The following is a 50,361-nucleotide window of genomic DNA, read 5'->3' on the forward strand; positions in this document are numbered from 1 at the left end:
GGCGGCGAAGACGCAAAGGAGAGTCCTACAAGGCGTCGGAATCGGCCCAGCACTGGCGAATATGCTGTATCTGCGGCAAGCAACCGAAGAACGCCTCGACCAGCTCAGGATCGAAGTGCGCCCCACTCTGCTCGCGAATGAACGCCAGGGCCTCCTCGACCGGCCAGGCACGCTTGTAGGGACGGCTGCTGGTCAGGGCATCGAACACATCGACGATGGCGACGATACGCGCCACATGGGGGATCGCCTCTCCGGTCAGGCCGGCGGGGTAGCCGCTACCGTCCCATTTCTCGTGGTGGTTCAGGGCGATGACCGCCGCCTGCTGCAACAGGCCGCCAGCATGTTCGCCGATGATGCGCGCCCCGATATGCGTATGCCCGCGCATGATGTCCCACTCCTCGGCCGTCAACTTGCCCGGCTTGCAGAGGATCGCATCGGGAATACCGATCTTGCCCACATCGTGCATTGGCGCGGAGTGCAGCAGGTCTTCCGCCGCGGCTTCGCCATAGCCAACGGCCAGGGCCAGAGCCCTGGAGAACTGGCCGACGCGAATGGTGTGCTGGCTGGTTTCGTTATCCTTGAACTCGGCGGCGGCGCACAGACGCTGGACGATCTGCAGGCGGGTCTGGCGCAACATGTCGGCCTGTACCAGCGACAGGTGGGTACGCACTCGCGCCTTGACGATGCCAGGGTTGAACGGCTTGCTGATGTAGTCCACCGCCCCCAGCTCCAGCCCGTACTCCTCGTCGGCAGCCTGCGCCAGCGCAGTGACGAAGATTACCGGGATATTCGAAGTCAGCGGGTCGCCCTTGATGCGCTGGCAGACCTCGTAGCCATCCATGCCCGGCATCATCACATCGAGCAGGATAAGGTCGGGCTGCTCGCCACGCGCCAACTCCAGCGCCTTGGCACCGTCCTTGGCGATCAGCAGGCGGTATTGTTCCTTGAGTGTGTGAAACAGCACCTGCAGGTTGGTCGGTTCGTCATCCACCAGCAGCAGAAGCCGCCGGGAATCCACATATGCATTCATACCAGCTCCCGGCTCCCCTCTGTATCTGTACGGGCGACAATTACCCTCTCCAGCAACGTATGCGCCTGCTGGAACTCGAATGCATCGACGGCACTGCGTAATGCCTCGCCGTCCTGTCCCAGGGCATCGCAGACCGCCTCCAGCACCTGTGGATTCAATTCATTACGGGCCAGACAGGCCAGCAATTCATGCAACTGTGCCAGCAGGGCTTCACTGCCGAGCGCCGCGGTACCGGCATCATTGGCAGGCACTTCCTCCTGGACAGAGTAGGCCCGCAGTTCCTGCGCGACCGCACCCAGCATATCGCGCAGGCGGGCGATTTCCGCCAGCACGCCCTCATGCCCGTCCGCCTTGACCTGGCGCTCCAGCTCACCGGCCAGGGCGGCCACCCCCGGCAACGCCAGGTTGCCCGCGGCGCCACGAATGCTGTGCAGGCTGAACAGCGTCTGCAGCCAATTGACATTCGCCTGCCTCGGCTCGGGCAGGGGATAGCGCTCGCCGACCTCGCCAAGAAAGGCGCGCAGCGACTTGACCAGGCGCGCCTGGGAGCCCCACAGGGAAATACCCGTCGTCCAATCGATCAAGGTCACGGCTTCGGGCCCGGCGGACGCTCCCCCGGCGAGCGTTTCCACAGTGTGCAGGCTGCCGCCCGCCAGCACCCGGGCAACTTCCGCCATCAGCCGGCTTTCATCCAGCGGCTTGACCGCGAAACCATTCATACCGGCATTGCGCGCGGCACTGCGGTCCTCGCTCATGACGCTGGCGGTCAGGGCGATGATCGGTGTCGGGTGGCGGTTGCGCTCCCGTTCGAACTGGCGGATGCGCCGCGTGGTTTGCAGGCCATCGCTAACCGGCATGTGCACGTCCATCAGGATCAGGTCGAAGCGCTCGGCCATGTAAGTTTTCAGCGCCTCGTTGCCATCCCCGACCGTATGTACCCGATGCCCGCCCTTCTCCAGCATCAGCCTGACCAACTCCAGATTCTGCGGCACATCATCGGCCACCAGCACAGTCAGTTGAGGCAAGGCGCGGGAGCCATCATCGGCTGGCGCAAGCGTTGGTCGATCGCCCGTCGGCAATGGCAGGCGCACATGGAAAATGCTGCCTTCGCCAGGCCGGCTCTCGATCTCGATGCTCCCGTCCATCAGTTCGATCAATTGCCGGGCTATGGTGGTGCCCAGGCCCGTCCCGCCAAAGCGACGGCTGATCGAGGCATCGGCCTGGGTGAACGGAGTGAAGATGGAGGAGATCTGCTCCTGGCTCATGCCGATGCCGGTGTCGCAGACCTGGATATGCACCTGGCCGTCGTCTTCACGGAAGATCAACTCGACACGACCGTGTTCGGTGAACTTGATCGCATTGCCCAGCAGGTTGGTCAGGATCTGCTGGATACGCAGCGGATCGCCCTGGAAGAACTCGTTCATGTCCTGCGGATAATCCACCGTCAGGTCCAGGTTCTTCGCCTGGGCGCCCAGGCGCAGGGAAGCGGCAATCTGCCAGGCCAGCTCGCGCAGCGAGAAATCTATGGTTTCCAGCATCATGCCGCCCTTCTCCAGGCGAGTGCTGTCGAGAATATCGTTGAGCAGGCCAAGCAGCGAACGTGCCGACTGGCGCACGGTGTTCAAGTGGCTGCGCTGGGTGGGGTTCAACTCGCCCTGCAGCAGCAGTTCGGTAAAACCGATGACGGCATTCATCGGCGTGCGTATCTCATGGCTCATGTTGGCCAGGAAGAAACCCTTGGCGGCGGCCGCCTGCTCGGCGCGCTCGGCGGTTTCCCGCAGCGAAGCCTCCAGCGCATGGCGATCGGTGATATCGGTGATGAAGCCGACGAACAGCAACTCGTCGGCAAGATCGACCCGGCCCACCGCCAGGCGCATCGGCATCAGGCTGCCATCCCTGCGCTGCGCCGTGACTTCGCGCCCGGTGCCGATGATCTTCGCCACACCGGAAGACTGGTAATTGTGCAAGTAGCCATCGTGCTGGGAACGGTCGGGCTCCGGCATCAACATACTGACATTGCGCCCTACCAGTTCCTCGGGAGTCCAGCCGAACATACGCTCCACCGAGCGGTTGGCGCTCTGGATCAGTCCCCGGCTGTCGATGGTGATGATGACATCCACCGCCGTATCGAGTATGGCGTGCAGGCGCGACTGGCTTTCTTCCACCTGCCGGTACAGATCGCGGGAACGCACCAGGCCATTGAGCGCCGATACCAGCACGGTCACCGTGACCGTGAAGGTGGACAGCGCGATGGAGACGAACACCGGGTTGAACGCGATAGCGACTTCCGCCGTCCCCGCCTGGCCACTGAAGCGCACGGCGGTCATGCCTATGTAGTGCATTCCGGCGATGGCCAGCCCCATCACCACACCACTGATGAGCAGCCGTTGCAGGCCGGAGAGTCGGGTCTGCCGCAGCCGGTAACGTACCCAGAGGGAAACGGTCGCCAGGACGATCGCCACCACGATGGAGAAGAAGAAGGTCAGCGGCTCGTAGCGCATCTGCAGCGGCGTGTGCATCGCGGCCATGCCGCTGTAGTGCATGGCGCCGATGCCGAGGCCTATCAACGCGCCGCTGGTCGCCAGTTGCAGGCGGCTGATTTCCTGGCGCGAAAGCATGTGCAGCGCCAGCCAGGAAGCGCCCCAGGCCGGCAGGATCGACAGCAGTGTCAGGGCCGTCTGGTAATCGACATGGGTCGGTAGCTCGAAGGACAGCATGCCGATGAAATGCATGGCCCAGATACCGCCACCCAGGGCGAACGAGCCAGTGCTGACGGCGACATTCCGATGCAGGCGGTTGTTGGCCCGCAGCGCGAGCTTGCCGGTATGCAGGGCCATGGTCGCGGAAAAGATCGAGACGATCAGCGACAAAGCCACCAGGCCCGGATGGTAGCTGCCGTGCACTGCCAGGTGATGCCCACCGGCAGACACCGCATCGATGAAAAAATGTTCAAATACCGCCATCGTTCGACTCCAAGGCCGTGCAACGTATCCCGGTCAGCGGACCGGGCAAACAGGGTTGTCCAATATGGGGAAAACGGCGCGGGTTCCCTTCCCGCGCCTGCACCCTGGCAGTAACACCAGCCACCCGCGGTCGTCCAAGGGTAATGGGCGGGGCGGCCCCGGTAAAGGCTATATGCCACCATTCAAAAAACCGCCGTCAATACCCCAGCACTCCACCAGACGTAGAAGTTTTCGGCCACGCTCGATAATTCATGACTGAATTTTCACTTCGAATTCTCGGATACACCGCCACGCACGGAGCCGGCGCCATCAGCACAAACCTGTCGTCATGAAAAACCGCCGCGAAGACCCTAACGGCCTAGGGGCTGTTGACGTTTCGGCATGGATGGCCGGATAGAGGCACAAGCGGACAGCCGAAAAGCACTGGAGGCTGAACGACCGGCACACGGCGCCAGCGCTTTCGTCCAGCGTTCAGCCATCAGCACTTTTAATCGAAGGCCGAAGGCCGCTTGTGCCTCGAAGAAGCCCGTTCGAGGGCTGGATTGGAAATATATTTCCATCCAAATCAATGAGTTAAAGCGAAACATCAACAGACCCTAGCCCGAGAGAAAGGATGCCCGGGCATGATGGCTGGCCAATTCGCATGCATGACCTACGTTCCCTCGAACGTTGATGCACGCAAAAAGGAAATCATGCTATTCCTTTCTTTCTATTTTTGACGCGATCCACTGCCTTTATCATGGCACCCGACCAGCCCCGCCCAGGAGCCTGGGCGGAAGGCATCGCGTGAATTCCCACAGGAGCCACCAGCATGAGCAATAGCTTCCTCGATACCCTCAAGACCCGTCGCAGCCAATATGCACTGGGCAAGAACCTGCCACTGCCACAGGAAGACGTTACAGCGCTGATTCAGGAAGCGATCAAGCTCTCCCCTTCTTCGTTCAACTCCCAAAGCTCGCGCGCCGTGATTCTCTATGCCAGCCAGAGCGACAAGTTCTGGGGCTTCGTCAAAGACGAGCTGCGCAAGATCGTCCCAGCCGACGCTTTCGCCGCCACCGAAGCCAAGATCGACAGCTTTGCCGCCGGCGCAGGCACGGTACTGTTCTATGAAGACCAGGAAGTCGTCGCAGGTCTCCAGCAGCAATTCCCGAGCTACGCGGAAAACTTCCCGATCTGGTCCGAGCAGGCCAGCGGCATCGCCCAGTTCGCCGTCTGGAGCGCACTGGCCAATGCCGGAATCGGTGCCAGCCTGCAACACTACAACCCGCTGCCCGACGCTGCCGTCGCCGCAGAGTGGAACCTGCCCGCCTCCTGGAAACTGCGGGCACAGATGCCCTTCGGCTCCAACGAAGGCGCCTTCGGCGAAAAATCCTTCATCGACGATACCCAGCGCTTCCGCGTCTTCGCCTGAACCCGCCAGGCCTTCCTGCCCGCACGGGCAAGAAGGCTTCGCCCTCTCCGCCAGATCGCCCATCGACAGGCTGCGGCAACCGTTCCATTCCCTCGCCCCAGCCTGAACGAACAAACACGCCCCCATGAGCGGCTTCTGCGCTGACACCGCCCTGACCGTGAAGTCGTAGCGGTGAACGCTACCTGGCAGTTGAAATGGCTGCCGGACAGATACGGGTTATCGACGGCGAACAGGTGGTCTAGGCCGGCAAGCATGCCGAGTCGCGGGCGTGCAAAGGTCGATATGCTTGGATGAGACAGGCACGGCAGAGCGCCAAGGGCTGGCGTGCCTGTACATGAATGATGGAGAAGGAGGCCAGCGCGGAGATGATGCGCAGCGGCTTGCTGTCGTCCTTGAAGCTGTCGCTACCGACCGTATCCAGCGTCAGCGCCTGCCTTTGTGGCCCCAGGCTATCGAGATGGCCGGGCAAGCGCGCCTTGAGCGCGCCGGGTAGCCCGATCAGCCCAGCCGACAGGAAGTGGACCGGAAAGCCCTGGATGCAGGTGGATTCCAGTGGACTTCGCTGGAACGAAAAAAGAACCCCAAGGCCCTTTTTCAAGGAATCGCAGAGATCAGGCGAAGCCTGCAATTCACAAACCGGAGTGGGAAACGAGACTACTGATTTCCGCGTACTTAATTGATTTAAAAGATATTTTTTACGACCCCCCTCTGTTTGATGGGCTGGGTTGCGTACGACCTGAACGAACTTGGCAAGTGCTTTCTCATAACGCCGACGCCGCTTCAAGTGCTTGTTTTCTGGTCAAAACGCCCCTACCTCGACCTTGAGCCTGTCAGGACTGGCCATCATCTCCCTGTCTTGGGTAGCTCCACGAACCCCGGCTCCAACCCGGATACCTTGACGCCCTGCGGCACTGCACGTCCGGGCGTGACAGTAACTTTGCGTGACGGCTGGTTAAGTGCCTTTCTATGGACGACATAGGTGCTGCCGTTCTGGCCTTGCTGCAAGGCCTCGGCAGGAACGGCAAGGCCACTCTCCGCCCGGTAGGTCACCACGGCCAATCTTGCACTCATACCCAAGCGCACGCTCTGCTGCTGTTCTGGCGCCAGTGGATCGATGGCAACGATGACCTCATAAGCGCTGCCATCTCCATACACATCGGCAACGATGGCCTGGGCACCAATGCTCAACACGCGGCCACGCAGGGTCAGGCCATCGAATCCGTCGCCGGTCACTTGAACATCCATTCCTTCGCTGAGTTGGTGAAGGTCGACTTCCTCGATCCTGGCCGTGGCATTGATTCGCTCCAGGCTGGCCAGTTCGAGCAGTGGAGCCCCCTGAGACACAGGCTGGCCTTGATGAACGGCTACCGCCGCACCAGGACCATCGCTTTTCTGCGGGCGCAGGACAATACCGGCAAAGGGAGCACGCAACTCCCGCTGGGCCAGCAAGGCGTCCAAGCTGTCGTAGCATGCCTGGGCATTGGCCAGCTCCATATCGGCGATCTGGCGGTTGTCCCCCGGCCCCCTGGCTTGAGCTGCACGCAGTTCAGCCTGCGAGGCAGTCAGTTCCAGCCGTTGCAGACGAAATTGCTGCTCCAGCGATTCGACCTCCATACGGGCAACGATGCCGCGCTCAAACAAACGTCGGCTATCGGCCAGTTCGCTCTCGGTATTGTTGACGGTGAATTCGGCATTAGTGACTGCACGGCGTGCGCGAGCAACATCTACTCCATGCGCCCAGTCCCGCATCTCCTGAACGGTCCGCCTGGCCTTGAGCAGTTCGGCTCGCGCCTGGCGCAACTGGATATCCAGTTGCCTGGTGTCGAGGGTCAGCAGGTGCTGGCCACGCTCGACACGCTGACCTTCGGTCACGGCCACCTGCTGGACGACACCCTCGAACGGTGCCGAGAGGGTTTGCCGGGTAGCGGCCTCGATACGTCCGACCAGGCCAAGCTGGTTTTCCAACGGCTGAGGTTGCGCGGGCAGCCACTGGGCGGCGGTTGAATCCGCTGTCTCGGCACCGCTATGCAGCAGGCCATAGGCCACTGCGCCTATCAGCGCAAAAAACCGCCCGCGCCCAACATCGCGCCGACATAACTGCCGCCCACTTGCGCCACGTTACCCCAGCCGCGCTGTGGGCTCGCCAATTGATCCACGGCAAAGCCGTCGCTGGCCACATCGGTCGTTGCCGCGACCAGCGCCGCAAGCAACAACCCGCCCAGGATCCAATCGGCATGGTCGGCCAGAGAAAGCTGCCCATTCAACGCTGCCAGCCCCAAAGCCAGCAGGACAGTCGCGATCAGCCATTGCCCCGCCAGCACCAGGGGGCGCGAACGCCGCGCCAGTCGGCCGGCGGGCAGGCGCAAACGCTCCACGGCCGGCGCCCACAGAAAGCGCAGCCCCCAGAGCACCCAAAGTAAGGCGGTCAGCCCGGCTACCTGCAACGACGCGCCTGCATCGCGCAACAACGAAGGCGCGCCTGGGTAGTCAGCGCAGTGATGACCGTCTGGCTGACATAGATACCCGCAATGGCGGGCAAGACCTGTCGCGCACTCAGGCGCGGCAAGGCCAGCGAAGATATCGACATAATGATGAGAGTCCACGGCCGGGTGAGGGCCTTTTCATTGCGTTTCTTGCCTGTGAACCACAATTGGCAGTATTAATTTTGTTCAGTACGCAACAATTGTGGCTTATATTAATACTAATATTGAGTATCATTACTAAAGAGGACGCTAACGATTTACGGAAAAAATTTGATGTTTAGGGAAAAAATTAATGGCGGGGAGCATGGAAACAACATCCGGCCAGCCGGCACTTGATCCAAGCCAGCTTCAGAACGACCGGCTGGAGGGCGTGCACCAGGACTGGCGGCACGCCGTACACATGTATCAGCCGTGCGAAGGGCTATGCATCAACTGCATCAACGGCCGCCCCGGCAGCAAATGGGCGTTCCGGGCAGAAGGGCCGCCCGCCTTCAGCGTGAACATTCTTCTCGAAGGTCGCATGCAGGCGGCCTTCGATGATGGTGCCGTGCTCGACACCCGGGCCGGCTCCACCATCCTGATGGCCACCGGCCAACACACCTCCGGGTGGGACGTGCTCGACGGCAAATCCGAAGGCGCCTTTCGCATGCTCAGCATCCACCTTGAGCAAACAGCGATGGCCAGCCTGACCGGCCTGCAGATGAATGACCTGCGCAGACGCATCGGCACCGCTGCCGGCGACCAGCCGCACATTGACGCCTTCCTGGGTGTCATGCCCGCCTCCAGTTCCCTGCAGCGCGTGGCCTGCGACCTGCTCGGCTTCAACTGCAACCGTCCCGGCCCCTGCCTTTCCCGGGATCTATTCTTGCGGGCCAAGGCTTTCGAAGCCATCGCCTGCTTCCTGCGCGAAAACCTGGAGCAGCAGCGGGACGAGCTACCCGTACCCGCCGATCGGAAACGCCTGATCGAAGCTCGCGCCTTGCTGGAGAACAGCTTCGATCAGGACTGGAGCGTGCACTCCCTTGCACGAACAGTCGGCCTCAACGAAAAGCGCCTGCAATCGGGCTTCCACGCGCTATACGGCCATTCAGTTCATGTCTGCCTGACGCGCATCCGCATCGAGGCGGCCATCAACCTGTTGCGCCGCGGCACCAGCGTCACGGAAACAGCCGCAACGGTCGGCTTCGGCCACCTCAGCCACTTCAGCCGCGTGTTCCGCAGCCACACCGGCATCTCCCCCAAACAGTGCGCCCTGGGCCTCAGCCCGATACTGCAATCTCCCCTCGTCGGTGGCTCCGGACAAACACTGCAACGTTGACCCGCCCCTGCGGCCACCTCCCTGACGCGGCCGGCCGTGTGCCTCTACAGCCGCCTCCTCCGCTTTCGCTCTGCTGCGCTGAAAAAAAATCCTCGAAAAGTCAAATTTTTCCTGAAAACTGTTAGCCGACTTGACAGTTATTCGTAAAGATTGCGCTGAGTGAGTATTGGACTGTTACCCACAGAATCCCTTTTTAACCCCACGCATCACCCTAGCGTCCTGCAACCACATCGTTGCGGACGAGGCCGCACTTTGCCGCAGGGAGGGGTAATACACAGTCAGGCGGGGAACTATTTGCCCAATTATCTGAATAGGTCTCTTTATACTTTAGATTACGTTTTGGAAGAATTCGAATGTTCGAGAGAGTAAGACCGGGGGAGCCCGAAGGCAAACCAATTTCCCATCAACGCCAACTGCCGGGAATCAGTCAGGCTGGGCCGGAAAGCCTGCGTATGCAGCCCCGCCAGATCTGCCTGGCCATTGCCTTGGTATTGGCTGGGCCGCACGCTCTGGCCGAAGAAGCCCGCCTCTCCTCTCTTGAACAGGAAGAACAGAACGGTACACAAACCGACAGCACACCCCCAGGTGACGACACAGTGCATACCCTGGATACGCTTACGGTGACCGCCACTGCGGCAGAAGAAGAGAAGAAGATCGGCTATACCGCAGGGGCTAGCAAGGAGGATATCGAGCGGCGCAAAGCCAGCCATATAACGGATTTGCTCGACCAGATTTCGGGTGTGTCGGCAAACAACCTTTATTCGGCGCCGGAAACTTCCGTCAAAGTCCAAGGAATTGCTGGACATGGCCGTGTGTCGCAATCATTAGAAGGTGTGACTCAGAATTTCCATTCCTTTACCAAGGATATCGGTCAAACAGGCTCCATTTTTGTTGATCCTGGGCTGCTCAGTTCTATTGATGTAACGCGTGGCGTCAGCACTAGCACAGGCACACTGGGCAGTCTCGGTGGCGCGGTCGATTTCAAGTACATGGATCTGGATGACATTCTACTGCCGGGAAAAAGCTTTGGCGGTATGGTTCGCGGCCAGACTGGATTCAGCAAATACCGCAATGGTGAGAAACCTTCCGGCTCATTCTTTCTTGGCGGACGAAATGAACGCTGGGATGTCATGGTGGGAGCCTCCGATAGCAGCAACGATGCCTACCACGTTGGCAGCAACTTCAACAAAGGCGATATGTTGAAGAACTTTCACGCCAATAATCTGAGTTTTTATGATGGTGAAAATGATCTTATCGGCAGTGCTCAAACAAAAGAAAACTGTCGTTACCTTGGAATACTTGGGCCAGCAGGGGGAAGCCGAGATGGGTTTAGTAATTGTCAACTGTCCCCTCAAAAACTGGATGCCTTAAAGCAAGCCGCAAAATCTGGTGAATTGAAAGGTACGCAGCGCACTGCAGATGCCCAGATGCTGCGGGTTCGTCACTTTTTCAATGATGACTATAACCAAAGCCTTGAGTTGTTTGCTACGGTCAATCACGCCAAGTATGAAACTGACCAGCAGCCATCAATTTGGATGCAGACACCTGATAACCATGCAGTGATGCCTGGTACGGATAACGGTGCTGTTTGGGGCGGCCAGCCGTGGTCAGTTGCTGCAGAGCTGGATAGCCACGTGGTCAGTCTGAAATACAAAGGTTTCTTCTCTGACCTGATCAATCCCGAAGTACAACTATTCCACGAAAACCAGGATCGTAGGCAGCGTTGGGTTGCTCAACCCGGCAGCGTTGCTGCAGGCGAAAATATGCGTTACTTCGTTGAGAATAAGTCCTTCGGATTGAAACTAGGCAATTCCAGTCATTTTAATTCTGGCGCACTAGGGGCATTGAGACTTGACGCTGGCTTGGAGTTTGCACGCAGGAATAAAACCGTCGACAGCTTAGGTGAGGACGAGTGGTATGGCCGATGGCTTTGGGAAAAAGACGGCATCCAATACAATGGTCAAAAATGGGATCCGGATTCACGTACAAACACTACAGGACTTTCGCTGGCCTTGAGCACTGAAGGTGAAAGCCCTTGGCAGGCTAGTGCGGGCGTCGGGTTACAACGCCTAGTGATGGACACATACGACTTGCGTTATGAAGTCGGAAATGTCTTAAAAGCTGGCACGCAACTTAATCAAATGTATTGGTTCGAAAAGCTATTGGGTGAAGGTGTTCCATTTCTTGATGCTATCTCACAATCTGCAGAGCTGGAAAAACAACAATTTGCGGAGTTTGGTGGAGGAACGCGCTGGACGGATACTCATGATGAGAAAAAACGTTTCAACTTGAAACAGGCCCATTTTGCCTTGCAATACACCAAACCTGACACAGGATTAACAACTTACGCCAGTATTGGCTATAGTGAACGAGCCCCCACCAGCAATGAAATGTATATTAACGGTGCATGGATGCGGCAGGGATTTACCCCAAATTCTGATTTGAAGCCAGAAAAGAATCTAGCACTCAATCTTGGCATAAATTACCAGCACAAAGCCTTGCTTATGGATCAAGATGCGCTAAGTGTAGGCGTGGGCTTTTATCGCAATCGAATTCAAAATTATATTGGTTATGGCCCTCAGTTGAGAGCCAACGAGTCGACTTCAGCCACACAATTGACCTCCTATGGTTATGTTGCCAGTGTCAACAATCTGGAATCTGTGGTCCGCCAGGGTTTTGAACTGAATTTAGCTTACCAGCAACCCATGTTTACGTCCGCGCCAACCTGACTCTGCCGCTACGCCATGACAACAAAATGTGCAGTTGGCAATCACCCAGTGGTCAAGGTTATCAAAGGACCACTGATGCTCAGGGAAATATCATTTATACCAATATTGGAAAAGGGCAACGTCTTTGCTATTCCGGCTGGAACTGGATGGAAACCAGCCTGATCGACCCTATCAGCAGTAGCTTGACTGCCGCCTTGACGCCCTACCAAGGCAGGCTGGAACTGGGCGGAACCCTACACTATCGAGGCAAGCAACGTGCTGCCTATTGGTACAACCAAGACTATCAAACCAATAAGTCGAACCCGAATCACCCTAGCAATCTATCTTCCAACTCTATACCAGATCAAGATGGGTTCCTAACAGCCAATCTTTTTCCCAACGTCATGAAATTTGATTTGTTCGCCAACTATCAGATTAGCGACCCACTCAAGGTGGGAATTTATCTGGCGAACTTAACGAACAAAATGGACGCCATTCCCACATCACTGGGATACAACTTCTACCCTGGCCGTACTGCCAGAGCCAATATGGAATACCGATTCTGAGTTTTCGCCACTTCATCCATAGTGGATGAAGTTTTAACCTGTTGGAGTGGCGACCGACACAACGTGAAGGAGAAGACTCATGCCTTTGCAAAGCAATATAAATACCTGGAAAGGCATCTACGACAACACCGGCATCAATGTTGGCGGCGGCAACCCTGCTTACATCGGGTCGGTTCTCGATGTGAATGGTGGCTATCACACAGGCACAGATATCTACCAGACTGGCAACAAAATCGCCTCATCGCGGCGTCGTGTGGGCCTCTTGAGCACGTTGAAGTAGGCTTGGGGCCTGAAAACAAGCGTGTTCCTGCGATGCGCACAGGTGTGCATCGTGTACTGGCTTCTGGAGTTGGATTCGGGCATGAAATCAGGCCGCAGCCTGCGCGCCCTGACCCTCCGACGCCGCATTGCTTTCCTCCAACACCGGTACACCGTCGGTACGGATAGTCAGGTGTGCGCTGGCCGCGACCACTTCGTTTTGCTCCAGCAAGTCGAGCCTGTCAGCCCAGTCCTGCATCATCTTGCGCCGAGGCTCCACGTGTACAGCGCATGGTTGTAGGCTGCGCTCACTTGATCGGGGTCGCTGTGCGAAAGCTGGGCATCTACCCAGGCTTTGGGATAGCCCACCTCGTTAAGTGCCGTAGAAATCGTGGCGCGAATGCCATGGCCCGTCAGTAGATCCTGGTAGCCCATGCGCTTGGGGGCACCGTTCAGGGTGTTCTCGCTGATACGCTTTTTCAGGTCGCTGCGACGGGAGAGCAGATGCCGCTGGGCCGGCTTCACTTCTTCGAGCAGGTAGCGGACGATCTCAATCGCCTGCACAGACAACGGCACTATGTAGGGTGGAATGTCCTGGGGGCGCTTGTTTTTCTTGCGCATGTCGTTCTGCAACTGCTTGACCACTTCCGGCGGGATGATCCACAACCCTTGCTCAAGATCGAACTGATCCGGGGTGGCCAGCCGCAGTTCGCCGGCACGCCCCCCCGTCAGCAGCAGGCGGATGCCGAGCTGTATCGTGACAGAACCACGGTAGCGGCGCACCTTCTGCAAGAGTTCGGGCAGTTCAGGCAGACGCAGGAAGGGATTGTGAGCGACGGGCGGCGGCGGAACGGCGACCACATCCAGGTCGGATGCCGGGTTGATATCCAGTCGCTCGACCTTCACCAGCGCGAAGCGGAACAACTGGTTGAACCAGGTGCGCACCTTCTCCGCGGAGGTGAATGCCTTGCGCTGTTCGATCTTGGAGACCACGTCCAGCAGGTCGGTACGGCGAACATCGTAGATGGATAGCTTGCCCAGGGTTGGCAACACATCCCGCTCGAAGATGCGCAGGATCTGCGACAGGGTGCTGTTGCGGCCCTCCTTGAGTTCCAGCTTTCGATGCTCAACCCATTGAAGGAACACGGCCTTGAACGTGTGCACGTCGGCCAGGCGCACGGCCTGCCGCTTATGCTTGCGGTCGAGCTTGGGGTTGACGCCTTTGGCCAGCAGGGCGCGCGCCTGATCGCGTAAGGCCCGGGCCTTGCGCAGGCCAACTTCCGGGTAGGTGCCCAGGGACATGCGATTTTGCTTGCCAGCCCAGCAGTAGCGGAAGTGCCAGACCGACCGCCCATGTCGGTCTCGGCCAAGGAGAGGCCATCTATGTCGCCAAGCGTGTAGGCCTTGCCTGTCGCCCTGACTTGGCGAACGGCCATGTCTGAAAGTGCCATAGTTCGAGCTCCTAACGTTAAGAGTTAGGGCTAGATCCTTGACCTGTCTACCGCTTCGGCACAGCGAGAATGCGGAACCGTGCACACTCGGATTTATGGACTAAAAAATGGACTAAAAAGCCCCGGATGTGGGTGGATTCCAGTGGACTTCGCTGGAACGGAAAAAGGGCCAAAAGGCCCTTTTTCAATGGATTGCAGACTTCGGTAGACGTCTACAGAACCTAAAATGGAGCGGGAAACGAGACTCGAACTCGCGACCCCGACCTTGGCAAGGTCGTGCTCTACCAACTGAGCTATTCCCGCTTGTCTTGGTGACGGGCGCCATTCTATAGATTCTTTGAACGTCGTCAACCCCTTGATTAAAAAAGTTTTATTCCTGCTCCTCGGGATTCAGGTGCGGCCAGGCGGCCAACAGATAGTGCAGCATGGACCAGATCGTCAGGGCCGCCGCCACCAGCAGCAATGCGTAACCCATACCGACCCAGATCGTCATGGCCGGCGGGTTGGCCAGCAGGATCACCAGCGCCACCATCTGCGCGGTGGTCTTCCATTTGCCCAGGTTGGAAACTGCCACATGCGCCCTGGCGCCCAGTTCGGCCATCCATTCGCGCAAGGCCGACACGACGATCTCGCGCCCGATGATGATCACCGCCGGCAGGGTCAGCCACAGGTTGGCATGCTCCTCCACCAGCAATACCAGAGCGACCGCGACCATCAGCTTGTCGGCGACCGGGTCGAGGAAGGCACCGAACGGCGTGCTCTGCTGCAGGCGTCGCGCCAGGTAGCCATCCAGCCAGTCGGTGATGGCGGCCACGGTGAAGACCGCGCTCGCCGCCAGGTAACTCCAGCCGAACGGCAGGTAGAACAACAGGACGAAGATCGGAATCAGCAGTACCCGAAGTACGGTGAGGATGTTGGGAATATTCATGGATACCACTGATCTGTAAATTTGCTGGGGATTCTACTCACTGTGCAGCGTTGCATAAATCAACTCGGCAAGCTTTTTACTGATACCCGGCGCCTTGGCGATTTCATCGCTGCTGGCCCTGGACAATTCCTGGAGCCCACCGAAATGCTTGAGCAACTCGCGCCGCCGCTTGGGGCCGATGCCTGGCACATCCTCGAGTGACGAAGTGCGCCGTGCCTTGCCGCGCCGTGCCCGGTGCCCGGTGATGGCGAAGCGGTGCGACTCGTCGCGGATCTGCTGGATCAGGTGCAAGGCCGGCGAATTGCCCGGAAGGGTGAACTCATGGGCGATATCATTCAGATAAAGTGTTTCAAGTCCAGGCTTGCGCGTCACGCCCTTGGCCACGCCCAGCAACACCAGGCCCTGCACACCCAGTTCCTCTATGACCTCGCGGGCCATGTTCAGTTGCCCCTTGCCACCGTCGACCAGCAGGATATCCGGCAGCTTGCCTTCGCCCTCGCCAGCCTTGCGCAAGCGCCGGGTCAGGGCCTGGCGCATGGCCGCATAGTCATCCCCGGCAGCGACCCCGTCGATGTTGTAACGGCGATAATCGGACTTGATCGGCCCCTGTGGCCCGAATACCACGCAGGAGGCCACTGTCGCCTCGCCACTGGAATGGCTGATATCGAAGCACTCCAGCCGCGCTGGCGGCACATCCAGCCCCAGGGCCTCGGCCAGCGCCTCGAAACGCGCCGCCACATGCTGACGATTCGCCAGCCGCGCCGCCAGGGCCTGCTCGGCGTTGGTCAGCGCCAGTTGCTGCCAGCGCGCTCGCGTACCGCGTACACGTTGCGAGATACCGATCTCCACGCCGTGCAACTGGGCCATGGCATCGACCAGGGTGGCGAAGTCCTCGTGCACGGCATTGACGATCAGCTCCGAGGGCAGATCGCGCTCCTGCGCGCTCAGGTAATACTGTTCGAGGAATGCCTGCAGGACATCCTCGGCGCGCTCCTCGATCGCCACCTTGGGAAAGAAGTTCTTGCCGCCGAGCACCCGCCCGGCGCGCACGCTGATCAAGTGCACGCAGGCGCCGCCCGGACTGGCCACCGCGGCGACGACATCCACATTGCCATGCCCGCCTTCCATGCTTTGCTGGTCCTGCACCCGTCGCAACAGCGCGATCTGGTCACGCAACTGCGCCGCCTGTTCGAAATCCAGCGCCATCGCCGCCTGTTCCATGGCCCGCGACAGTTCCTCGGCCAGGGCATTGCTGCGCCCCTCGAGGAACATGCTCGAATGGCGGACATCCTGCGCATACTCCTCGGCCGATACCAGCCCCACGCAAGGCGCCTTGCAGCGCTTGATCTGGTATTGCAGGCAAGGCCGGGTACGGTTGCGAAAGTAGCTGTCCTCGCACTGGCGAACCAGGAAAGTCTTCTGCAACAGGCTCAGGCTCTCCCGTATGGCCACCGCGCTCGGATAGGGGCCGAAGTAACGGCCGCTTTCCTTCTTCGCCCCGCGATGAATCCCCAGGCGCGGGAACTCGCCGCTGGACAGCAGGACGTAAGGGTAGGATTTGTCGTCGCGCAGCAGGATATTGTACGGCGGCCGCCACTGCTTGATCTGCGTCTGCTCCAGCAGCAGGGCCTCGGTTTCGTTCGAGGTGATGGTGGTTTCCACCTGGGCGATCTTCGCCACCAGTGCCGCGGTCTTCGGCGCCTGGCCACTCTTGCGGAAATAACTGGACAGGCGCTTCCTGAGGTTCTTCGCCTTGCCGACGTACAGCAGGCCGCCGTCGCTGTCGAACATGCGGTAGACGCCTGGCCGGCTGCTGCAGGCGGCCAGGAAGGCGGAGGGGTCGAAGCCGTTCATCGGAAGCCGTTCATCAATTGATGGCGTCGACCATTCCGTGGCGCACGGCGAGCAGGGCCAGTTCCACGTCGCTGGAGATGGCAAGCTTCTCGTAGATACGGTAGCGATAGGTGTTGACGGTCTTTGGCGACAGGCAGAGCTTGTCCGAAATGGCCTGGACCTTCTGGCAGTTGGCGATCATCAGCGCAATCTGCATTTCCCGCTCGGACAGCAGGTCGAAGGGCGAGCCATCGACCGACGACTGGAAGGGTTTGAGCGCCAGCTGCTGGGCGATCTGCGGGCTGATGTAGCGCTGCCCGGCGAACACCTTGCGGATCGCCTGGACCATCTCGTCGAGCGCCGCGCCCTTGCTCAGATAACCCGCCGCGCCGGCCTGCAACAGGCGGGTCGGAAAGGGATCCTCCTCGCAGACGGTGACCGCGATCACCTTGAGGTCGGGATGGCTGCGCGTCAGCTTGCGCGTGGCTTCCAGGCCACCGATGCCGGGCATCTTGACATCCATCAGCACCACATCGGGCTTGAGTTCGCGGGTCTTCCTCAGCGCTTCCTCGCCGGAGTCGGCCTGCCCGGCTACCTGAAGGCCCTCGATATCGGCCAGCATACGGGAAATCCCTGTACGTACCAGATCGTGGTCATCGACCACCAGCACCCTAATCAAGCTGATACCTCGTTGTGCGCAATTGAATCTGGACAGAGCTGGCAACCTCAGCCTGGCAGACTGTAGTAGAGCGCCAGGCTGAGACGAAGACAGGCAAAGCCCGCTTCTGCGGTTTGCGGAATACCGGGGACATTACCCCACCTGGACAAAGGTTATGAAACCCCGCCTTGGCCTGATTCCGCAAGTCCTTCTCTTCGTTGCAGCAAATGCCCCAGGACCGCACGCATTTTGCCAGCTTTCACCGGCTTGTTGAGCACCGGCACGTTCAAGCCCTGCAATTGCCGCCGACACTGGTCGCTGCGGTCGGCGGTAATCATCACCACCGGTATCGGCCTGGCGAAGTGCTCACGCACGCCCTGCGCCACATCCCAGCCAGTGCCCCCGAGGTCCAGGTGATAATCCGCCAGTATCAGGTCGGGGGCCTGCCCATCCAGGACGGCAAAGGCTTGCTGGCGATCGGCCGCCGTCAGCACCTGGCAGCCCCACTGTTCCAACAGTGCGCGCATGCTCAGCAGGATGCTCAGCTCATTGTCGATCACCAGCAAACGGCACCCGGGCAACGGATCGCCCAGCATCGGCAGCAAGGCCGGGAAACCGCCGTGCGGGTCATGCGCAGGCTGCCCCGGCGGGACATGCACACTGAACATCGAGCCCCGGCCGGCCTGCGACAGCACCTCGATGCGGTAATCGAGCATATTGGCGATACGCTCGACGATCGCCAGCCCCAGGCCCACCCCAGCCCGCTCCACCGTCCGTTGCACGCCAAGCTGGTTGAACTCCAGGAAGATCGACTGGATCTGGTCCGGTTCGATACCTCTCCCGGTATCCCAGACTTCCAGGCGTACATGGCCATTACGCTTGCGCGCACCAAGCAACACACGCCCCTGGTCGGTGTAGCGACAGGCATTGCTGAGAAAATTGCGCAGAATACGGGTCAGCAGGCGGAAATCGCCACGAATGGTATAGGCCGGAATGTAGCACTCCAGCGCCAGCCCGGCGGCCTGGGCCACCGGCTGGAATTCCGACAGCAGCGGCCGGAAGATCTCATCCAGGCGATAATCATGAATATCCGGCTTGACCGCACTCTGGTCGAGCTTGGAAATATCCAGCAGGTCGGTCAGCAGGTCCTCCGCCCCTTCGAGCGCCTGGTGGGCGCGCTCCACCAGGGTCTGCTCGGCTTCCGGCAGGTGTCGCTCGCGCAGGGTGGAAATCAGCAGCCTCGCGGCATTCAGGGGCTGCAGCAGATCGTGGCTGGCCGCGGCCAGGTATTTGTCCTTGCTGAGGTTGGCCGCTTCGGCGGCATCGCGTGCCTCACGCAGCTCCCGGGTGCGCTCGGCGACCCGTAGCTCCAGTTGCTCATTGAGCTGCAGCAGATGCTGCTGGGCCTGCTTGCGCTCGGTGATATCGGCGACAAAGCCCTCGACCAGCTCCTCGTCGCCCGGCTTCAACAGCAGGTTCATCATCACGTCGATGGCGCTGCCATCCTGGCGGCACAGGCGCGTCTCATAACCGAACAGGCCGCGCTCCCTGCTCAAGGTGCGGCGAATGCCGGCCAGCTCGGCATCGCCACCGACGAAGAGATTGTGCGAGCGCCTGCCCAGCTCGCGCATGGCCTGCTCGATCGAGTCATAGCCCAGCATCCGCAACAGCGCAGGGTTCGCCGCCCGGATGCCGCCCTGCAGGCCGGCCTGGAAAATGCCATGAACAGCATGCTCGAACAGCCACTTGTAGCGGTTGCGCTCCGCCTCCAGTTCCTCGAGGCGCGCCTGCAGTTCCGGATAGTGGCTCTTGCGTGCCGAATGAGTGCCCAGCCCGAGCAGGCCGGCCAGGGCCTGTCGCTGCTCGTCAGAGGGCTTCGGCATAGACGACCTCGACATCGCGCTGCGTCGACGAACGTGGGTTGGTCAAGATGCAGGGGTCCTGCATCGCATGCCTCGACAGCATCGGAATATCGGAAAGCGAAACCCCATGCAGCCCCAGCGTCTGTCGGAAGCCCACGGCCTGCTTGAACTCGATCAGGTGCTGCACGAGGCGATTGCGAATCTGTACGTGGGTCAGGCCACGGACATCGATACCGAAGGTTTCCGCCACCACCTTGAAGCGCTCGGGCGCCGCCTTGTAGTTGAAAGCCACCACATGCTCCACCAGCGAGGCGTTGCACAGCCCATGGGGCAGGTCGAGATAGCCGCCCAGGCTATGGGACATGGCATGCACGGCGCCAAGAATGGCATTGGAAAAGGCCAGGCCGGCCTGCATGCTGCCCAGCATGATCTTCTCGCGCAGGGCGATATCCTGGGGATTGGCGATCATCTGCACCAGGTTGCCATTGATCAGCCGCATGGCTTCCAGGGCATGGAGGTCGGTCAATGGGCCATGCCCGGTGGAAACGAACGCCTCGATGGCATGCACCAGCGCGTCGATCCCGGTACAGGCGGCCAGGAACGGATCCATGCTGAGCGTGGTTTCCGGGTCGATCAGCGAGACATCGGGCACCGCGGCCTTGCTGACGATGGAGAACTTCATCTGTTCCTGCTGGTTGGAGATGATCACGAACTGCGAAACATCCGCCGAAGTCCCCGCAGTGGTCGGTATCAGGATCAGCGGCGGGCTGGGCACACGCAACTTGTCCACCCCTTCGAAGTCAGTGATCGGTCGCCCATGGGCGACCGCGATGCCGATCCCCTTGGCGCAATCCATCGGGCTGCCGCCACCGACCGCGACGATGGCATCGCAGCCTTCACTGCGGTACACCTCGCTGCCATGCATGACTTCATGGGTGCGCGGGTTGGGCGAGACATCGGTGAACAGGCAATGGGCGATGTTCTGCCGCTCCAGGCTGGCCTGCACATCCGCCACCCAGCCCGCTGCCACGACCCCGGGATCGGAAACCAGGAACACCTTGCGTGCGCCGAAATTGGCGGCACAGTTACCCGCACTGTGACGGCAACCGGCACCGAAAATGATTTCCGGAGAAACGAATTTGCGCTGCAAGCTGATATCCGGGCTCATGTGACGCTCTTTATTATTTTGTAACGGTCGCCACAGCCTACTGCATTGCTCAACCATTGCAATGCAGACCAAGGTTGTGTGCGGGGTGATCGCGCGATGCGCGGGCAAGGGCCCGAAAAGCGTCCTGGGGATGGCCATGAGCGGCTTGCATGGGGGCCATCCACTGGTTATAGTCCTGCGCCGCAACGATACGGTCGCGAATGCGAAACGTTCCTGAAAAACCGCCGGGAACCACCCTGCCACCGGACGTTTCACTGTTATGCCCGAGTGGTGAAATTGGTAGACACAAGGGACTTAAAATCCCTCGCTGGTAACAGCGTGCCGGTTCGACCCCGGCCTCGGGCACCAATGAATGCGCGATACAGAGCAGCTCCAGGCAAACATGCCCTGCTCCGCAATCGCCCTACCCCGCAAGAAATGATTAACGCCCCGCCCATCCTGGGCGACCAAGTTCCTTCCCGACACACCTCGTTCGCCGCCAGCAGTTCCCGCTCATGGCCTATGCGCTGTCGGCGCCCGGCCTGCAAAGCTTCGCGGGCAGGCACAGCCAGGACGCGTGGCGGCTTCCCGCTTAGGGGCTGTTGACGTTTCGTCGCAAGCCGCGTTGTCGCGATGAAACGTCAGCAAACCTTAGCCCCACGCGCCGAAGGGATCGGCAAGCCGCTGCCAGGCCTCGGCACCGGTAGCCATTTCCCGGTCCTCGAGCAGGCAGGCGTCCAGCTCTGCCGTCAGCCGCTCGAAGTCGATGTTCTGGCCGATGAACACCAGTTCCTGGCGGCAATCGCCGGTCTCCGCCGTCCAGTTTTTCAGGATGCCCTGCAGCCCCTCCTCATCCTGCGGCCACTGAGCCCTGGGCACGAAGCGCCACCAGACGCCAGCCAAGCCGTGGCGCATCAGGCCACCGGCCTGGGACCAGCTCCCCGCTTCGCGATATTTGCTGGCCAGCCAGAAGAAGCCCTTGGAACGCAGCAGGCGACCATTGCTCCAGGGCTGCGTGACGAAATCATGAAAGCGTTGCGGATGGAAGGGACGCCGGGCGCGATAGGCGGTGGAGGCGATGCCATATTCCTCGCTTTCCGGCACATGCTCGCCGCGCAGCTCCTTGAGCCATCCCGGCGCCTCGGCGGCACGCTCGAAATCGAAACGGCCAGTGTCGAGGATACGCTCCAGCGGCACCTGCCCCATGCTGACCGGCAGGATGTCCGCATGGGGGTTGAGGCTGCGCAGTATGGCCGTCAGCTCCTCGCGCTCGACGCTGGAGATCAGGTCGATCTTGCTGATCAGCAGCACATCGGCGAACTCCACCTGTTCGATCAGCAGGTCGGTAATCGAGCGCTCGTCCTCTTCGCCCAGGCTCTCGCCACGGCTGGCCAGGCTCTGCGACCCATGGAAATCACGCAGGAAGTTGACCCCGTCGACCAGCGTGACCATGGTGTCCAGCCGCGCCAGGTCGGACAGGCTGCGCCCCTGCTCGTCACGGAAGGTGAAGGTCTCGGCCACCGGCAACGGTTCGGCGATACCGGTGGACTCGATCAGCAGATAGTCGAACCGCCCCTCCCGCGCCAGCCGGCTGACCTCTTGCAGCAAGTCCTCGCGCAGGGTGCAGCAGATACAACCATTGCTCATTTCCACCAGTTTCTCTTCGGCACGGTTGAGGCTGACATCGCGCTGCACCTCGCTGCCGTCGATGTTGATCTCGCTCATATCGTTGACGATCACCGCCACTCTGCGGTTCTCGCGGTTCTTCAGCACATGGTTGAGCAGTGTGCTCTTGCCGGCGCCGAGAAAGCCGGACAGCACGGTTACGGGTAGGCGTTGCGGATTCATGGGTTTCCTCGTTCAGTCACGGTCACGCTGATGTTTTTCACGCTGCTCCTGGCGCTCCTTGGCTTCGATGCACAGGGTCGCGGTGGGTCGCAGCAGCAGGCGCCTGAGGCCGATGGCTTCGCCGGTTTCGGCGCACCAGCCATATTCGCCACGTGCCAGGCGTTCGAGCGCCTGGTCGATCTTGTCCAGCAGTTTCTTTTCACGCGCCAGCAACCGTAGCTGCCACTGCCGCAGTTCCTCGGCACTGCCGATATCCGCCGGGTCACTGCTGGGTTCATGCTCGCGCAACCCATCGAACTCGCTGGCGATGCGCGCCTGCAGCTCCTGGCGCTGCGCCAGCAACAGGTCGCGGAAGAACGCCTGCTGCCGCCCATCCATATAGGCGCTGTCGGGTTGCTGAAGAAGTTCCTGTTCGGTCACGGACAGTTCCATAAGATATAACCTAACCTTGGAATCGGACGCCCTGGTCCGCTCCCCCACGCACCGGGTCGATGGCGGTGCGCGCGCCATCCTCGGAAAACGCCGAGACGCCGGACTGCGAACTGCTCGCCACCGCATCGTGCGGGTGCAGGCTCTCGACATGCCTGACACTCACGCTGGAGTCGGGATACAGGCCGTCGATGGCCTGCCGAAGCCGCCGCGCGGCGTCCTCGACATACATCAGATTCTGCCCGTTCAGGCGCGCGAAGGCCTGCTCGTCGGCACGCTTGACCGCCGTCTGCAGCGGCGTGCCAAGGGCTGCCTCGATACGCTCGACCAATGTCAGCAGTCCCAGGCTGCGCGCCCCGTCATCCAGACGTACACGCACGTCCGCCACGCTACGCTGGCTGTGGGGTGTCGCCAGGGTCGCATTGGCCCGCAGCCAGGCGGCGACCTCCGCCACATCCACCGGCCCCGAGGCCGCGAAAGCCTCGCTGAAGGCCTGTTCGATCAGTTGCCGGGTCAGGGCCGCCGAGCAGGGGCAGGTGGACGAGTAGCCGACCTGCACCGAGGCTTCCAGTGACAGTTGCCCATCCCCCCAGGTCGCCTCGATCCTCGCCGGATAGGCTTTCCAGCCGCTCAGCCCCTCGGTCAGCAACGCCGGACGCCGGCACAGCAGGGAAAAGGACAAGCCCAGGCGGGCACGCCGCGAATGGCAATCCGCATGGCTGTCCACCATCGCCCGCAGGAGCCTCGCCAATGCCACGGGGCTGAGCCGTTCGGCGTCGGAGAAGGCATCCAGCAGCCGGTACAGGCGGGACATATGGATGCCCTTGATGGTGGGATCGGGCAGGTCGACCCGGGCCTCCGCCCGTGCCTGCACGGGATAGGTGAAACCGGGCTCGTCCAGCATGATGGGCAGGTCGATCCCCTCCATGCCGACCCAGTCCAGGGCGACATGGGTCGAGGAAAGCTCCGTCAGGGCAACGTCGGGCAACAGGATACTCATGGCAATCGTGGGTCTCGTCGGAACGGAGCAGCTCACCTGCTCCCGCCGCCAAATATGTTATAAAGTAACATAAATAGCAACGACACCCGGACACATGACACAACAAGCCAGTCAACGCCGCAGGAGTGGCCTTGCCGGCGAATGTTGCCGATCGGTAGAGAATTCGCGGGCAAGCCCGCTCCCGCCAGGGCGATCGAGCGATACCGTTATGCACCGGGAAGGGGAGGATAGACAGGCAGCGGAAGTGTGCAGCCTCAGCCTTTCAGGCTCTTCCTGGCGTAGATATCGTAGCGGCTGGACTTGCCCTCCAGCCGATAGGAAGGTTCGGCACCTTCCAGTGCGGGCGCCTTGCGTGGCCGCTTGACCACCACCCGGTGACTGGCCAGGCGCAACGCCTCGGCCAGCAGCGCCGGCGCATCCAGGTCATCGCCGACGAACGGCCGGAACAGCCGCATCTCCTTCTTGACCAGCGCACTCTTGTCGCGGTGCGGGAACATCGGGTCCAGGTAGATCACCTGTGGTGCGTCTTCGCCCCAGCCACGCATCAGCTCGATGGCATTGCCCTGCAACAGCGCCATGCGTTGCACGATATCCTGCACTTCGGTCGCCCGAGAGGCCCGCACCAGGCCATCCTCCAGCAGCGCGGCGATCAGCGGCTGGCGTTCGATCATCAGTACCTGGCAGCCCAGGCTGGCCAGCACGAAGGCATCCCGGCCAAGCCCGGCGGTGGCATCCAGAACCCGTGGCCGCACGCCCGGTGCGATACCCACCGCCTTGGCGATCATCTGCCCGCTGCCGCCGCCGAACTGGCGGCGGTGGGCCACCGCCCCCTCGACGAAATCGACCCGCACCGCCCCCGGCGCCTGCGGCCCCAGTTCGAGCAGTTGCAGGCCGTCATCGCCCAGTTGCAGGGCGAAATCCGCGTTTTCCTGGCTGAACGACAGGCCGAGACGATCCGCCCAGGCGCGTGCCTGATCGAAGCAATGGGGGGCGAGCGCTTCGACACGAATACGGGGGGAAGGAACGGGCATGGAAAAGGACCGGGACTGCGAGGGCGGCAATTGTCGATAAAGCAGCCAGTGGCTGCAAGCTGCAAGCTGCAAGCTGCAAGCTGCAAGCTGCAAGCTGCAAGCTTAATCAGTGTGGAAGACGGGGCAGAATCGCTGTCGAGATTTTCCTTCCCGTTTTTGCCTGCCGCCTATAGCCTTTTCTCCCCGCCCCGACTATTCCAGCAACGACATCTGCGCCTCGCCTGGCTGTTCCGGCCAGTTCAGTTCCGGCAAGCCGGGCAGGCGTTCGCTCAGTTGCCGGTGGAAGCGCAGCGCCAGTTCGGGCGCACGATGGTTGTCCGGGGTATGCAGATAGATATGCGGTGTCCTGCCCTCCTCGATCCAGCCGGCCAGCTTGTCCAGCCAGGGCGAGAGGAACGGATCGTTGGCCGACAACTGCGGATGCCCGATGAAACGCACCTGCGGGCTATCGCTGAACGCCGCAGGTCGCGGCGGCACTCGGGGCTTCTTGCTCTGCGCATGCAGCAGCGCGGGATCGTCCGAACGGCAACTGAACAACGCCCGCGAATCCAGGCAGATACGCTCGATCCCCCGCTCCAGCAGCAGACGATTGAGTGCGCGCTCCTCGTCGCCCCTGGCGAAGAACGCCCGGTGCCGCACTTCGAGCGCCAGCGGCACACGGATATGCTCGAACAGCGCCACCAGTTCCGGCAGGCGCGAAGGGCCGAAGCTGGCCGGCAACTGCAGCCAGAAGGGTGCGATACGCTTGCCCAGTGGCGCCATCAGGCGCTCGAAGGCATCCACCCGCTCCAGCACCGCGCGCAGATCCTGCGCCTGGCTGATTTCCCGCGGGAACTTGGCGCAGAAACGAAAACCTTCGGGCATCAGCTCCAGCCAGCGCCGGACCTTTTCCTCGCTGGGCCAGGCATAAAGGGTGGTATTGCCCTCGACGCAATTGAATACCGAGCAGTACTGCCCGAGAAAGTGGCTGGCCGGCATCGCCGCCGGGTACAAGCAACCGCGCCAGGCAGGCTCGTTCCAGGAAGGGCAACCGATGAAATAAGGCAGCACGGTCAGGCGTAGAGATCCAGCCCAAGCACATCGTGGGAATCGAAGTCGGCGAACGAGGCGGTGCTGGCATAGCTGGCCAGCGCCTCGGCGACATGCGTCGATACCGGGCGGCTCATGGTCGCCTCGAAGCGGGCGGATAACGAAATGGCCGTCGTCGAAGTGGCGGCCGCCGGCTGCTGGGCCGAGGAAGTCTGTGTATCCGTATCGGAGGAAACACTTTCGCTCGGACTGCGTTCGGCAATCCGCTGGGTTTCCTCATAGGGCGCCAGCACGCGACTGGAAGCCGGAGCACGCTCTACGGGATAGGAGGAAGGAGATAAACCGTTGATCAACATCATGCGATCCTGCACAGACCCGCCGACTTTATCTGGCGCCTGGATAATTGGCAATCAGTGCGCGGTCACTTCTTCACGCTGGCCACGTTATCGCGCAGGTAGACCGGTTGGGCCTGATCGGCATCCAGCGCCTCGCCCCGCTCCCAGGCGAAGCGGGCCAGGGTCAGCAGATCCTCGGCATGGGGCAACAGCCCGGCATCGCTGCCCTGCACTTGCACCGGTATGCGCGAGGCAAGCCCCCAGCCGGTGCCGGCCCCGAACCACTCGCCCGTGCCGGCGCGAGGCAGAGCCACCTGCTCGGGCGGCAGCACCGCTTCCATGCCAGCCAGGCACATCTCGCCTTCACGCTCGACGAAGCAGCCCCAGTAAAGCTCATCCATACGCGCATCGATGGCTGCCGCCACCTGGCGGGCACCCTGCTCGCGCAATGCGCGCTGGGCGATCACCGCCAGAGTGGAAATCGGCAACACCGGGCGTTGCAAGGCGAACGACAGCCCCTGCACCACACCCACGGCGATGCGCACGCCGGTAAAGGCACCCGGGCCACGCCCGAAGGCGATGGCATCCACAGCCTGCAGTGACACGCCGGCCTCATCCAGCAGTTCGCGCACCATCGGCAGCAAGCGCTTGGCATGCAGGCGCGGTATCACTTCGTAGCGGCTCGTCACACGCCCGGCATGCAACAACGCCACCGAACAGGCTTCGGTGGCGGTATCCAGAGCCAGCAAGGTCGTCATGATGGAAATTCTTCGAAAAGCGACAGCCCCACGAGCATGGCAGGGCTGCGGGGTTGCATTCAGGCGAGCGCAGCGAACACCTTGGCGGTGATCTCTTCGACCGAACCGACACCTTCCACACGGCTGTAGCGCGGGGTGCCTTCGACCTCGGCCAGTCGCTGGTAGAAATCCACCAGCGGCTTGGTCTGGGAATGATAGATCGACAAGCGGTGGCGTACGGTTTCTTCCAGGTCGTCCTGGCGCTGCACCAGTTCCTCGCCCGTGACATCGTCCTTGCCTGCGTCCTTCGGCGGATTGTGCTCGACATGGTAGACACGTCCCGAAGCCGGGTGCACACGGCGGCCGGACATGCGCTGGACGATCACTTCGTCATCCACGTCGATTTCCAGTACATGATCGAGCCTGACGCCGGCATCCTTCAGCGCCTGGGCCTGGGGAATGGTGCGCGGGAAACCGTCGAACAGAAAGCCGTTGGCACAATCGGGCTGGGTCAGGCGCTCCTGGATCAGGGCGATGATGATTTCGTCGGAAACCAGCCCCCCGCTCTCCATGACCCCCTTGACGCGCAGGCCCAGCTCGCTGCCAGCCTTGACCGCTGCGCGCAGCATATCGCCAGTGGAAATTTGCGGAATACCGAACTTCTCGGTAATGAACCGTGCCTGAGTACCTTTGCCGGCACCCGGCGCTCCCAGCAGAATCACGCGCATCAAAAAATCCTCAAGTTTGCAAAGGCCGTATCGACCCGGTAGCCACCACCGAACCTCCAGAGCCTGGCCGGCCCGGCAGTCATGCCACCTATTCTCATCACGCCCGAACGGGCGTCTCGAAGCGTCCACGCCCCGGCGCCAACTGGTCGCCGGCCACACCGGCACGTGCGATATCCGATCATTGCCATCACGACAAAAGGCTGAACACGATACACAGCACACCTACCCCACACAAGCGCGAACGCAGCAGCGCCCGGGGCGACGCAGTAGCGCCGAAAACAGCGCAGGAGCACTGGAGGCTGGGCGCTGGAAGCTGGACGAAAACGGCAATCGCCGGTGTTTTCGTCCAGCTATCCAGCCTCCGGCGCCGCGCTCGCCCCTTACCCGGTATTGCGCAGGCCGGCGGCGATACCCGCCACGCTCACCAGCAAAGCCTGTTCCAGAGGGCTATCCACGAGCACATCGGGTTGCCGCGAGCGTGCCAGCAACTCAATCTGCATCAGGTGCAAGGGGTCAAGATAGGTGTTGCGCAGGCTGAAGGCTTCCAGCGTTTCCGGACTGTGGGCGAGCAATTGCGACTGCCCGGTCAGCCCCGTCACGGCCCGCACCGCACGCGACAATCGGTCGCGCAGCCGTGCCCCCAGTTCCAGCAGCGGCTCATCCACCAGGCGCGCATCGTAGCGGCCGGCGATCTCCGCATCGGTCTTGGCCAGCACCATTTCCAGCATGTCGATACGCGTCGCGAAGAAAGGCCATTGCCGGCGCATGCTTTCCAGCACCTGCTGCTCGCCCCTGTCCAGGGCGTTCTCCAGCGCCCGCTCCCAGCCAAGCCAGGCCGGCAGCATCAGGCGCGTCTGGGTCCAGGCGAAAATCCACGGAATCGCCCGCAGGCTCTGCACCCCGCCTTCGCGGCGCTTGGCGGGACGACTACCCAACGGCAGGCGCCCCAGTTCCTGCTCCGGCGTCGCCTGGCGGAAATAGTCGACGAACTGCGGATGATCGCGCACCACCGAGCGATAGGCCTCGACGCCATCACACGCCAGCCGCTCCATCACTTCGCGCCAGTGCGGCTCGGGCATCGGTGGCGGCAGCAGGGTCGCTTCGAGGATGGCCGCCAGGTAGATGTTCAGGTTCTGCTCGGCGATGCCCGGCAGGCCGAACTTGAAGCGGATCATCTCGCCCTGTTCGGTGGTGCGGAAACGCCCCTTCACCGAACCTGGCGGCTGCGACAGGATCGCCGCATGGGCCGGGCCGCCGCCGCGCCCGACGCTGCCGCCACGGCCGTGGAACAGCAGCAGCTCGACCCCATGGCGGGCACAGATGTCGACCAGTGCCTCCTGGGCCCGGTATTGCGCCCAGGCCGCCGCCGTGGTGCCGGCATCCTTGGCCGAGTCGGAATAACCGATCATCACTTCCTGGGCGCCCGCAAGGTGCGCACGGTAGCCCGGCAGCGTCAGCAGCCGCTCGATCACCTGGCCGGCGGCATTCAGGTCGTCCAATGTCTCGAACAGCGGCGCCACACGCATCGGCCGGTCGAGGCCCGCCTCCTTCAACAGCAGTTGCACCGCCAGCACATCGGAGGCGCTGCGCGCCATGGAGATCACATAGGAACCCAGCGAGGCCGCCGGCGCCTGGGCGATCACCGCACAGGTCGCCAGGACCTCGGCGGTCTGCGGCGACGGCTGGTAGCGGTGCGGCAGCAAGGGCCGGGGGTTCTCCAATTCGGCCGACAGGAATGCCAGGCGCCGCTCTTCATGCCACTGCCGATAGTCGCCCAGGCCGAGGTATTCGGTGATTTCAGCCAGGGCGGCCGTGTGCCACAAGGCGTCCTGGCGAATATCCAGGCGCACCAGGAACAGGCCGAATGTCGCCACCCGGCGCAGGCAATCGAGCAGGGCGCCATCGGCGATCACATGCATGCCGCAGGCATGCAACGAACGATGGCAGAGCGCCAATGGCTCACTCAGTTCGGCATTCTCCTGCAGCACTCGCTCGCAGGGCGGCAGCTCGCTTTCCTGGGCCATCCGCGCCCAGTCGCGGGTCGCCAGCAGGCGCTCGCGCAGGCCCTTGAGCAGTTGCCGGTACGGCTCGGGGCTGTCGCCCACGCGGGCACGCAGTTCCTCGCTGGCATTCTGCATCGACAGGGTGGTGACCAGATCGTCGATATCGCGCAGATACAGCCCGGCGGCGACTTCCCGCGCCAGCAGCAATACCGTGCGGCTGACCTTCGCCGTGACATTGGGATTGCCGTCACGATCGCCGCCCATCCACGAGGCGAAGCGAATCGGCGCGGCCTCTAGCGGTAATGGCTGGCCGGCGGCATTGCGCAAGATCGCGTCGGTCTGGCGCAGGACATTGGGCAGCGCCTGCCAGAGCGAGCCTTCGATGGTGGCGAAGCCCCACTTGGCTTCCTCCAGCGGCGTCGGGCGGCTGCGGCGGATCTCCTCGGTGTGCCAGGCCTCGGCGATCAACCGCTGCAGATTCAGCTCGATACGCGCCCGCTCGCCCGGGGACAGGTCGGCATGATCACGGGCGGCCAACTGCGCGGTGATGGCGTCGTACTTCTGGATCAGGGTGCGCCGCGACACCTCGGTCGGGTGCGCCGTCAGCACCAGTTCGATATCCAGTTGCGCCACCTGGCGGGCCAGTTGCCGCGGGGCATGGCCCGCCGCTTCGAGGCGGCCCAGCAGCCCGCTGAGCATGCTTTCCTCGAAAGGCGCCGCCTCGCCTTCGCGGTGCCGCCTGACCCGGTGGTACTGCTCGGCGATATTGGCCAGATTGAGGAACTGGTTGAAGGCCCGCGACATCGGCAGCAGTTCGCCCTCGCTCAGGCTATCGAGGGTGGCGGCGAGCTGGGCCGCACCGTCGGCCGAGCCCTGGCGGGCGGCCTTGGCCCCTTTGCGGATCAGTTCGATCTTTTCGAAGAACAGGTCGCCGTGCTGTTCGCGAATGGTCCTGCCCAACAACTCTCCCAGCAGATGCACGTTCTCGCGCAAGCGCACGTCTATTTTCGCCATGCAACCCTCCATTGACTCGCGGCGCGGCAATCCCCGCCGCAACAGGCCGAACAGGTGCCCGGCCCCAAGGCATACGGTCATCCGCCGTTACCGACAGCGACATGCCGAACTTTATCGCAGCACCGGCATCCGAATGACCGTGACATCAGTTTGCCTTGCAACTGAACATTTTTCGACGGACGGCATCAGAGAAATATGCCATGCGTTGCCCGGGTTCCTGCCGAAGGATTCCGGGCGATGCAATCAGCTACCCATCCCAACGACCGTCAGGCAATTCGTCAAAGGAGACTGACCATGACGCAACACTCACTGCATAACCGCAATTCGCGCCTTGTACTACCCAAACTGGCCGCCGTGGCCCTGGGTGGCCTGCTGCTCACCGCCTGCGCAGGCAACCCGCCCACCGAACAGTTCGCCGTCACCAACTCCGCGGTCAGAAGCGCCGTCAGCGCTGGCGGTACCGAGTTCGCACCGGTCGAGACCCGTTCCGCCCAGGAAAAATGGAAAGACGCAGAGCTGGCTCTGCAGAAGAAGGACTACGACAAGGCCCGTACCCTGGCCGAGCAGGCCGAGTGGGATGCCCGCCTGGCCGAGCGCAAGACCCAGGCGGTCAAGGCCCAGAAAGCTCTGGAAGATGCCCAGCGCGGCATTCAGGAACTGCGTGACGAAGGTCTGCGCAACGTCCAGTAAGCCCCAGGCCCGATCCTCTCAGATAAAGGAATGACCCATTATGCAAAAGCTCGTTACCCTTCCCGCCCTGCTGGCTCTGTCCGTAGCCCTCGCGGCGTGCTCGACACCGCCCAACCCCAACCTGGAGCAGGCACGCAGCAAGTTCTCCACCCTGCAATCCGACCCTCGCTCCAACACCCTGGCGGCCCTCGAGACCGAAGACGCCAGCAAGGCGCTGGACAAGGCCAACAAGGCCTACCTGGATGATGCCAAGGAGCAGAAGGTAGACCAGCTCGCCTACCTGGCCAACCGCCGTATCGACGTGGCCGAACAGACCATCGCCCTGCGCACCGCCGAGGACGACCTCAAGAAGTCTTCCGCGGAACGCGCCAAGGCTCGCCTGGAAGCGCGCGAAGCGGAAATCCGCAAGCTGCAGACCGAACTGCAGGGCAAGAAGACCGAGCGCGGCACCCTGGTGACCTTCGGTGACGTGCTGTTCGACTTCAACCGTGCCGAACTGAAGCCGGGCGGCCTGCACAACGTGCAGAAGCTCGCCGACTTCCTCAACGAGAACCCGGAGCGCAAGGTGATCGTCGAGGGCTACACCGACAGCACCGGCTCCGCCCAGTACAACCAGGGCCTGTCCGAGCGTCGCGCCGACGCCGTACGCCTGGCGCTGGTACGCTTCGGTGTCAGCCCGCAGCGCATCGTGTCCCAGGGCTATGGCAAGGACTATCCGATCGCCAGCAACAGCAACGAATCGGGCCGTGCCCTGAACCGTCGCGTGGAAGTCACCATCTCCGATGACGCCAACCCCGTGGCACCGCGTTCCTCGGTACGCTGACCACACCGCGCGGGAGCCTTCGGGCTCCCGCTCTTCACTCTAGCCGCACCACACGCCAGCTCAGCGCAGCAACCCTTCCGGCACTGGCGGCTGCTCGCCGACACAACGAACCGCACGCTTGCGGTTGTCCACCAGCACCCCGCTCAAGCCCTTCTGCTGCACATCGAACAGCACCAGCACGCCATCGATGCACTGAGCCACCTGCTCGGCCGGCTTCAACGAGACCCTGTAGTCCTCGCCGGGAACCGTCTTGAGCATCGTGTAGTCCGCCAGCAGCAAGGCATCTTCCGGCTTGGCCATATGCAGGTAGCCGTAATAGCTCAGCACACCGACCGTGGCCGCCACCGAACCGATGGCCGTAAGGATGTAGGGGATGGGATTGCGTTCGCTCATAGGGAAATCCAGATGGGAAAAGACGAAAAGAAGAGCTGGAGGCTGGACGACAATCGGACACCCACAATCGTACAGCCTTCAGCGCTCCTGTCGGCTGTCGCTTTCAGATGATATTCGCGTAGTCCGCCTCGATCCGTTCCAGGCTCAGGTGGTTGAGGAAGTTGGAGAAGCACATCCAGGCCGATAGCGCATTGAGGTCCTGGAACTGCTGCGGCAGGTATTTCGGCGGCACCACCATTCCTTCATCGACCAGTTGGCGCAGGGTGCGCATGTCTTCCAGGGTGGTCTTGCCGCAGAACAGCAGGGGGATCTGCTCCAGCTTGCCCTTGCGCACGGCCAGCTGGATATAGTTGTAGACCATGATGAAGCCCTTCAGGTACGACAGGTCCTTGGTGAACGGCATGCCGTCGGGCGTCGAGCCGCGAAAGACCCGGCTGGCGTTGCTGTAGCACTCGTCCTGGTCATAGCCCTGCTCGCGGAAGAAGGCGAAGACATCGAGGAAATCCGCCCCCTCCTCCGCCATATGGATGGCCCGGGTGCGGTTGGTCAGCTTGCGCAGGCGTGTCGGGTAGGAGGCGAAGGCGATCACCTCCATGAGAATCGCCAGCCCTTCCTGGGTCACCGTGGAAGATGGCGGCCCCTTGGCCAGGAAGGTGCAGATCGGCTGGTTCTGGCCATTGAGTGTAGTGCCCACATGCACCAGCCCCTCGTGCACGGCCAGCGCCCGTACATCGCGCTGGTTGAACAGCGCATCGCTGCGGATCTTGATGTAGTCGGCGCCCGCCGCCGCGTCGGCGAGAATGCCATCGGACTCGAACACCCGGATGACCCCTTCGCCCTCGCCGAACACCGTATCCAGTTGCTGCTGGAGGATCTCCACCGCCTGCCTGGCATCCAGGGTCTTGGCTTCGTCCTTGAGGTCGCTGCGGTCGGCGATATTGTTCAGGTAGTCGGAGAGCATCAGCCCGAGGTCGGCCAGGGTCGGGTCGCCAGCATGGAAGGCATCCGAAGCGGCGCCGTACAGCTCCTGGGAGATCAGGCCGAAATCGGCGGTGCCGCGCGCTTCCAGCATGCGCACCACCATGCGGTACTCCTTGCACATGCGCCGCATGATCTGCCCGACCGGGTTGAACTGCCCCAGTTGCCGAGTGATATCCCGCTCGATGGCCTGCAGTTCTTCTTTTTTCGCACCGGCATCGAAAGCCAGCGGACGCCGCTCGTACCAGGCCCGGTTGACCGCCGGCAATTCACGCCCGGCGGCGGCGAAAAAGCCCTTGCGGATGCTGTCGTCCCACTTCACCGCATCCAGCACGCGCAACGGCGACTGCGCCTCGACGATACGGTCGGACAACGCACGCACCGTGCTCTGGTATTCATCGAGCTGGTTACCGGCATTCATCGCCACTCTCCCAGGACAAACCGTAAGGTGCGCCCGCTATCAGAGTTCCGGGCGCATATGCGGGAACAGGATGACATCGCGGATCGACGGCGAATCGGTCAGCAGCATCACCAGGCGGTCGATGCCGATGCCTTCGCCGGCGGTCGGCGGCATGCCGTACTCCAGCGCCCGCACGAAATCGGCATCGAAGTGCATGGCCTCGTCGTCGCCGGCATCCTTCTCCGCCACCTGGGCGTGGAAGCGCTCGGCCTGGTCCTCGGCATCGTTCAGCTCGGAATAGGCATTGGCGATTTCCCTGCCGCCGATGAACAGCTCGAAGCGGTCGGTGACGCTCGGGTCCTCGTCGTTACGGCGCGCCAGCGGCGACACCTCGAACGGATAACGGGTGATGAAGGTCGGCTGCTCCAGCTTGTGCTCGACCAGCTCCTCGAAAATCATCACCTGCAGCTTGCCCAGCCCCTCGAAGCCCTTGACGTCGGCGCCAGCCTGCCTGGCGATGGCGCGCGCCTTGTCCAGGTCGCGCAGGTCGTCGGCGCTGATGCGCGGGTTGTACTGGAGGATGGAGTCGAACACCGACAGCCGTGCGAACGGCTCGCCGAAATGGAACACCTTGTCGCCATAGGGCACGTCGGTCGTGCCGAGGACCGCCTGGGCCAGCTCGCGGAACAGCTCCTCGGTCAGGCCCATGTTGTCTTCATAGTCGGCGTAGGCCTGGTAGAACTCGAGCATGGTGAACTCGGGGTTGTGCCGGGTCGAGACACCTTCGTTACGGAAGTTGCGGTTGATCTCGAACACCCGCTCGAAACCGCCCACCACCAGGCGCTTGAGGTACAGCTCGGGGGCGATGCGCAGGAACATCGGCAGGTCGAGGGCATTATGGTGTGTCTCGAAAGGCTTGGCCGAAGCGCCGCCGGGAATGGTCTGCAGCATCGGCGTTTCCACTTCGAGGAAGTCGCGCTCGGCGAGGAAACGGCGGATATGCGCGATCACCTGGGAGCGCACGCGGAAGGTATGGCGGGTTTCCTCGTTGACGATCAGGTCGACATAGCGCTGGCGGTAGCGCTGCTCGGTGTCGGTCAGGCCATGGTGCTTGTCCGGCAGCGGGCGTAGCGACTTGGTCAGCAGTTGCACACGGGTCATGTGCACATAGAGGTCGCCCTTGCCGGAGCGCGCCAGGGTGCCCTCGGCGGCGATGATGTCGCCCAGGTCCCAGCTCTTGATCGCCTCCAGGGTCTCGGCCGGCAACCCCTTGCGGTCGACATAGAGCTGGATGCGCCCACTCATGTCCTGCAGCACCATGAAAGCGCCACGGTCGAGCATGATGCGGCCGGCCACCTTGACCGGAACGGCCAACCCTTCCAGCTCTTCCTTGCTCTTGCCTTGGTAGGCCTTCTGCAGGTCCGCACAGTAACTGTCACGGCGGAAATCGTTGGGGAATACAAGACCCTTGGCGCGCTCGGCGGCAAGCTTTTCCTTGCGCAGCGCGATCAGGTGGTTTTCTTCCTCATGGATGGCATGCTGGTTCAGCGGTTGTTCGCTCATGGTCGTTCGTTTGCCTGGCGTATTTCACGGTAAATGGGGTGCGGGCAGTGCAATACCGCCCGCGGGAAGATGCCTTGGAAGCTGTTCACGATCCGCTGCGCGTCGGCCCCGCTGCGTTAGAAACAGGCTCTTACAGGCCCTGTTTCAGGCTGGCTTCCAGGTACTCGTCGAGGTCGCCGTCCAGCACCTTGTCGCAGTCGCTACGCTCCACGCCGGTACGCAGGTCCTTGATACGCGACTGGTCGAGCACGTAGGAGCGGATCTGGTGCCCCCAGCCGATATCGGACTTGGAGTCCTCCAGGGCCTGGGACGCGGCATTGCGTTTCTGGATTTCCTGCTCGTACAACCTGGCCCGCAACATCTTCATCGCGGTGTCCTTGTTGGCGTGCTGGGAGCGCTCGTTCTGGCAACTGACCACGGTATTGGTCGGGATGTGGGTGATGCGCACCGCCGAATCGGTGGTGTTGACGTGTTGCCCGCCGGCGCCGGAAGAACGGTAGGTGTCGATGCGCAGGTCGGCCGGGTTGATCTCGATCTCGATGTTGTCGTCGATCTCCGGCGAGACGAATACCGCGGTGAACGAGGTGTGGCGACGGTTGCCGGAGTCGAACGGGCTCTTGCGCACCAGGCGGTGCACACCAATCTCGGTGCGCAGCCAGCCGAAGGCGTATTCGCCTTTTATATGCAGGGTCGCGCCCTTGATACCGGCGACCTCGCCCTCGGAGAGTTCCATGATGGTGGTATCGAAGCCGCGTTTGTCGGCCCAGCGCAGGTACATGCGCAGCAGCATGTTGGCCCAGTCCTGGGCCTCGGTGCCGCCGGAACCAGCCTGGATATCCAGGTAGCAGTTGTTGGCATCCATCTCGCCGCTGAACATGCGGCGGAACTCCAGTTGCTCGAGGATGCCGCGCAGCCGCTCGAGTTCGTTGGCGACATCGTTGGCCGCGCTTTCGTCATCCTCTTCCACGGCCATGTCCAGCAGTTCACTGGAGTCGCCCAGCCCGCCCTGCAACTCATCCAGGGTCTCGACGATCTGCGCCAGGGTGGCGCGCTCGCGCCCCAGGCTCTGGGCGTAGTCCGGATTGTTCCAGACGTTCGGGTCTTCCAGCTCGCGGTTTACTTCGACCAGCCGATCATGCTTCTGATCGTAGTCAAAGATACCCCCGAATCGACAGGGTACGTTCGGAAAGATCCTTGATGCTGTTGAGGATCGGGTTGATTTCCATGGTCGGCGGCACTCTCAATCAGGCGTATCGAAAAGCCGAGGATTATAGCGCAGCGGCCGGATGATGACAGCAGGTTCTGGCTTCCACGAAGCGATCGCACTATCCGCACAAAGACTGCGGTTAAAGCACTGGAGGCTGGAAAGCCGGACGAAAAACACCCGCTGCCACGCTCTTTCCTCCAGCCTCCGGCGCTCTCTCCGGCTCCTTGCCTTACATGGCACGATCATCCTGCAGACTTGCCCGATGTATGGGAAAATCGCCGGCCACATTCCCGCGTATCCCAGCCAATGCCCCGACACCCGCACATCGCCGAAAAAGGCCGGCTGCATCCGCGCAACCGCCACCAGGGCCGTTACGACTTTCCGGCGTTGATCACCGCCAGCCCGGAGCTGGCCGAGTACGTGATCCTCAACCCCTACGGCAAGCAGAGCATCGACTTCGCCAACCCGCAGGCCGTCAGGACCTTCAATCGCGCCCTGCTCAAGCAGCTATACGGCATCGCCCACTGGGACATCCCCGAAGGCTACCTGTGCCCTCCGGTCCCCGGCCGCGCCGACTACCTGCATGGCCTGGCCGACCTGCTGGCACACCACAATGGCGGCGAAATCCCCCGGGGCACGGGTATCCGGGCACTGGACATCGGCACCGGCGCCAACTGCATCTACCCCCTGATCGGCGTGAAGGAGTACGGCTGGCGCTTCCTCGCCACGGATATCGATCCTACAGCCCTGGCCTGCGCCCGCACCACCATTGCCGCCAATGGCCTGGAAAAATCCATAGAACTGAGGCAGCAGCGGGAGCAACGGCATATTTTCCATGGCCTGCTCGGCAGCGAAGAACGCTTCGACCTCAGCCTGTGCAACCCGCCGTTTCATGCCTCGCAGGCAGAAGCCAGCAGTGGCAGCCAGCGCAAATGGAAAAACCTCGGGCGGCTCGACCCGCAGCGCAAACTGCCGGCGCTGAATTTCGGCGGGCAGAGCAACGAACTCTGGTGCGAAGGCGGGGAAATCGCCTTTATCGGCAAAATGGCCGATGAAAGCCTCGAGGTCGCCGCACAGGTCCGCTGGTTCAGCACCCTGGTGTCCAAGGCCGGCAATATCGAGCCCCTGCGCAAGCGCCTGGCCAGGCTGGGCGCCCGCCACCTGCATATAGGCGAAATGGCCCAGGGGCAGAAGCGCAGCCGCTTCGTCGCCTGGAGCTTTTCCGAACACCCCGACACCAAGCCATAGGCTTCAGGCCTATGGCTTGCGGGCGATCGCGCCACGCACGGCAAAGAGCCGGAAAAAGCACTGGAAGGCTGAAGGCTGGACGAAAGGGCATGGCAGCCGGTGTTTTTCGTCCAGCCTTCCAGCCAGCGCTTTTATCGAAGCACCTTGCCCATGAATAACCACATAGTGCGATCCCCCGCTTACAGCCTTACCAGTGCAGGGTTTCCTTGAGAAAGGGAATGGTCAGTCGCCGTTGCGCCTGCAGCGAGGCCTGGTCCAGGCGGTCCAGCAGTTCGAACAGCGCGCTCATGTTGCGATCGCCACGGGTCAGGATAAAACGCCCAACATCCTCCGGCAGGTCGAGCCCGCGCCGCGAGGCGCGCAACTGCAAAGCGCGCAGCTTGTCCTCGTCGGACAACTGGCGAAGCTGGAATACCAGCGCCAGGCTCAGGCGCGACTTCAGGTCCGGCAACACCACCGGCAACTCGCGTGGCGAGACACTGGCCGACAGCAGCAGACGCCGCCCGCCATCGCGCAGGCGGTTGAACAGGTGGAACAGCGCCTCTTCCCAGGCCGCATCCGCCACCACCGCATCCAGGTCGTCCAGGCACACCAGTTCGTATTGCTCGAGACCATCGAGCAGCTCCGGAGCGAACCCGGCCACTTCGGCCAGCGGCAGATAGACCCCCTGCTCTCCCCGCTCCTCGATACGCAGGCAGGCCGCCTGCAACAGATGGCTGCGGCCGACGCCGGAACCGCCCCACAGGTAGATCAACTCATCGGACCAGCCCGCGGCTGGCGAACAGAGCCGCTCCACATAGCCCAGCGCAGCGGCATTGGCGCCCGGGTAGAAATTGGCGAAAGTGGCATCGTCGCGCAGACGCACGCCAAGAGGCAGTTGAACGGGTTTCATGATCGTCTACGAAGTGATGCCAACGCGGGACAGGGCTCGAAGTGTATAGCGATCAGGGGGGCGAAGACAGCGCTGGAAAAGCGCAGGGCGAACCGGAAAGCGCCCGAGCCGGATGGTTTCCGTCCAACCCCGGCAGCCCGACCGGGGTGCCATCACCAACCGAAGCGCATCAGCGTGCCTTCCTCCACGGGCTCATCTTCCGCCTCAGCCGAAACCTCGGCCATGGCGGGCTCCTGCTCATGCTCCAGTTCATGCAATCCCGCCACCCGCAACTGCGCACGCACCTGCTCCGGGCGGCTTTGCAAGCGGTAGACCAGCCGCTCGCCATCCATGCGCGACAACGTCGCGCCCATGGCGCCGAGCAGGCGCTCCAGCTCGGCGAAACGCTCCACGTCGACCCCGGAAACCTCCAGTACGATTTGCTCGGCCGCGCCCGGAGCCACGACATAATGGGGCGCGATAAAGCGGCTGGCCGCCAGCAGCACGGCATCGGCCAGCGCTTCCTGACTTGGCGCGGCGACCTTGCCCTGGGTGTTTTCCTCGCCCAGCCACAAGCGCCACGCGGCAGACCACTCGCCATCCCGCTCGCTCGCCAGCACGGCCAGCAATGCATCGGCGTCATAACGCGCGGACGCGTCATGCAGCGTCCCGGCATCGGCCTGGGTCAACGTCTCCGGGGTCGCCAGCAGTTGCTCCTGCAGATCGGCCAGCGGCAACCGCAACGGCAAGCCTCGGTGCCGGGCGGCCTCACGCAGCATCGGCGCCCCCGCCTGGCCATCACCGATCAACTGCGCGCCGTCATCCTCCACATTGCCGGGCGCGCGCCCCAGCCACCACAGCAACAGGGCCGGGCGATTCTGCCCCCACAAGGCCAGCCCGGCCTGGCGCAGGCGCTGCTCGGTGGCCACCGGATCGAAATCCACCACCAGGCTGTCGCCTTCGTAGGCATACTGGCGCACCAGCGGCTGCGGGTTCTTGCGCAAGGCGGCGAGTTCGTCCTGCCCGCCCTCCAGGTCGCTTCCCGTCAGGCGCAACAGCAAGGTATCGAAAGCACGCTGCAGCGCTTGCGCCCGCTCTTCGGGTTGCTGGCTGGAGACCGCTTCGGTGACCTGATACAGGCCGTTCACCTGCGCCGCGAAAGCCAGCGGGGCGACGAGGCCGGCGCAACCCAGAAGGATGGAACGAAGGAAGACACGCATGGACGCAAGCTCTCGCGAAACGAATATCGGCATACCTTAAACAGCACCGCCAGGCGCAGCAATACAAAGGGTGCAGCAATACGAGGAATAGCGACACAAGGAATAGCGCCGGACTTCGGCCATTGCGGCGCCAAGGCTCGAAAAGAGCGCTGGAAGGCTGGAGGCTGAACGAAAGAGCGGGCCGCCGGTGTTTTTCGTCGAGCTTTCCCGCCTCCCGCATCTTTATCGAAGCGCATTGCCCTTGGATAACGACATAGCCGTGATTGCCCTGCCATCGACGCCAGCGGGATGGCTGCTGCATGGCAAGCCTGATAAAATCGCGCACTTTATCCTGCTGGCCCGGAACCCGCTTCCCGGCCCGGTCGCCCTTTACCGTTCGCATTACCTCCACAGGCCCGGATCATTATGAGCAAGCAACCCTCCCTCAACTATAAGGACGCTGGTGTCGATATCGATGCTGGTGAAGCGCTGGTCGAGCGCATCAAGGGCGTCGCCAAACGCACCGCCCGGCCTGAAGTGATGGGCGGCCTGGGTGGCTTCGGCGCACTCTGCGAAATCCCCGCCGGCTACCGGCAGCCGGTGCTGGTGTCGGGCACCGATGGCGTCGGCACCAAGCTGCGCCTGGCGCTGAACCTGAACCGCCACGACAGCATCGGCCAGGACCTGGTCGCCATGTGCGTCAACGACCTGGTGGTCTGCGGCGCGGAACCGCTGTTCTTCCTCGACTACTACGCCACCGGCAAGCTCAATGTCGATGTCGCCGCCACCGTGGTGACCGGCATCGGCACTGGTTGCGAACTGGCCGGCTGCGCCCTGGTCGGCGGCGAGACCGCGGAAATGCCCGGCATGTACGAAGGCGAGGACTACGACCTGGCCGGCTTCTGCGTCGGCGTGGTGGAAAAGAGCGAGATCATCGACGGCTCGCAGGTCGCCAGCGGCGACGCGCTGATCGCCCTGCCTTCCTCCGGCCCGCACTCCAATGGCTACTCGCTGATCCGCAAGATCCTCGAAGTCTCCGCCAGCGATATCGAAAGCACCCGGCTGGACGGCAAGCCGCTGGCCGAGCTGCTGATGGCGCCGACGCGCATCTACGTCAAGCCGCTGCTCAAGCTGATCGAGGACACCGGCGCGGTCAAGGCCATGGCCCACATCACCGGCGGCGGCCTGCTCGACAACATCCCGCGCGTCCTGCCGGAAGGCGCCCAGGCGGTGATCGACGTGGCCAGTTGGACCCGCCCGGCGGTGTTCGACTGGCTGCAGGAGAAAGGCAACGTCGACGAGCACGAGATGCACCGCGTACTCAACTGCGGGGTCGGCATGGTCATCTGCGTGGCCCAGGACAAGGTCGAAGAAACCCTCGTTAACCTGCGCGCCTCGGGCGAGCAGCCATGGGTCATCGGCTCCATCGGCCAGGCCGGCGCCGACGCTCCCCGCGTCCGGCTCGACAACCTGAAGCGCGCCTGATGCCCGATGCCTGCGATCTGGTCGTCCTGATATCAGGGGCCGGCAGCAACCTGCAGGCCCTGATCGACAGCCTGGGCAATCGCAACCCTGCACGCATCCGCGCGGTCATCAGCAACCGCGCCGATGCCTACGGCCTGCAGCGCGCGCGCCAGGCCGGGATCGAAACCCGCGTACTGCAGCCACGTGACTACCCCGACCGCGACGGCTTCGACGACGCCCTGGCGGATCTCATCGACGGCTACTCGCCCGACCTGGTGGTACTCGCCGGCTTCATGCGCATCCTCGGCCCGGCCTTCGTTCGTCGCTATAACGGCCGCCTGCTGAACATCCATCCATCCCTGCTGCCGAAGTACAAGGGACTGGATACCCACCGGCGCGCCCTCGAAGCTGGCGACAGTGAGCATGGCTGCAGCGTGCACTTCGTCACCGAAGAACTCGATGGCGGCCCCCTGGCGCTACAGGCGGTGGTTCCCATCCTTGCCGGCGAAGGCCTGGAAAACCTGGCCCAGCGCGTACATGAACAGGAACACCTGATCTACCCGCTGGCGGTGCGCTGGTTCGCCGAAGGACGCTTGCGCCTCGGCGCACAAGGCGCGATGCTCGACGGCACGCCACTACCGGCCACCGGCCAACTCATACGAATCTAGGAGATACCATGCGTCGCGCCCTGCTGCTTGCCCTTGCCGTACTGGCCCTGCCGGTGCAGGCCCTGGAACTCAAACCCTTCTCCGCCAGCTACACGGCGGACTGGAAGCAGGTACCGGTCAGCGGAACCGCCAAACGCAGCCTCGAACACCTGGAGGGCAACCTCTGGCAACTGGACTTCGAGGCCTCGATGCTGGTGGCCAGCCTCAACGAGCGCAGCCAGTTCACCCTCGAGGGCAGCAGCTTCCTCCCACAGAAGTACCGCCTCAAGCGTAGCGGGCTAGGCAAAGGCAAACGCGTCGAGCAGGATTTCGACTGGACCGGCAAACAGGTGCTCGGCAATGATCGGGGCGAGCAGGTCAAGCTGCCTCTCAACCCCGGGCTTCTGGACAAATCCACCTATCAACTGGTCCTGCAGCACGATGTCGCCGCCGGCAAGACCGGCATGAGCTACCAGGTGGTCGACGGCGACGAAATCGAAACCTACGACTTCCGCGTGCTCGGCGAAGAGAAAATCGCCACCAAGGCCGGCCAGGTCGATGCGATCAAGGTCGAGCGCGTGCGCGACCCGACCCAGAGCAAGCGCGTGACCATGCTCTGGTTCGCCAAGGACTGGGATTTCCTGCTGGTGCGCCTGCATCAGGTCGAGAAGGACGGCAAGGAGTACCAGATCATGCTGGAGGCCGGCCAGGTCGACGGCAAGCCCGTGCAAGGCAACTGATCCCGGGGCGGATGTCGCCATTCCATACGCGTCGGGAATGGCTCCGCTGACCGCCCGGCCTACGCATGGCCCCGGTATTTCATCGTGGCACGACACACAGCCGGCCCGGCCGGCATCCATAGACAGGTATTCGTATGCGCCCGCTGCTGTTCATGCTGTTCCCACTGCTCGGCGCCTGCCAGAGCTTTTTCGCCGCCCAGCAGCCGCCGGCAGTGGGAGAGCGCATGCAAGGTGAGGTGCGGCGGGAAGCGGGCACGCTGCTGCTGACCACCTGCCTGAGCACGCAGGAGCAGACCCTGTCGTTGCAGGACCAGAGCGACAGCGGCTTCAACGACGATGCCAACGCCCTGTTCGCCGACGGTGCGACACGCCTGTTCGTCGACATCGGCGGCCGCAAGCTCGGCAAGGCCAGCGCCGACGCCTACCCGCGCCTGGACGTCCGGCAGGTCTACCGCATCCAGAACGAAGGGCACGGCTGCGACGACCCGGCGCTACGCAGCCTGACCTTGCGCGCCAGCGGCAACGAACCCTTCTGGAACATCGCCATCAGCCCCCGTGGCCTGTTGCTCGAACGCCCGGACCAACCGCCACTGGCACTCCCCTATCTGGAAGAACAGTTGCCCCAGGGGCAGCTCAACTTCAGCAGCGAAGCCAACCAGCAGCGCCTGGAACTCTGGATCGCACCGCAACGTTGCGTGGACAGCGCCAGCGGCGCCGTCAGCCACCTGAGCGCGGTGCTCAGCATCGATGGCCAGCGCCAGAACGGCTGCGCCTATTTCGGCGCCCTGCGCAACCAGTGACCCGCACAATGGATTCCGAGACGAAGCACACATGAACCGAGCCCTCGACCTGCTGCAACCCTACCCCTTCGAAAAACTGCGGGCGCTGCTTGGCGGCGTGCAGCCGGCGGCAGGGCTGGCGCCGATCGCCCTGTCCATCGGTGAACCCAAGCACGAGTCCCCCGGCTTCGTGGCCCAGGCACTGACCGACAACCTCCGGCAACTGTCGGTCTACCCGACCACCCTGGGCATCGCGCCCCTGCGCGAAGCCATCGCCGCCTGGTGCGAAAGGCGCTTTACCGTGCCCTCTGGCTGGCTCGACCCGGCGCGCCACATACTACCGGTCAATGGCACCCGCGAGGCGCTGTTCTCCTTCACCCAGGCCGTAGTGGACCACCAGTCCGACGGCCTGGTGCTCAGCCCCAACCCGTTCTACCAGATCTATGAAGGCGCCGCCCTGCTGGCCGGCGCCACGCCGCACTACCTGCCCTGCCTGGAAGAAAACGGCTTCAACCCGGACTTCGACGCCGTGGCGCCGGAAACCTGGCGGCGCACACAGATCCTGTTCCTCTGCTCCCCCGGCAACCCCACCGGCGCGCTGGTGCCGCTGGAAACCCTGAAGAAACTGATCGCCCTGGCCGACCAGCATGACTTCGTCATCGCCGCCGACGAGTGCTACAGCGAACTCTACTTCGACGAGGACAGCCCGCCACCCGGCCTGCTCAGCGCCTGTGCCGCCCTGGGCCGCAGCGACTTCAAGCGCTGCGTGGTGTTCCACAGCCTGTCCAAGCGCTCCAACCTGCCGGGCCTGCGTTCGGGCTTCGTCGCCGGCGATGCCGATATCCTCAAAGCCTTTCTGCTCTACCGCACCTACCATGGCTGCGCCATGCCGGTGCAGACGCAACTGGCCAGCATCGCCGCCTGGAACGACGAGCAGCATGTCCGCGCCAACCGCGACCTGTATCGCAGCAAATACGACGCGGTACTGGACATCCTCGCCCCCGTCCTCGATGTGAAGCGGCCGGACGGCGGCTTCTATCTGTGGGCCAGGACGCCCGGTGATGACACCCGGTTCACCCGCGACCTGTTCGCCCGCCAGAACGTCACGGTGGTACCCGGCTCATACCTGTCGCGCGAAGTCGATGGCGGCAACCCCGGCGCTGGCCGTGTACGCATGGCGCTGGTAGCGCCCCTGGCCGAATGCATCGAGGCGGCACGACGCATCCGTGCCTTCGTACGGGAAGCCTGAAAAACATGCCTCATGTCGTTTATCGGGCAAGAGCGGCGACAGGCCATAAGCTTGCAGTGGAGTATCCTTAGGGCGCCGTGCGCACCGGGGAGATACCCTGTACTTGCCAGTGCGCACGGCACACCCTTGCAGCCTCTTCCTGCTCGGAACCTGCCGCTTGCCACTGCATCTTGCCGCAACGCCGTTCACCCCTGTCACAATTCATGCATATCGGCCCGGTAAAAAGCCTCAACCCCTGGACGTTGTAAGCTATGCCGCGCCCACGACAAGAGAATTAGCAATATGGCCATGAACGATATCTATGCCGAGTCCGAACCCGGACGTGCCGAGGTCGACGCACTGCCGGGGAACGTCCTGCTGGAATTCGGCGCCCCCTGGTGCGAGCACTGCCAGGCCGCCCAGCCGCTGCTGGCCGAAGCCTTGCGCGGCCAGCCAGTGCATCACCTGAAGATCGAGGATGGTCCGAAAAGGCGCCTGGGCCGCTCATTCAAGGTCAAACTCTGGCCGACCTTGATCCTGTTGCGCAACGGCCATGAGATCGCTCGCAGCGTGCGCCCGACCGATGTCCGGGAAATCCATGCCCTGCTGCAGGGCATGGACGCGCAATAGCCGCCGGACTTTTCCCACTACCGGTCATGGCATAATCCATGACCCAGCGATGCCCAAGGAGGAATATTCCATGGCCGCAACCAGACCCGGCCTGCGCCTGTACGGAATCAAAGCATGCGACACCATGAAAAAGGCTCGAACCTGGCTGGAAGAACATGGCCTGCCCTATGACTTCCATGACTACAAGAGCGCCGGTATCGACCGCGCTCACCTGCAGGCCTGGTGCGACGAACATGGCTGGCAGGTCGTACTCAACCGTGCCGGCACCACCTTCCGCAAGCTCGACGATGCGCAGAAGGCCGACCTCGACCAGGCCAAAGCCATCGAACTGATGCTGGCGCAACCGTCGATGATCAAACGCCCGGTGCTAGAACTGGGCGACAAGACACTGGTCGGATTCAAGCCCGACACCTACGCTGCCGAACTGGCCAGCACGAACTGAACCACGCCCGCACGGCGGACGTGCTCTACACAAGGATAATCCGATGTCCAGCAACACCTTCAGCCTCGCCTTCGGCGTCGGCACCCAGAACCGCCAGGGCAACTGGCTGGAAGTCTTCTACGCACAGCCCCTGCTGAACCCGGACAGCGCGCTGGTGGACGCCGTCGCACCGCTGCTGGGCTATAGCGGTGGCAACCAGGCGATCGCCATCAACACCACCCAGGCGGCCCAACTGGCCGACGCCATCAAGCCGCTGGACGCGGTCCAGCATGCCCTGCTCACCCGCCTGGCTGAAAGCCACCGTCCGCTGGTAGTCACCATCCTGGCGGAAGACGCGGCCCTGACCTCCACCCCGGAGGCCTACCTCAAGCTGCACCTGCTGTCCCATCGCCTGGCCAGGCCGCACGGCCTGAACCTCGCCGGCATCTTCCCGCTGCTGCCCAACGTCGCCTGGACCAACCATGGCGCGGTGGACCTGGCCGAACTGGCCGAACTGCAACTGGAAGCACGCCTGAAAGGCGACCTGCTGGAAGTCTTCTCGGTGGACAAATTCCCGAAAATGACCGACTACGTGGTGCCGAGCGGGGTACGTATCGCCGACAGCGCCCGTATCCGCCTGGGCGCCTACATCGGTGAAGGCACCACGGTGATGCACGAGGGCTTCGTCAACTTCAACGCCGGCACCGCCGGCCCGGGCATGATCGAGGGCCGGGTCTCGGCCGGGGTCTTCATCGGCAAGGGCTCGGACCTCGGTGGCGGCTGCTCGACCATGGGCACCCTGTCCGGCGGCGGCAATATCGTCATTTCCGTCGGCGAAGGCTGCCTGATAGGCGCCAATGCAGGGATTGGCATCCCGCTGGGCGATCGCAACACCGTGGAGTCCGGCCTGTACCTCACCGCCGGCACCAAGGTCGCCCTGCTGGACGACCAGAACCAGTTGGTTCAAGTGGTCAAGGCCCGCGAACTGGCCGGCCAGAATGACCTGCTGTTCCGCCGCAACTCCCAGACCGGCGCAGTGGAATGCAAGAGCAACCGTTCCGCCATCGAGCTGAACGAAGCCCTGCACGCCCATAACTGAGCGACTGCCGCGCCATGCGTCCATGCATGGCGCGGCCCATGATTCGAGTTCCCTCCCGTGCCCGTCCTGATTGTCGATGAGTTCGTCAGTTTCACCCTGGCGATCATGCTGCTGTTCGCCGGAAAGATCCTGACCCTGCGCACCGAGCTGTTACGCCGCTACAGTATTCCTGAACCCGTGATTGGCGGTTTCATCTGTGCGGCGGTGGTCGCTTTCGCTTATTACGTACTGGGCACGCAGATCCAGTTCGAACTCCAGGTACGCGACCTGCTGATGCTGTATTTCTTCGCCGCCATCGGCCTGAAGGCGGACCTGCGCACCCTGCTCAAAGGCGGTCGCCCGCTGCTGGTCCTGCTGCTGTTGGCCAGTGTCTTCATCGTCCTGCAGAACCTGCTGGGCATGGGCGTCGCGACGGCCTTCGGCCTGGAACCGCGGGCCGGGCTGATGGCCGGGTCGATCTCGCTCACCGGGGGCGTCGGCACCACACTGGCGTGGGCGCCGCAATTCGTCGAGCAACTGGGCATCGCCAACGCCATGGAGCTGGGGATCGCCAGCAACACCCTGGGCCTGATCGCCGCCTGCATGCTCGGCGGGCCGATCGCCCGCTACCTGATGCAGCGCCATCGCCTGCAACCCTCGGACAACACCCACCTGGACATAGGCCGCTCCTATGAAGAGGAACAACCCAAGCTCGACTACTACGGCGTGCTCTGGGCCTGGATGGGCCTGAACGTGGCCCTGTTGCTGGGACAGGGCATCGCCGAGACGCTGGAAAGCGCCGGCCTCAACCTGCCACGTTTCGTCAGTTGCCTGCTGGCCGGCATCCTGATCCGCAACCTGCTGCCCCACCTGCTGGGCCGCCAGCTCGCCCGCAACTGGCCCGGCGCCCAGCAGGGGCTGGCGCTGATCTCGGATATCTGCCTGGGCATGTTCCTGACCATGGCGCTGATGAGCCTCAGGCTATGGGAGCTGCAATCGGTATTCTTCTTCATACTGGTGGCCATCGGACTGCAACTGCTGCTATGCATCGCCTACATCCTGCTGGTGGTCTTCCGCTGCATGGGACGGGACTACGAAGCGGCGGTGATCTGCGCCGGCTTCGGTGGTATCAGCCTGGGCTCGACGGCCACGGCGGTGGTCAACATGACCGCCGTGGCGCAACAGTACGGGGCGGCGCACCGGGCCTTCATCCTGGTGCCACTGGTATGCGGTTTCTTCATCGACCTGGTCAATGCGCTGGTCATTCACTTCTTCACGGGACTCTAGGCATGCCCCTCATCACCTCGCCATGGCGCCAGGATTTCCCCGGTATTCTCGCCCTGCAGGCCGACGGGCAGACCTACCTGGACAGCGCCGCCACCGCGCAGAAACCCCAGGCCATGCTCGATGCCCTGCTCGATCACTACCGCCATGGCACGGCCAACGTCCATCGTGCCCAGCACCCGCCGGCCGAGCGCACCACCCGCGCCTTCGAAGACACCCGCGCCGCCGTCGCGCGCTGGCTGAACGCCGCGCGCCCGAGCGAGATCGTCTTCACCCATGGCGCCACCGAGGCCTTCAATCTGCTGGCCTATGCACTGGAAAGCGAATTCGCGGCCGGCGACGAGATCGTCATCAGCGCGCTGGAACACCACGCCAACCTGCTGCCCTGGCAACAACTGGCGCGCCGCCGTGGCCTTGCGCTGCGCGTACTGCCGCTGGACGAGCGGGGCCATATCGACCTGCTCCAGGCACAGGCGATCATCGGCGCGAACACCCGCCTGCTCGCCATCAGCCAGCTCTCCAACGTCCTCGGCAACCGCCAGCCGCTGCCGGAACTGCTGGCGCTGGCCAGGCGGCACGGGGCGCTCACGGTGGTCGACGGCGCCCAGGGTGTGGTGCATGCACGCCAGGACGTACGCGCGCTGGGCTGCGATTTCTATGTGTTCTCCAGCCACAAGCTGTACGGCCCCGACGGCCTGGGCATTCTCTATGGGCGGGAAGACGCCCTCGCCCGCCTGGCGCCTTGGCAGTTCGGCGGCGAAATGCTGCAGGAAGCCGACTACCAGTGGGCCAGCTTCCGCGCGGCCCCCATGGGGCTGGAGGCCGGCACCCCGCCCATAGGGCCGGTGATCGGCTTCGGTGCGACCTTGCAATACCTCTCTTCCCTCGACCCACTGCGGGTTCAGGAACATGAACGACGGCTGCACCAGGCCCTGCTCGACGGTCTTAGCCAGCGCCGTGGCGTCGTCCTGCTCGGCACGCCGGACAGCGCCCTCGCCAGCTTTATCGTGCAAGGCGTCCATCATGCCGACCTGGCCCAGTTGCTCGGTGAACAGGGCGTTGCCGTGCGCAGTGGCAGCCACTGCGCCATGCCGCTGCTACGCAGCCTCGGGCATGACGGCGCCCTGCGCGTATCCCTGGGGCTGTACAACGACGAACATGACCTGCGGCGCTTTTTCGATGCGCTGGACCAGGCCCTGGAGATACTGCGATGACCTCGCTGCCAGCCGAAGCCCGGGAGGCACTGGCGCAGTTCGCCGACTGCCAGGGCTGGGAGGCGCGCGCCCGACTGCTGATGCAGTGGGGCGAACGGCTGGCCCCGCTCGCCCCGCAAGAGCGCTGCGACACCAACCGCGTGGAAGGCTGCGAAAGCCGGGTCTGGCTGGTCGCGCAACACCAGGGCGGGCACTGGCAACTGCGCGCCGACAGCGATGCCCGCCTGCTACGCGGCCTGCTGGCGCTATTGCTGGTGCGTATCCAGGGCCTCGATGGCAAAACCCTGGAAACCCTCGACCTGGCCGAATGGTTCCAGCAACTGGGGCTCGCCCGCCAGCTCTCGCCATCGCGCAGCAATGGACTGCACGCGGTGTTGCAACGTATCCACGGCATCATCACCAACCCGCAAGCGTAAGACTCGTTGCCGTCCCTGGCGGCGAAGGCCCGCCCCGCCACCAGGCATCCGCACAGCCACTCGCGCTGAAGCCAGACCTCTTGCCAATCCAGTTGATGAGACGAAGCTCTTGCGTACCCAGGCACCCCGTTCGCGGGCAGCCCATGCCTGCGGGAGCCGCCCATCATTTTCCCACCAATCGGCATAGGGGGCAGTCCTCATGGACTGCGCCCCTGCCACACCACCCGGCATGCGGGTCCGCACCGGGCGGTTCGAGAGATTGAGATCATGAGAGCCGGGGCAGTCCCAAGCGGTCGAACCAGGCCAGGTTCAGCACGC

The 50,361-nt window shown here is 62.7% G+C and carries 44 protein-coding genes, 2 tRNA genes and 1 pseudogene; 20 read left to right on the top strand and 27 right to left on the bottom strand.

Features of this window, described 5'->3' with window-relative positions; translation table 11 throughout:
* Positions 1-25 precede the first annotated feature (25 nt).
* The gene (locus DNJ95_RS02660) at positions 26-1,030 is read right to left on the bottom strand and encodes a response regulator (protein WP_131183164.1); all 1,005 of its coding nucleotides are present in this window, start codon (positions 1,028-1,030) and stop codon (positions 26-28) included.
* The gene (locus tag DNJ95_RS02665; RefSeq protein ID WP_131183165.1) at positions 1,027-3,993 is read right to left on the bottom strand and encodes an MHYT domain-containing protein; all 2,967 of its coding nucleotides are present in this window, start codon (positions 3,991-3,993) and stop codon (positions 1,027-1,029) included. Before DNJ95_RS02665 ends, DNJ95_RS02660 begins: the two co-directional genes overlap by 4 nt.
* A gap of 811 nt (positions 3,994-4,804) precedes the next feature.
* Between DNJ95_RS02665 and DNJ95_RS02670 the strand changes: the two genes are divergently transcribed.
* Positions 4,805-5,404, top strand: a complete 600-nt coding sequence (locus DNJ95_RS02670; RefSeq protein ID WP_131183166.1) for a nitroreductase family protein — start codon at positions 4,805-4,807, stop codon at positions 5,402-5,404.
* A 238-nt stretch (positions 5,405-5,642) separates the two neighbouring features.
* On the opposite strand, the gene DNJ95_RS02675 is transcribed toward DNJ95_RS02670, so the two are convergent.
* From DNJ95_RS02675 to DNJ95_RS02685, 3 genes are read right to left on the bottom strand one after another with little or no spacing between them, the layout of a single operon-like run.
* Entirely contained in the window at positions 5,643-6,188 is a 546-nt protein-coding gene (locus DNJ95_RS02675) for a hypothetical protein (protein WP_131183167.1), read from the bottom strand.
* Positions 6,189-6,247: 59 nt separating this feature from the next.
* A complete protein-coding gene (locus DNJ95_RS02680; RefSeq protein WP_207388725.1) occupies positions 6,248-7,450 on the bottom strand; it encodes an efflux RND transporter periplasmic adaptor subunit in 1,203 nt (400 codons plus the stop codon).
* An 8-nt stretch (positions 7,451-7,458) separates the two neighbouring features.
* On the bottom strand, positions 7,459-7,872 hold the full coding sequence (locus DNJ95_RS02685) for an MFS transporter (RefSeq protein ID WP_131183169.1): 414 nt from the start codon (positions 7,870-7,872) through the stop codon (positions 7,459-7,461).
* Positions 7,873-8,191: 319 nt separating this feature from the next.
* Here DNJ95_RS02685 and DNJ95_RS02690 point away from each other — a divergent pair, with 319 nt between their 5' ends.
* The 4 genes from DNJ95_RS02690 (at position 8,192) to DNJ95_RS02705 (ending at position 12,759) form a co-directional block, all read left to right on the top strand.
* A complete protein-coding gene (locus DNJ95_RS02690) occupies positions 8,192-9,205 on the top strand; it encodes a helix-turn-helix transcriptional regulator (protein WP_165491546.1) in 1,014 nt (337 codons plus the stop codon).
* A gap of 353 nt (positions 9,206-9,558) precedes the next feature.
* A complete protein-coding gene (locus DNJ95_RS02695; RefSeq protein ID WP_131183171.1) occupies positions 9,559-11,934 on the top strand; it encodes a TonB-dependent receptor domain-containing protein in 2,376 nt (791 codons plus the stop codon).
* A gap of 146 nt (positions 11,935-12,080) precedes the next feature.
* The gene (locus tag DNJ95_RS19645; protein ID WP_131183172.1) at positions 12,081-12,479 is read left to right on the top strand and encodes a TonB-dependent receptor; all 399 of its coding nucleotides are present in this window, start codon (positions 12,081-12,083) and stop codon (positions 12,477-12,479) included.
* A gap of 79 nt (positions 12,480-12,558) precedes the next feature.
* The gene (locus tag DNJ95_RS02705) at positions 12,559-12,759 is read left to right on the top strand and encodes a hypothetical protein (RefSeq protein ID WP_131183173.1); all 201 of its coding nucleotides are present in this window, start codon (positions 12,559-12,561) and stop codon (positions 12,757-12,759) included.
* 90 nt (positions 12,760-12,849) lie between these two features.
* Here the strand turns inward: DNJ95_RS02705 and DNJ95_RS02710 are convergent.
* The 7 genes and pseudogenes from DNJ95_RS02710 to ercA all read right to left on the bottom strand — a co-directional run.
* Positions 12,850-14,188 (bottom strand): annotated as a pseudogene (locus tag DNJ95_RS02710) (tyrosine-type recombinase/integrase); the annotation flags it as partial.
* Between the two features lie 227 nt (positions 14,189-14,415).
* Positions 14,416-14,491, bottom strand: a tRNA-Gly gene (locus DNJ95_RS02715).
* 67 nt (positions 14,492-14,558) lie between these two features.
* Complete coding sequence (gene pgsA / locus DNJ95_RS02720; RefSeq protein ID WP_131183174.1) at positions 14,559-15,116, bottom strand: CDP-diacylglycerol--glycerol-3-phosphate 3-phosphatidyltransferase; 558 nt, start codon at positions 15,114-15,116, stop codon at positions 14,559-14,561.
* Between the two features lie 33 nt (positions 15,117-15,149).
* Positions 15,150-16,970, bottom strand: coding sequence for an excinuclease ABC subunit UvrC (gene uvrC / locus DNJ95_RS02725; RefSeq protein WP_131183175.1), 1,821 nt, complete (start codon positions 16,968-16,970; stop codon positions 15,150-15,152).
* A 13-nt stretch (positions 16,971-16,983) separates the two neighbouring features.
* Positions 16,984-17,628, bottom strand: a complete 645-nt coding sequence (gene gacA, locus DNJ95_RS02730; protein ID WP_131183176.1) for a response regulator transcription factor GacA — start codon at positions 17,626-17,628, stop codon at positions 16,984-16,986.
* A gap of 152 nt (positions 17,629-17,780) precedes the next feature.
* Positions 17,781-19,490, bottom strand: a complete 1,710-nt coding sequence (locus tag DNJ95_RS02735) for a PAS domain-containing hybrid sensor histidine kinase/response regulator (RefSeq protein ID WP_131183177.1) — start codon at positions 19,488-19,490, stop codon at positions 17,781-17,783.
* A complete protein-coding gene (ercA, locus tag DNJ95_RS02740) occupies positions 19,474-20,637 on the bottom strand; it encodes an alcohol dehydrogenase-like regulatory protein ErcA (protein WP_131183178.1) in 1,164 nt (387 codons plus the stop codon). The genes DNJ95_RS02735 and ercA overlap by 17 nt, the downstream gene beginning before the upstream one ends.
* Positions 20,638-20,898: 261 nt before the next feature.
* Here ercA and DNJ95_RS02745 point away from each other — a divergent pair.
* Positions 20,899-20,985, top strand: a tRNA-Leu gene (locus tag DNJ95_RS02745).
* 282 nt (positions 20,986-21,267) lie between these two features.
* Here the strand turns inward: DNJ95_RS02745 and zigA are convergent.
* The 9 genes from zigA to ppc form a co-directional block, all read right to left on the bottom strand.
* Positions 21,268-22,464 carry a zinc metallochaperone GTPase ZigA gene (gene zigA / locus DNJ95_RS02750; protein WP_131183179.1) on the bottom strand — a complete coding sequence of 399 codons (1,197 nt, stop codon included), beginning with the start codon at positions 22,462-22,464 and terminating at the stop codon, positions 21,268-21,270.
* A gap of 12 nt (positions 22,465-22,476) precedes the next feature.
* Positions 22,477-22,884 (bottom strand): RNA polymerase-binding protein DksA, encoded by a 408-nt coding sequence (dksA, locus tag DNJ95_RS02755; protein WP_131183217.1) that lies wholly within the window; start codon positions 22,882-22,884, stop codon positions 22,477-22,479.
* 22 nt (positions 22,885-22,906) lie between these two features.
* Positions 22,907-23,893: a GTP cyclohydrolase FolE2 gene (gene folE2 / locus DNJ95_RS02760; RefSeq protein ID WP_131183180.1), complete on the bottom strand. Its 987-nt coding sequence runs from the start codon at positions 23,891-23,893 to the stop codon at positions 22,907-22,909.
* Positions 23,894-24,147: 254 nt separating this feature from the next.
* Entirely contained in the window at positions 24,148-24,924 is a 777-nt protein-coding gene (locus tag DNJ95_RS02765) for a class I SAM-dependent methyltransferase (protein WP_131183181.1), read from the bottom strand.
* Positions 24,925-25,116: 192 nt separating this feature from the next.
* Entirely contained in the window at positions 25,117-25,980 is an 864-nt protein-coding gene (locus DNJ95_RS02770; RefSeq protein ID WP_165491549.1) for a DUF72 domain-containing protein, read from the bottom strand.
* Positions 25,977-26,309 carry a hypothetical protein gene (locus DNJ95_RS02775; RefSeq protein ID WP_131183182.1) on the bottom strand — a complete coding sequence of 111 codons (333 nt, stop codon included), beginning with the start codon at positions 26,307-26,309 and terminating at the stop codon, positions 25,977-25,979. The genes DNJ95_RS02770 and DNJ95_RS02775 overlap by 4 nt, the downstream gene beginning before the upstream one ends.
* Before the next feature lie 65 nt (positions 26,310-26,374).
* Complete coding sequence (gene tsaB / locus DNJ95_RS02780) at positions 26,375-27,046, bottom strand: tRNA (adenosine(37)-N6)-threonylcarbamoyltransferase complex dimerization subunit type 1 TsaB (RefSeq protein WP_131183183.1); 672 nt, start codon at positions 27,044-27,046, stop codon at positions 26,375-26,377.
* Between the two features lie 59 nt (positions 27,047-27,105).
* Positions 27,106-27,753: an adenylate kinase gene (gene adk, locus DNJ95_RS02785; RefSeq protein WP_131183184.1), complete on the bottom strand. Its 648-nt coding sequence runs from the start codon at positions 27,751-27,753 to the stop codon at positions 27,106-27,108.
* A gap of 380 nt (positions 27,754-28,133) precedes the next feature.
* A complete protein-coding gene (gene ppc, locus DNJ95_RS02790; protein WP_131183185.1) occupies positions 28,134-30,770 on the bottom strand; it encodes a phosphoenolpyruvate carboxylase in 2,637 nt (878 codons plus the stop codon).
* 294 nt (positions 30,771-31,064) lie between these two features.
* Between ppc and DNJ95_RS02795 the strand changes: the two genes are divergently transcribed.
* On the top strand, positions 31,065-31,460 hold the full coding sequence (locus DNJ95_RS02795; protein ID WP_131183186.1) for a DUF4398 domain-containing protein: 396 nt from the start codon (positions 31,065-31,067) through the stop codon (positions 31,458-31,460).
* Positions 31,461-31,500: 40 nt separating this feature from the next.
* The gene (gene lptF / locus DNJ95_RS02800; protein WP_131183187.1) at positions 31,501-32,283 is read left to right on the top strand and encodes a lipotoxin F family OmpA-related lipoprotein LptF; all 783 of its coding nucleotides are present in this window, start codon (positions 31,501-31,503) and stop codon (positions 32,281-32,283) included.
* A gap of 60 nt (positions 32,284-32,343) precedes the next feature.
* On the opposite strand, the gene DNJ95_RS02805 is transcribed toward lptF, so the two are convergent.
* From DNJ95_RS02805 to prfB, 4 genes are all read right to left on the bottom strand, one after another.
* Positions 32,344-32,676 (bottom strand): PA3694 family proteiin, encoded by a 333-nt coding sequence (locus DNJ95_RS02805; protein WP_131183188.1) that lies wholly within the window; start codon positions 32,674-32,676, stop codon positions 32,344-32,346.
* A gap of 103 nt (positions 32,677-32,779) precedes the next feature.
* Entirely contained in the window at positions 32,780-34,075 is a 1,296-nt protein-coding gene (locus DNJ95_RS02810) for a flavohemoglobin expression-modulating QEGLA motif protein (RefSeq protein ID WP_131183189.1), read from the bottom strand.
* Between the two features lie 39 nt (positions 34,076-34,114).
* Positions 34,115-35,617, bottom strand: coding sequence for a lysine--tRNA ligase (gene lysS / locus DNJ95_RS02815; protein ID WP_131183190.1), 1,503 nt, complete (start codon positions 35,615-35,617; stop codon positions 34,115-34,117).
* A 130-nt stretch (positions 35,618-35,747) separates the two neighbouring features.
* Positions 35,748-36,843 (bottom strand): peptide chain release factor 2 gene (gene prfB, locus DNJ95_RS02820; RefSeq protein WP_131183191.1). Its coding sequence is split into 2 segments (ribosomal slippage): positions 35,748-36,770 and positions 36,772-36,843, totalling 1,095 coding nucleotides; the frame shifts between segments, so codons are not numbered across the junction.
* A 287-nt stretch (positions 36,844-37,130) separates the two neighbouring features.
* Between prfB and rlmF the strand changes: the two genes are divergently transcribed.
* Positions 37,131-38,072: a 23S rRNA (adenine(1618)-N(6))-methyltransferase RlmF gene (gene rlmF, locus DNJ95_RS02825; RefSeq protein WP_131183192.1), complete on the top strand. Its 942-nt coding sequence runs from the start codon at positions 37,131-37,133 to the stop codon at positions 38,070-38,072.
* Between the two features lie 187 nt (positions 38,073-38,259).
* Here the strand turns inward: rlmF and hda are convergent, their stop codons facing one another.
* Together hda and DNJ95_RS02835 are read right to left on the bottom strand one after the other, a co-directional pair.
* A complete protein-coding gene (hda, locus tag DNJ95_RS02830) occupies positions 38,260-38,964 on the bottom strand; it encodes a DnaA regulatory inactivator Hda (protein ID WP_131183193.1) in 705 nt (234 codons plus the stop codon).
* A 152-nt stretch (positions 38,965-39,116) separates the two neighbouring features.
* On the bottom strand, positions 39,117-40,163 hold the full coding sequence (locus DNJ95_RS02835; RefSeq protein WP_165491548.1) for a DUF2066 domain-containing protein: 1,047 nt from the start codon (positions 40,161-40,163) through the stop codon (positions 39,117-39,119).
* A 402-nt stretch (positions 40,164-40,565) separates the two neighbouring features.
* On the opposite strand from DNJ95_RS02835, the gene purM reads away from it, so the two are divergent.
* The 11 genes from purM (at position 40,566) to DNJ95_RS02890 (ending at position 50,043) form a co-directional block, all read left to right on the top strand.
* Complete coding sequence (gene purM, locus DNJ95_RS02840; RefSeq protein ID WP_181953365.1) at positions 40,566-41,627, top strand: phosphoribosylformylglycinamidine cyclo-ligase; 1,062 nt, start codon at positions 40,566-40,568, stop codon at positions 41,625-41,627.
* The gene (purN, locus tag DNJ95_RS02845) at positions 41,627-42,274 is read left to right on the top strand and encodes a phosphoribosylglycinamide formyltransferase (protein ID WP_131183196.1); all 648 of its coding nucleotides are present in this window, start codon (positions 41,627-41,629) and stop codon (positions 42,272-42,274) included. The genes purM and purN overlap by 1 nt, the downstream gene beginning before the upstream one ends.
* Positions 42,275-42,282: 8 nt before the next feature.
* Positions 42,283-42,993: a DUF3108 domain-containing protein gene (locus tag DNJ95_RS02850; protein ID WP_131183197.1), complete on the top strand. Its 711-nt coding sequence runs from the start codon at positions 42,283-42,285 to the stop codon at positions 42,991-42,993.
* Positions 42,994-43,127: 134 nt separating this feature from the next.
* Complete coding sequence (locus DNJ95_RS02855) at positions 43,128-43,793, top strand: COG3650 family protein (RefSeq protein WP_131183198.1); 666 nt, start codon at positions 43,128-43,130, stop codon at positions 43,791-43,793.
* 31 nt (positions 43,794-43,824) lie between these two features.
* A complete protein-coding gene (dapC, locus tag DNJ95_RS02860) occupies positions 43,825-45,021 on the top strand; it encodes a succinyldiaminopimelate transaminase (protein WP_131183199.1) in 1,197 nt (398 codons plus the stop codon).
* Positions 45,022-45,303: 282 nt separating this feature from the next.
* Positions 45,304-45,630: a thioredoxin family protein gene (locus tag DNJ95_RS02865; protein ID WP_131183200.1), complete on the top strand. Its 327-nt coding sequence runs from the start codon at positions 45,304-45,306 to the stop codon at positions 45,628-45,630.
* 70 nt (positions 45,631-45,700) lie between these two features.
* The gene (locus DNJ95_RS02870; protein WP_131183201.1) at positions 45,701-46,072 is read left to right on the top strand and encodes an ArsC family reductase; all 372 of its coding nucleotides are present in this window, start codon (positions 45,701-45,703) and stop codon (positions 46,070-46,072) included.
* 43 nt (positions 46,073-46,115) lie between these two features.
* Complete coding sequence (gene dapD, locus DNJ95_RS02875) at positions 46,116-47,150, top strand: 2,3,4,5-tetrahydropyridine-2,6-dicarboxylate N-succinyltransferase (protein ID WP_131183202.1); 1,035 nt, start codon at positions 46,116-46,118, stop codon at positions 47,148-47,150.
* 66 nt (positions 47,151-47,216) lie between these two features.
* Entirely contained in the window at positions 47,217-48,416 is a 1,200-nt protein-coding gene (gene gltS, locus DNJ95_RS02880) for a sodium/glutamate symporter (RefSeq protein ID WP_207388726.1), read from the top strand.
* Positions 48,417-48,418: 2 nt separating this feature from the next.
* Entirely contained in the window at positions 48,419-49,627 is a 1,209-nt protein-coding gene (locus tag DNJ95_RS02885; protein ID WP_131183203.1) for an aminotransferase class V-fold PLP-dependent enzyme, read from the top strand.
* Positions 49,624-50,043 carry a SufE family protein gene (locus tag DNJ95_RS02890; protein WP_131183204.1) on the top strand — a complete coding sequence of 140 codons (420 nt, stop codon included), beginning with the start codon at positions 49,624-49,626 and terminating at the stop codon, positions 50,041-50,043. Before DNJ95_RS02885 ends, DNJ95_RS02890 begins: the two co-directional genes overlap by 4 nt.
* The last annotated feature ends 318 nt before the right edge of the window (positions 50,044-50,361 follow it).

The sequence above is a fragment of the Stutzerimonas kirkiae genome (assembly GCF_004327335.1).
Taxonomy (GTDB): Bacteria; Pseudomonadota; Gammaproteobacteria; order Pseudomonadales; family Pseudomonadaceae; genus Stutzerimonas; species Stutzerimonas kirkiae.

Excerpts from the sequence above, each read along its gene's own strand:
- DNJ95_RS02660 (WP_131183164.1), bottom strand. The coding sequence starts at position 1,030 with ATGAATGCATATGTGGATTCCCGGCGGCTTCTGCTGCTGGTGGATGAC.
- DNJ95_RS02665 (WP_131183165.1), bottom strand. The coding sequence starts at position 3,993 with ATGGCGGTATTTGAACATTTTTTCATCGATGCGGTGTCTGCCGGTGGG.
- DNJ95_RS02670 (WP_131183166.1), top strand. The coding sequence starts at position 4,805 with ATGAGCAATAGCTTCCTCGATACCCTCAAGACCCGTCGCAGCCAATAT.
- DNJ95_RS02690 (WP_165491546.1), top strand. The coding sequence starts at position 8,192 with ATGGAAACAACATCCGGCCAGCCGGCACTTGATCCAAGCCAGCTTCAG.
- DNJ95_RS02695 (WP_131183171.1), top strand. The coding sequence starts at position 9,559 with ATGTTCGAGAGAGTAAGACCGGGGGAGCCCGAAGGCAAACCAATTTCC.
- DNJ95_RS19645 (WP_131183172.1), top strand. The coding sequence starts at position 12,081 with ATGGAAACCAGCCTGATCGACCCTATCAGCAGTAGCTTGACTGCCGCC.
- DNJ95_RS02705 (WP_131183173.1), top strand. The coding sequence starts at position 12,559 with ATGCCTTTGCAAAGCAATATAAATACCTGGAAAGGCATCTACGACAAC.
- pgsA (WP_131183174.1), bottom strand. The coding sequence starts at position 15,116 with ATGAATATTCCCAACATCCTCACCGTACTTCGGGTACTGCTGATTCCG.
- uvrC (WP_131183175.1), bottom strand. The coding sequence starts at position 16,970 with ATGAACGGCTTCGACCCCTCCGCCTTCCTGGCCGCCTGCAGCAGCCGG.
- DNJ95_RS02735 (WP_131183177.1), bottom strand. The coding sequence starts at position 19,490 with ATGCCGAAGCCCTCTGACGAGCAGCGACAGGCCCTGGCCGGCCTGCTC.
- ercA (WP_131183178.1), bottom strand. The coding sequence starts at position 20,637 with ATGAGCCCGGATATCAGCTTGCAGCGCAAATTCGTTTCTCCGGAAATC.
- zigA (WP_131183179.1), bottom strand. The coding sequence starts at position 22,464 with ATGAATCCGCAACGCCTACCCGTAACCGTGCTGTCCGGCTTTCTCGGC.
- folE2 (WP_131183180.1), bottom strand. The coding sequence starts at position 23,893 with ATGAGTATCCTGTTGCCCGACGTTGCCCTGACGGAGCTTTCCTCGACC.
- DNJ95_RS02765 (WP_131183181.1), bottom strand. The coding sequence starts at position 24,924 with ATGCCCGTTCCTTCCCCCCGTATTCGTGTCGAAGCGCTCGCCCCCCAT.
- DNJ95_RS02775 (WP_131183182.1), bottom strand. The coding sequence starts at position 26,309 with ATGTTGATCAACGGTTTATCTCCTTCCTCCTATCCCGTAGAGCGTGCT.
- tsaB (WP_131183183.1), bottom strand. The coding sequence starts at position 27,046 with ATGACGACCTTGCTGGCTCTGGATACCGCCACCGAAGCCTGTTCGGTG.
- adk (WP_131183184.1), bottom strand. The coding sequence starts at position 27,753 with ATGCGCGTGATTCTGCTGGGAGCGCCGGGTGCCGGCAAAGGTACTCAG.
- ppc (WP_131183185.1), bottom strand. The coding sequence starts at position 30,770 with ATGGCGAAAATAGACGTGCGCTTGCGCGAGAACGTGCATCTGCTGGGA.
- DNJ95_RS02795 (WP_131183186.1), top strand. The coding sequence starts at position 31,065 with ATGACGCAACACTCACTGCATAACCGCAATTCGCGCCTTGTACTACCC.
- lptF (WP_131183187.1), top strand. The coding sequence starts at position 31,501 with ATGCAAAAGCTCGTTACCCTTCCCGCCCTGCTGGCTCTGTCCGTAGCC.
- DNJ95_RS02805 (WP_131183188.1), bottom strand. The coding sequence starts at position 32,676 with ATGAGCGAACGCAATCCCATCCCCTACATCCTTACGGCCATCGGTTCG.
- DNJ95_RS02810 (WP_131183189.1), bottom strand. The coding sequence starts at position 34,075 with ATGAATGCCGGTAACCAGCTCGATGAATACCAGAGCACGGTGCGTGCG.
- lysS (WP_131183190.1), bottom strand. The coding sequence starts at position 35,617 with ATGAGCGAACAACCGCTGAACCAGCATGCCATCCATGAGGAAGAAAAC.
- rlmF (WP_131183192.1), top strand. The coding sequence starts at position 37,131 with ATGCCCCGACACCCGCACATCGCCGAAAAAGGCCGGCTGCATCCGCGC.
- hda (WP_131183193.1), bottom strand. The coding sequence starts at position 38,964 with ATGAAACCCGTTCAACTGCCTCTTGGCGTGCGTCTGCGCGACGATGCC.
- DNJ95_RS02835 (WP_165491548.1), bottom strand. The coding sequence starts at position 40,163 with ATGCGTGTCTTCCTTCGTTCCATCCTTCTGGGTTGCGCCGGCCTCGTC.
- purN (WP_131183196.1), top strand. The coding sequence starts at position 41,627 with ATGCCCGATGCCTGCGATCTGGTCGTCCTGATATCAGGGGCCGGCAGC.
- DNJ95_RS02850 (WP_131183197.1), top strand. The coding sequence starts at position 42,283 with ATGCGTCGCGCCCTGCTGCTTGCCCTTGCCGTACTGGCCCTGCCGGTG.
- DNJ95_RS02855 (WP_131183198.1), top strand. The coding sequence starts at position 43,128 with ATGCGCCCGCTGCTGTTCATGCTGTTCCCACTGCTCGGCGCCTGCCAG.
- dapC (WP_131183199.1), top strand. The coding sequence starts at position 43,825 with ATGAACCGAGCCCTCGACCTGCTGCAACCCTACCCCTTCGAAAAACTG.
- DNJ95_RS02865 (WP_131183200.1), top strand. The coding sequence starts at position 45,304 with ATGGCCATGAACGATATCTATGCCGAGTCCGAACCCGGACGTGCCGAG.
- DNJ95_RS02870 (WP_131183201.1), top strand. The coding sequence starts at position 45,701 with ATGGCCGCAACCAGACCCGGCCTGCGCCTGTACGGAATCAAAGCATGC.
- dapD (WP_131183202.1), top strand. The coding sequence starts at position 46,116 with ATGTCCAGCAACACCTTCAGCCTCGCCTTCGGCGTCGGCACCCAGAAC.
- DNJ95_RS02885 (WP_131183203.1), top strand. The coding sequence starts at position 48,419 with ATGCCCCTCATCACCTCGCCATGGCGCCAGGATTTCCCCGGTATTCTC.
- DNJ95_RS02890 (WP_131183204.1), top strand. The coding sequence starts at position 49,624 with ATGACCTCGCTGCCAGCCGAAGCCCGGGAGGCACTGGCGCAGTTCGCC.